Source organism: Ewingella americana (genome assembly GCF_006438725.1).
Classification (GTDB): Bacteria; Pseudomonadota; Gammaproteobacteria; order Enterobacterales; family Enterobacteriaceae; genus Ewingella; species Ewingella americana_A.
In genome coordinates this window covers 54,799-112,469 of the sequence record NZ_RCZD01000008.1, presented here as the reverse complement: position 1 = coordinate 112,469, position 57,671 = coordinate 54,799, and the positions used below count along the sequence as shown (strand labels likewise).

Below are 57,671 nucleotides of genomic sequence, written 5' to 3'. Positions count from 1 at the left end.
ATGTTCGCCCTGCAACTCTCGATGATAAAGTAATCGTCGGCGTTGCTCAGGAAGATATTGGTGCGACTGACTACTCTACCGCAAAACCAATCTTCTCCGAAGGTATGGCCTTATTGCGCGGTCTGCTGATAGTCAATTATTCTCCAGAAGGTTTGAATCTGATTATGGATCAACTGGAAAATGGGACAGCGGTTGCAGTCTATTCGGGTGCTTCATTGCTGACTTGTGATAATGCTTCGGGTATTGCGGTTGGTCAGATTATCAAGTTTGAAAGCTCAGCTGATGCCCCAGATGCTCCGGTTGTTAAAGAAGGCGAAACTCCTCCGGTTCCTACTGTGAAAACATATGTGTTTGTTACCTTGCAAGGTACTGAATACGCATCAAGCGGTGGTAATGGTGGTGGCTCAGCTGATTCGGGTACAGTAATTATTACGGGTCTGACAGGTACTACTAAGATTCAAGATGCCGATTTGGGCTTGATCGACAAAGTATCTTTCCAGATCGTTGATGTAACCACCGGCTTAGACCCTAATCTTGGTCAGGCTCAATTGCTGTCAGCATCTCTTATTGAACAGCAGAATCCAAACTTCTTAGCCATTGATACTGTGATGACTCTGGAGAGTGGTACTAAGCTGAAAGTTATCAATAAGTCCGATAACACTGCATTGGAAATCAAAACTCCGACCATTACTGTTCAAAACGGTCTGAAATTAACCCGCATTGAATTTGCAGATCCTACCGCTGTCTATTCTCTGGCAGAGTCAGCAGGTGATGCCGGTCTATACTTGCAGGTAATCCATCCGGCAGGTAATCGTTCAGACTCTATCATCGTGAAAACGAAAGCTCAGCCTAAGTTTGGTAGTGTAGCCTTTACACTTCCAGCTGGCCAGACCTCAGTTAAAACCGGTGATAGTGTTGTCCTTACTGTTGCAGCACCAGCTAACTATAAGATCTCCAAATTGGAAGTCGGTGGTGAGTTGTTGTATGATAAAACCAACAATGGTAAGGAACAATCAGCTGCTATCTTCAACTCAACACAAGATCCGAGCAAAAATACTGACAAAGTGATCATGACTTTCCAAGTCACCACTAAAGAAGTAGCTATGAATGGTGGCGTTGAATTGATCTTGACTCTGGCTGACGGTACTGTGCTGTATCAGAAGACGAAAGATCTGGGTGATGTTCAGAACTTCAACTGGATTAAAGTAGATAACGTTTATCCAACTCTGGAAATTCTGTCTATTGCTTATCCAGCGGGTCAGTCTGCGTTGAAAGAATCAGAGAAAGCTACTTTGTCTCTGAAAGCAGATAATATTGAGAAAGTGGTGTTCAGTACTCCACAAGATCAGTTGACCATTGAGACTCCTGAGATCACTTTTGCTGATCCAGCTAATCAGGCGTTCACTAAAGATGTAGCTCGTTTGGCCGGCGAATATAATGTAACAGTTAATAACTTGACCGTTAAAGCCATGAAGCCAAGCAACGGTTCATTTGTATCCATTAGCAAAATCATCGCTATTGCGAACGTCGCTGCTCAGTTAGATCTGGTTGTTTATAAGCCAATCATCAATGCGGATAACACCACCAGTTATAAGCTGACCGATGGCAACTTGATCCAATCCTCTCCGGATGATGCGAAGATTTTCTTCCGCTTTGATCTGAACTCAACTCAGCAACTGCCGAAAGCTCCTAAGTTTACTCTGGACGGTCCGGGTACTCTTACAGATGGTTCCAAGGCGTATAACAACATTACCCGTATTGAATATATGGTTAGTGCCGCTGATGTTGAAGACCGTAAAGCAGGTTCTCTGGTTCTTACTGAATCGGTTAACTTGGCGGGCATTCCAAGTGTGTTCAAGATCAACACTGAAGAAACTGTGCTGAACTATTATGGTCTGGCTGGTTTCGTTAAGCGTACCTTGAAAGTGGCTGGATGGCCGAACCGTATGGTCGCAATTGGTGTAGCGGTAGTTAATCCGCTAAATGTTCAGTGTTCTAACCTGTCAAAAGGTGCGAGCAACTCTCTGAACTATACTTATATGCTCAATACCAAGAATTCTGAGAACGGGTTTACCTTAACCAATGAAGCGGGTGAAATCAACCCTAAAGGTGGTTTCTGGTTCAACTGTGATCAGTCGAATGCTTTGAGTAACACCAGTGGTGAAATGCTTATTGAGTTAGAAGAGATTGCTAAACGTCCCGACGATGTAGTCGAGTAATCTGATCTATAAGTAACCCAACCGGACTCTTTTTATAGGGAGTCCGGTTTTCTTATTAATGATGCCGAATCCTTCCCTGTATAATTGGGTGTGGTTTTTAACCACTTCAAAAGAAGATATACACGAAAGGGGATTGTCATGTCTAGCGAGACTGAAAATGGTCAACCATCAAATGAAGATGATTCTTCTGCAGATGGTATGCTTAAAAAACTGACCTCAAGCTTCGCAGCACGCTTAATCTTTACTGTAGTGATAGCTATCGCAGCATTAACCGCTGAGAAAATTACGGGTATCTCCAGTGAAGCAAAAGAAAAAGTAGAAGTTTCTGAAGTTGCGCATGCCGAGATTATTACTGGTGGGCAAGTAAAGGAAATCTACCAGCGGCTAGACGACTTAACCAATGACTTTAAACGTCTCGATGGTCAGACAATGACTGTTAAAGATGGTTTGAAGATTCAATATCAGCTGTATCGTTTACAAACTGATATTGAAATTCTAAAAAGTCAGCAATCAGCATTAGAAACTCATTCAGTGGCAGGTGCAAGAGCTCCTGTCGTTCAAAAACGATCTGAAAATCCTAAACGAATTGCGAAAGAGCCTACATTGTCTTTCTCTGAGTTTGAAATTCAGATGTTAAATGGAACCCTCGGTGATGAGAAAGACATCAACTAAGGAACTCAGAAATACACTGGCACTGAATAAGTGCCAGTTTAAAGAGTTACCTACAGCCTTCCAGTTTGGATTTAATAGTATCTCATTACTCTTTTATTGGAATCGGAAAGGCAAAGGCGCATCCCCGAATTTACTTGCTATGGGAAGCTCAATATCCGACACTTCTGGTGCTATTTTTACGGATGATTTCGAGCTTTTAAAGGCAACCTCCCTAGATTCCCAGAAATATTTTGTCCCTGAGTCTGCTTTCCTATATAATGAGTCTCTAGGATCTCCAATACAATTAGAAAAATTAATTGGATTACTTATTGATCCACGAGAAGAAATTCAATATCCTGTTGTAGGATTTAATTCTTTAAAGAATTTTTCAACTCTTCGGACTTTAACTAGTAATATATTGGGTAAAGACCACGAATTAACGCAGAAACTCGAATCCTTCCATAAATCTATGGGTGGCATAATTGATATTTCTAAGATTTTATTAAAGTTAGAAATAAGTAATACTCGTAATATTGATTATATCGAAGCATTACAACTTCTGCCTCTCAGTGAGTATATTGCTGCTCACCCTTGTCTGGAAACGCAAGTTGTTCGCGAAACCTTTAATTATGCACTGCAGTGCGGGATATCTAAAGGGAAATTTATAGATTTCTCAAGTATGGTATCTTGGTTAAACTCCCCTTGCATAATAACTCATATGCTATTTGGTAAACATGAAGGTATTCCGTTACCTAAAATGCCCAAATCATACGTAAATTATCTATTAGAGCAACCGTGGATGTTCGAAGACGAGCACCAAGATCTCTTATATTCATTGCGTAATTTAGATTTAGTTCAAAACGCCTTGGAGGCAGCTAAATGACAGAACAAAATTCATCTCAACCGGCTTACACTACCGAAAAACATTCTAAAGGTGATGGTCGCGAGAAGTACCTTATAACAACTACGGGACACATCGAGTGGATGGAGCCTGACCTGCTAGTCATCGACGATCTTGATCTGGCATTGACGCCAAGATCCAAGGCCGCGCTGGCTAAGTATCTTAGCTTTTCAGCTAAGCTTATGAAACTTTTAAGCGACAACGGGGAAAACCACGGTAAATTCAAAAGTATCTTTGCGTCGATCGCATCTACGCAGAATTTGGATATCGTGGTAAAGGTGGAAACGAACGAGGAAAATCAAGACGTTGCTGTGGGGTTCTTGAGTCCTTCCGTATTCCGTATTCTTAATGATGCTGTAAAACAGGAGCTACTTCCACAGTTAATTGCTCATCCACACATACATCTACGGTATATGGATGTGAGCGCAGAAGATAGTACGCTTGTCTTCTGTATTGAGGATCTTGAAAATCCGACAGTTCTGGAATTTGCTGGTAAGAAATGGCAACCAGGCTTTGTCGTGAACAACAGTTCCATTGGTTTATATACCTTTAGCGTAACTCCAGCGTTAATTCCACATAAGTCAGTATCTTTTTACAGCTTGCCGTTCTCGGTAGAGGGGGTGGTACTCTATCCGAGCAGTTGGGAAGAGATTGTGTCTCCTCAATTTGTAAACGATTGTTTGGGGATGGCAAAATGGTGTGCGAAGGGGATTAACAACTGGGAAAAGCGCCTCAATAATGAACTGTCTGTTAACGAGTATCAAAACTTGATGTCCTGTTTGCTTCCACGACAGGATCTCATACCTGAGCAGAAGATTCTCGGACGCTTAGCCCTTATTTATGACGCGCACAATATCTCACCTGAAGATGGTAAACCGTCTAAACTTTGGGCAAAATCAGCTATGGCCGGTACGCTCGTTTCTGAATTTCTAAAAATCTCTTTGGATTTGGATTTGGAAAATGAGTGGGAATGTGCACCCGTCTATGGAGTAGGGAAACTGTTAGACAACACCACGGATCTGGAAGGGGCGGCTGACAATAGTTCGGCCAAAGCTGCGCTCGATAATCTGACTTGGCCCGTTAATACAAACGAGTGACGGTTATTTGTGAGTGAACCTCTTATAATAAGCATCGGATATTATCTGATAAAAGATGGATTCAAATACTTGTGTGGGCATTTAATGCTACTGGTTCTAGTATTTGGATTATCAAGTTCTTTTGTGTCAGCAACTACAGAAGCTGTTATTGATGATAATCTGGGGGAGATCATCGAAGCTCAAGAACTTTTTGATGTAGGAATGTGTACGTTTTCTCAATTGTATCATTATGACATGCACCTAGAAGGGACTGACATTCGAACGATCATGGAAAGATATAGGGATATAATAAAAAAGTCCCAATGGTAATTAAGTAACCTATAAAAGGCGGGATTTTCCCGCCTTTTCCTATTTATAAGGCGCATTATGTTTGACGAAACTCGGATTATCGCAGCTACAAAGAACCTAGTGGAAACCAATCCCCTGTTAGCCCCTAATGCTATTAATTCGCTTGAAGATCTGGCAGTATTCATGCATTCTCACGTTTTTGCTGTCTGGGATTTCATGTGCCTTGCTAAGACCGTTCAGAACCACATTGCCCCTACAGGTACTGGTTGGAAACCTCGTAATACTCAACTGACCCGCTTTATTAATGAAATGATTCTCGGTGAAGAATCAGATCAGTTCAAACTGGATGGTGTGGAATACACTATGAGCCATTTTGAAATGTATCTGGCTGCTATGCAAGAAGTTATCAACTTATTGCCGGATTCTTCTCGCGCTCATTTCCAGAGCTTATTCAATAAGATTCCAGAACAGATCTATAGTATGTATATCTGGTTTAGCATGACAAAAGATTCTCCATTTCCAGAAGATACTGGCATTAGTGAGGAAGCTCGAGATTTCATGACGGTAACTCGCAAGTTCTGTTTCTCAGCTTCATATGTTGCAGCTGCTGCATTCGCCTATGGTCGTGAGAACCTTATTCCAACAATGTTCGATAAAGTGTTGGATCAGTTGACAATCAATAATCTGAAAGTTCCATTCTTTAAGAAATATCTGGAACGTCATATTGAGCTGGACGGTGACGAACACGGCCCAATGTCTTCAAAGATGGTTGATCTACTTTGTCAAGAACATGGCGCGCATCTTGTTGATAAATGCTACGCTACTGCTGAAAAGTCCGCATTGCTGGCATTAGAAGTTCGAGCTAATTTCTGGTTAGATGTAAATGCTCAAATCCAGCAATATCGTGAAGCATCTGGGAACAGCTAACCGATATAGTTATCGTATTTTATTACGTATATTGGTTTAAATAGTACGCAATTCAAGGGTTGAGCCGCATGTCAGAAGTAACGCAGATCTTAGAAGAACTCAAGAGTAATATTTACATTGACTTACCAGCTAACCAGTTTGTCATGGAAAGTATGCTCTATGTTCCAAAGCAGTATGTAACCGATGAACATATCGCTGCGTTTACATACTACTTACCAGATGAAATCACCATGCTGGATGGGACAGTCGAGAAAGTTAAAACTGAAGTTCAGATGTACGAAGATCGAGGTACTCATATAGCATTCCATCGAGGTAATCTGGCTAAGGTTCAAGCTCTCTGGCCAATGATGTCTGAAGAAGGTATGTTAGTTGATCTGCGGCCAATCCTCTCTCTTGATTTCCCATTAAAGATGACTGCAGATTTCCAGTATCGTCTATATAAATATGCAGGTATCAAACCGGAAGATCTCCGATCAGAAGGTAATGTTACTGAAATCATGCAAAAGATGACTGATGAACAAGGTAATCAGATTATCGGTATCAGTCAGCGTGATTGTCTATTGCAATATATGGATCCAAATCTAGGCGGCATCTTCAAAGCGTTTCCTGGTTTTGGTAAAACAGTTGTGATGTGTATTATCTGTGCAAGCATGGGTTTAAGGACTCTGATGCTGGCTCGCAAGAAAGATTTGCTTGAGCAGTTCATGGATAAAATGCGTCAGTTCACTAACATTGATGATTTCCGTTGGGAAGGAGATGGTCAATGTTACAATATGTACAAGCTGAATAAGAAATGGTCACCACCTCAAATTGGTGTGAGTACTTACCAATATTTATCAGCTAATCCTGAATTCTTGCATATGATTCGTGATTTATACTCAATTCTTATTGCAGACGAATGTCACCGTTTAGGCAGTGAAGCAGGTACAGCCGTATTCTTGTATTTTAACAGTTTACTTCGCATGGGCTTCTCCGCAACTCCATTCCGTCGTGATGGTATTGATATTCTCTTTGGTGATATTATCGGACCAATCCGTCTGAATCTTCCATCACCTAAGAAAGATGCTATCTGCTACATAATTGATACTCATGTGAAGGTTCCACAAAACTACGCTCACTTCCAATTCCCAATGAATGCTGTTCACGGTTATCTTGGCAAGCATGAAGGCCGTAATGAATTACTGGCGAAAGATGCGGTTGATTTCATGGAACAAGGCCGAAAACTTCTAATCTTAACTTATCGTGTAAATGCCATTGACACTATTTGGTATGCGATTGAGGCTGAAATCAATTATCGAGCATCTCTCGATCCTGATTATGATAAAGCCGATGTTCAGAAAGTTAGTTGGATTTATCAGAACACAACAGATGCCGACCGTAAATCACTTAGTGGTGCATTAGAAGAAAATCGACTAGATGCGTTTATTACCACTAGTCAATTATTCTCTGAAGGTTCGGATATTCCTTGTTTAGATACGTTGATGGTTACTTATCCAACGGCTAACAAGCGCGATATTGAACAGATTGTTGGACGTATCACTCGTGAATATGATGGTAAGCCAACTCAGATCATCAATTATTATCGTGATGGCGGGTTAGGGCATCTCAGTGGTATGGCTAAAGGTTGGGTAAAAAATATGGGAGTTCTCGGAGTTCCTACAGTAGATAATCGCGTAGATGAAGAAAAAGTCAACATGAACCGTCAGGCTTTGTTCGGACCGAAAAATGCTTCCCCTAAATAGATTTCGTATTTAAAGTTATATCAAAGATTGTATAATTAGTTATCCCCTTAGAGAAAAACTTCAATGACTGATAAATATTATTCGTTAGATCCAGAGGGCATGCGTAACACGCTCTTTGGAAAAGCTAACCTTCCGGACATCTTTTGGGATATTGATCCAACACCTCGTTTTCGTGACCTTCCAGAAGCTAAATCTGASCAACAAAGCGCAATTTCGCAAGCTCAGGTTTACAATTCGCTCTTAGCTAATCCTAAGCAGATTATTGAATGGCCACGTCGCTGGCGTTTAGCTAGTTTCAGTCCAGAAGTCAATACTGGTTCCTATGTTTTGGCTAAAGTGATCAAAGGTTTTATTACTGCGGGAATCCGCGTTCATTGCTGTCTTCCAAGTGACTTGCCTAAAATTCATGAAGATCGTGTTGACSTTGTTTTCTGTTATAACTGCTTTCGAGATATGGACAAAGCAGATCTGATGCATCTCCGAAATGCACATACACGAAACTTCCATCTGTTCTATGCAATGGATGGCGAATATACCGACGGCGTATCAATTCTAAGAATAGCTCCGGATTACGTTTTTAATATTGATCAGATTTCATTGAACAGAGCTGCGAAAAAGGCTTTCTAAATTATGTCGAATACTCCAAATCCTACAGAGTTTGATGCAGCTAAAGCGCCCGGTGCGTCGCCAAACATGCGTGATTCAGAACGTATGGATCTTGAATTAAAGATCTTGGCGTCTTATTTTCGAGGTCCGCAGTTAGTTCAAAAGCAAATTCTAGCAAAATTACAACCAGCTGCTTACGTTTATATTGAGAACGTCTGGAAGTCAGTCCTCAACTTTGTTGCTGAAGGCGTCTCTACTCCAGACTTATCCGTTATTGCACAAGCGGGTATGCTGAGTGATATGGAAATTGGTTTTGCTGAAGGTTCTTTCCATGAATCTCCAGTTGAGACGATTGAAGAAGCAGATATTCTGGTTTTTCGTATCCATGAACAGTATTATCGTGACGTTCTAGTTGAATCAATATCTTCGATTGGTTCTAAGTTAACTTCTAACTCTGAATATGATTCAACACGCGCTCGCATAGAGTTGCAAGAGAAGTTAGAACAGATTGCAGCCACTATGGATGATGGTGGCGAAATCGGTGTGGGTCTGGGTTATGATCCAACAGCAGTTGCAGCATTAATTACTACTGGAACCTCTAGTCAGATTATCCCAACCGGATTTGATGGCTTTGACCGTCAGGCTCAAGGTATTGCGAAAGGTGAATTGCATATCTGTGCTTGTCCATCTTCTGGTGGTAAAACGACTATCATGAACCAACTCTGTTTGAATATGGGTTTGGGCATGAAAGATCGTCAGTATGTTCGTGAACCTATGTCAGTGTTCTATGTCTCTCTGGAAATGTCCCAGCGTGAGATGTGGGGACGTATGGTTGCGAACCTTTCCGGTATTCCAATTTCTCGTTTCCGTAGTCCAGAATTATTAACCGAAGACGAAATTGCTCTAATCAATGAAACTCTGAAGAACATGAGTGAGCATTTGGCCGGTTACGGGCATATGTTCCGCTTTGAGAATGCTGAGTATGGTAACATTGATGCTATTACTCGCGTTCTTGCAACTCACGCTTTTGACGTTGTAATTGTTGACTATTTGAACTTAATGGCAGACGGTGAATCCCTCTGGAGTTCGATGGGTTCAATTGCACGTAGCTTAAAACTGCTGGCTCAGAAACGTAACTTTGCATGTATCACGGCTGCTCAGTTGGATGAAGATTCCCTGAAAATTCGTTATTCTCGCATGGTTAAAGAGCACTGTGATACAATCTGGTTGTGGCAACCTTCTGGGGGTATCAGAGATGCTTCAGATGAAGTAGTTTCAGCATTTACTGAAATCTTCGTTGATAAAGGCCGTAACATTGGTAAATTCAGCTTCTGGGTTCACTTTGACTTTGCACATATGATTGTGTCTTCGGTCAACCCTATAACTGAACTCGGCCTTAATGGATCTGCTCCTAGTGCTCAGACTCAACGTTTACCTATGGCAGGCGCTCCAACTCTGGCTCTTCCGAATAACACTATGGGTCAGAACAATATGGCAACTCAGATCTTGAGTTCGGCCATTAATCAGAGTATCTTAACGCCTCCAATGGTGGGGACAGCGGATGCTAGTGCAGGATTTGGTGCTAATATTCCAGGAAGTGTTCCTAAGAGTATATCTCAGGGAGCCGCCGCATTTGAGTCAGACGGTGATACTGCGGTCTACGGTGATAATGATGAAGGTGAAGCTGTTAAAACTAACATGCCACCTAAACCAGGAACACTGACTCCTCCAATGGGTGCATCTCCTATGGCAACCAAACCTGGAGCTCCAACCCCGCCAAATACTCCGAAAGGTGCTACTGCTCCAACTCCACCACCATCTATAACTCCGACTCCTACTGCAGTCAATAAAGTTAATCCGGATGAAGCTTATACTGATCCCGATAGCGATATTCCTTGGAATCAAGAGGTTGTATCAGAAGCAGTGGTCACAAGCATTGCAGCAGATGAAATTACTCCAGCAGACAATGATATTGAACTGTAGTGATAGCAACTAAGAAGTAAAGAAAGGGGACTTGCTCCCCTTTCGTATTTTATGTAAATCATTAATTCATAGGTATCGCTTTAAATGTACGCACAGACTGAGACTAATCACTTTGGTAATCCGAAATTTGATCAATCCTTTTCCCAGATTTTCGGAGATATGAAACGTGAAGAGCAGCCATCATATTTTCCAAAGAACTCAGTGTTTGAAGTGGCACCTTGCGGAACAATCCGAATCGTTGAGAAAGACTGATCATGGAAATAATCGGACATAGTAAAGAACGTGAATGGCTAGATCTCTTAGCTTCTCAACCTGAGAAATGCTCTCAGAATGTATTCTTGTTTCAAGGCCCGAAAGGATCTGGCAAGCTGAAGATTGCTATGGACTTTGCAAGTCGAATTGCCCACTCTAAAGACATTGTGACGTTTACTTATGATGGCAATCAGAAGCTAGATGAATTCCGCGAAGTCTTTAGTAGTATGGGATTCCGCGCAATCAATGGTGTCTGTAAAGTCTATATCTTTGACATTACTAAACCGCTCCGTGCTAACATTGCGAACGCCTTGCTTAAAAGCTTGGAAGAGCCATTAGAGTCAGTCAATATTATCTTAGTGGCTCCAGATAGTTCGTATATCATCAAGACTATCTCTTCGCGTGCTAAGACGATTAATTTCAGCAAGCTCACTGATTTCGAAGCATTTGAGATCTTAAAGAGCATGGATTATACTGAAGAGCAGGCTACTAATTTGGTATATGCTTTCGGCACCAGCATGGAAGTTCTAACCAGTAAAACGTACGAAGAACTGATTGAGGTTCGCGATTATATCTATAAAGAGTTTGCTGAATTAACTGCATATCACTTTATTGAAATCTGGAACATTGCTTACTGGATTGATCAAGACTTTGAAATCTATCTCTCTGCTCTGATCAAATGGGCATCTCAATACATGTCTGATCCAGAATGGAGTGCTCGTTTTAGTTCTCTGATTGAAGCATTGACCAAAGTTTATGATATCAATCCCCAGAACCGTTCTGAATTTCTAGAACGCGCTCTCATGATTTATCTCGGTTGGACTTTGCCTCCAATCGTCACTACTCGCGGAGTATTCAACTAATGATTAATCATAGTGCTAATATTGATAAATTCAAAGGCCAATTATATTCTTCAAGATCAGGTTTAGATAAACAAGCGCTAGAAAAACTTAATGAAGGCCTTGAGCGTCTAATAACTCGTAGTATTGATATGGGTATTGAACAACCTAACTTTGTTGTTGTCGAAGCTCGCATTTATTTGGCTCATTCGATTTTTCAGAAGTCAAAAGCTGACCTAGTTTCATTGAATGAAGAATATAAGATATTATCCGATATTACTAATTACATGTCTATCGGCGAAGAAACTCTAGTTATTCCTCGTTTTATTGATCCAGTAGACATTGAGACTGGCTTTACTGAAACAGTAACTACTAATGTGAAAGCTTTAGTAGATAACGATCTGAGTATGATTTCATCCTGTAATGTGCTGGTTTATGATTTCCGTAATAATCAGTATTCAGCTGGCGCTCTTATGGAATTATTCTACGCTTCTAATGTGTTGAAAATTCCAACTATTGTTATAATGGCAGAAGGCCAGTTTTACGATGAAAGCTTAAGTCCTTGGATTCGTAATCATGCTACTTATTTGACGGTAGAACTCAAGGAAACCGCAGATATTATCCAGACTTTATTGTCTCGAGAGTTTGTATATAACATTCCCGATACTATTTAAAGTAACTGACTGGTATAATAACCCGCTTCGGCGGGTTTTTCACGTTTATAATAGTCTTATATCCATTAAGGGCTATTCATATGAACGCTATCATTGCATCCATTAAAAGTGCTATAATTGCTCCCGTTAAATATTCTTTCGGTGACATCAATACAATTGCCCGCTGGCAGAACTATAATCGAAGTTCTCGCTATACCGGTGATCTAAAAGATGTTGCTGATCACTTTCCTGATTTCCGCACCACAGATGTAAAGTATCTGTTTAGGTATTTAGACTTGCCCGACTCCTATATGGAGAAATTGGAAAATGATGCCTTACAAGGCGGCTTAGAATCATGGACTAAGAGCCTAGAAACGGCTCAAGAATTTGCGAAGTTGAGTGCTAAAGCTAATGGCGAGTCAAAAGGGAATCGGATTATTCTGAAAGTTTCAGTAGACGAACTTCAAGTTTTACTCGATTTAGATTCTATGCACCGTGATCCGGACTTTAAAACAGCTATTAAGTATTATGAAAATCAGGGAAAAGAATTTGATCCAGGTTTAGGATTTAAATCAAACCAACAGGAAGTCATTGCGAAGTCCACAATTTTAGCTAGGAAACATATCATTGAACGCTTGAATTCCTAATGGTACCGGTATTACCCCTGCTAAATAAACCCACTATAGTGGGTTTTTCTCGTATTAAACATTTAATAAAAAAGGGGTAGTTAAATTATCATGAAGACTGATGGTTTTTTCATTCAAAAAGAAACGTTTTTAAACTATACATCAGCAACTCAAAAGGAAATCCTTTCCTCACTAGGGTTGGATACATTGATTGACGCAGAAGAAGATATGGATATCTCACGCGAACAATTAACCAAGTTAGTTCATTTATTGACCAGTCAGAATAAACTGAAACTTGTCGAGTTTATGACAAATATCGGTAAGAAAGCCAATCAAGTTTGTCGCATCAAATTCTTAGCATTAGATCTTACTATGTCTGAAGAAGATGTTCGAAACTCTTTAGTATCTCTTAATACTGTAGTTGATCAGGAAATTCCTGGAAAGCTATTTGCCGAAATGAGTGGCAAAGAAGACATCGTGTATATTTCAAAGACAACGCTCCATTCTATTCGTAAAACAATGACTAAACGAGTTCGTTGGCATCTTTTCGGTAAGCGAAGAGGTTAACTCCGCAAAGTTTCAGTTATTATGGAGTATATTCCCTTCAAAGGATTACGTTTATGTTATTTGGTTCACGCATTCTATGTATTGATATGGGTTCTTTAACCGCCCAGTCATATGCAGCAGTAAACGTTAAAGGTGCAGATGGAAGTGCTACACCTTATAGCGCTGCAACATCCAACCGAGCGGCTTATTTATTCTTTCAATCCATGCTGGGCTTATCGACCGAACATGGTGCTCCGGTAATGGTTCATGATAAATTCCCCACTCGAAAGTTGAACCAATATCCAGGTTATAAAGAATCTCGTTTTCAACGTTATAAAGATGCTATTGAAAACTTGAATCTGATTGATCCGGAACTTGGTAAGCATGAAGCCCCGCCTAATGCTGAACTGAGTACTTACCAGCAGTTTCGCCAACACTTAGTACCTATTCTGAAAACTTTGCCTAGCATGCACGCTTATGCTTATGGCGAAGAAGCGGATGATACTGTATTTACTTTAGCCTGTAGCTTGGGTAAAGTATCTAAGGTTAAGCCGAGTGTTTATTCTCGTGATACAGATATGATGCAGATCTGTGCCATTCCAGGATGTCGTTTAATCCTCAAGAAAGGTAGTGCTCCAGCTCACGTCGTACAAGATTATGAAATCGGAACTCAATATGGCGTTCGAGCAGATCAGGTAGCATTATACAAAGCCTTCTTGGGAGATTATGGAGACTCTATTCCTGGAATGCCACGTTTTCACACTAAGTATGTAATTAGTGATATCATTGGTGATCGTACTACAGTTGATCAAGTCTATGATGCATGGGATGCTGGTGAAATCGCATATGACCATTGGCACAAAGGCTGGTATGAATATTTTGAACATCATCTTGGCTACGCTTTAGCAGAAGATCTAGCACCCGATGGTAGTTATATCCAAACCATCGAACGTGGCAAAGGTCAGGCTTTCATTAATGAAAAGCTAGCTCGTTTAGATCCAGACTGTAATGCTATCTATGAATATCATTCTGGCGATTACGTAAAATTCGAAGAATTGTATATGAATCTGGCCGGAAAGATGGCTCATAATTTACCTCCAGTAGAGATCTGGAACAAAATGGTACGTTATGCTGAAATCATCATCAATACTTTCCAAAAAGATGGAATTCCTATTAGCGTTGCGGACTAAATTAACCTCCTTCAAAGTATTTAATCGTATTTTCATTTGGAAACCCTCTTAAGTAGGGGCACTCATTGAGGTCTTTATAACATGCATTTTGAATTTACTCCTGCAACGCAGGGATTGCTAAGTAGTGTCATCTCGGTAACAGCATGTATGGGTTACCGAGCTCAGGACTTGCGCATCACAGCACACAAAGGTGAACTTCACGGCGATGTAGCTCCTGCTTCTCGCTTTAACGGTACTTTGCACTTCGAATTTGCTGGTCAACAGAGCCATGCGGAATTCAAGATCAATGCAGTAATTGAAGAAGAAGGCGTTCTAGTAACGAACAGCTACTTCTTAAACCAGTTACCGCCAATTGATGAAGGCGTCTGGAAATGTCAGCTCAATTCAATGACTCAACGTCTGAAARCTGTAAGTAGCGATGGCCAGTTCACTTTCGACTTCGTTTGTGGTGAAACGTCGACGTTCCTTTATGAACCGACCTATTGTGAACCGAACATTGATCTCGGCGCTATCGCTAACAAGCTGAACAGCCTGTCCCGTACTATTTCTGGCTTTGTGAACCGCAAATCCGGTTCAGACATGACTGAAATCGGTTGTGTTAAATTATGTGGTACTCCGAACGAACGTGATCCTGCCAATCCTACTCGCGATCTCGGCGGTCTGATCACTTTCGAAGCAACGAACATGACCGATGCTATCTATGGTGAAGAACCAGTAGCAACCATGAACACCCCCTGGCAGGTTCTGATTCCAATCGCATTGTTCGCTTCTTGGAGTTCTTTACCTCTGGATACTTATGCGATGACCATTGGTATYGATGCGAACTATCAAGTAACTCTGCGTTGCGGCCCAATCACTATTCAGCATAGCACGCTGTCGAACTTGATCAGCCGTATGGAAAACGTTGCGGAGTTTGCTGGTCTGTATAAAGCATTAGGTGATGCAACTGCTGCAGAACATGCAGACTTAGCATTCGAAATGTCTTATGTTCCATCTAACCTGCTGTATCGCGTTCAGAACGCCACTATTTATGCAGATGGTGATCCATCTCTGCACATTACCAGTTCAGATGCTAAGAGCTTGAACATTGAAGTTCGTGCTATTAACTCCGATTCCAATGTTCGAGTTACCACTGCCCTGAACGTCATCAAGACCGGTGAGCTGCGTATCAGTAAAGGTTCTCTGGCTCTGGTTAGTCGCATTCAGGATTTGGCAGAAATTAAACCTGAAGAAAGTAAGCCTGAAACATGGTTAAATGTGCGTGCAGATAACTCTGCAATCATGGTAGCCTCTGCTGATAAACGTTGGCTGGCAATTGCCGGACAAACTACTATCTAAATCGGCTTATATTGGCGGCAGAAATATCTATAAGGGAGACTTGTCTCCCTTTTCTTTTGTATCGTATTCTAAGTTAAATCCGTTAATTTTAGAAGAGCGACATGGCCACTAAAGTATTCGATATTCAAAGTATTCTGGCTGCGATTCTTCCACGACCTAACATTCAGATTCTGATTTCAGAATATCCCGAATTGGGAATGGACGCCGTTGACATCCACAACTTCTATTTCAACTCCCACCTAACCGAATTTTATGATATCCCCGACGAACAACGTATCCTCTTTAATCAGATGATCATGGAGTTCTATCCGTTTTTACACGGATCTCTAGGTTATTGTAATGACAACACTCATGTTCGAGAAGTGTTCATTGAGTGCGTAAGTAATTTTAAAGGGGTGGATTTCATTGTTCCGCCTCTGTGTAATTTCCATACCCATGAACATCAGCTTTTACAACAGAAGTTAACACCAAAAAAGTCCAAGGTGGTTATTGCGCATGATGCGGGATTCCGTTGAGTTATTTAACCTCAAGCAACGTTTCGAGGTTATGCGCACTCAGATTGTTACTCTGAGTGAAAAGCACAAGTCAGAAATTGAAGAAGTGCTATCTGCTGGTCAAGAAGCATTAGAGTTTAATCCAGATGCAATGTTATATGCTATCGGTGTTTCCGGTGCAGATATGTACTCTATTCAGATTAAAGCAAATGCGAAATTCTCTAAGAATCGTCTCAGAGTTTTCTGGGCTTTCGATGAATCTTTCGGCTTTATTAATCTGGATAGCATTCTGACTTTCGTTAACCGAATTACTTTTACCCGATTTCTGGCATTGGAACATCTGAAATATTATGTTCCTGAAATGCATGACGTTGCCAAGAATCAGATGCCCTATGTAGGCACAGCTGACCCTGAGTCGAAATGGACATTACCTCAAGTACTTGAAAAGTTACATGCGTATCATAGCTCCATCATTTACGGAAAACCGCTCCTTAATTTACTAAAAGAGCTAGATATCCGGTAACATTCAGCATATATTCATTGATTTCAAGCCTATATTCCCTTATAATAGGTATAATAAGAAGATGAACTATTTGCGAGATATCCCCTCAGGAGATTAGAATAATGGCTAAGACTTTAAATGTACGTATCGAAGAACATGAAGCTAAACTGGCTAAACTGCAAGAGCAATTGAATGCCCTTCAGGAAAAAGGTAAAGAAATCCAGTTTGATCTGTTCAACGATCTGGCTGCTAAATTGGTAGCAGAAGAAGGCAAACCAGCACCAGTAGTATATGTTAGTGCTATGTACAGCGGCTGGTCATATGCCGGTCAGGTTCAAGAAGTTAATCGCCGTGCTGCTAAGATCCAATGGGCTGACGGTTCAGTAACTCCAGTTCGTCTGGGGGATATTCATATCACTCTGACTGACGCAGAATACAAAAAGCACATTAAGCTGGAAGAAAAGCGTGATGCTGCTCAGGCAATGATCTCTGGTGCGGAGATTCCAAATCCTAAAGAATTGGAAGCTATCGAACAAGTTAAGAAACTGACCACTATTAAGGCTGCTGATTTAGCTTAATAGCTCAACAAGTTTCGAAAGGGTGGGGATGAAAATCTTCACCCTTTTCTCGTATATAGTGGTAATTATTTACTAAAGTCGGATTAGTTATGAAATGTCTTGAGCAATTACTCGATTCTAAACCAGAATGTTCTTGGGTTATGTGGAACGTGAAAGGCTGGCTAGATGGTGAGAAACTTCGTTACATGGGCTGTGCGGATATCCATATTGGTGCTCTGCGTAATGACATGGGTGAAGACGCTGCCATTGAACGTGCTAATCAAGCTTTTTATGAATTCTTAACCGAAGTCGATCGTTATCAGCCGCATATTGTATTCATCATTGGTGATGTGTACATGCACAAGATGGTTACTGATGGTGAACGTCGTTGCTGGAATGATTTCTTAGCTTCATTGCTTAAACGTTGCTTAGTCGTCTTACAACCCGGCAACCATGATTTCTTATCTCGCACCATGACCACTATCGATAATCTTCAGATCTTCACAAAAGATCGACTTATTGATAATCTGATTATGACCAGCTATGACTCCCAGCTGATTAAGTTCTCTCCTGAGAATGCTCCAGATAAGTCTTTCACAGTATTGAACTGCCCATGTTTAACACCACTAGCGCTTAATGAAGTAGCTCAGGCTAATGTTGTTCTGTTCCACGGTAACGTTCGTGGTGCAATCATGGATAACGGTTTTGTTATGCCGGAAGAATCCGATCATCGAATGACTCTGCCTTTGAAAATGGCGGATCTATTCTTGTTGGGTGATATTCATAAGCGTCAATGGGTATCGGATAATGCTCTGTATACTGCCGCAATGTATCAGACTAAATTCAGCGAAGATACGGATAAAGGCTATATTCGAGGTCACTTCTCATTAACTGAAGATGGTAAATTTGACTGGTTTGTCGAACATGTTGATCTGGTAACTCCATATCAATTGCATACCGTTTTGGTTAATTCCGATGAAGAATGGCCAGAAGACTGGGATCAATATTCTCAGCATTATGTCCGCGTTATCAAAGATATTAACGTTAAGACTAAACCACAGCTACCTTCTTTTGTAATTAAAGAGGTATTCAGTGGATCGTTCAAATCTGATATGTATAATAATGAGGTGGATGTAGATATCCAATCCTCAGAAAATGGCTTGCACTCGGTGGAGTTCCTGGAAAACCAGTTTGGTGGCGCAGAAGACTTCTTAAATCATTTGCAAGAAACATCAGATTTTGAATTAACACCGGAAGAAAAAGATCTAGCACTCGCTGAATTAGCTGAAATCCGGTCAACATTAGGCATCTAATTAATGGAAGCATCCGAAGTCTTTACCCAGCTTTACGCAAAAGGCGCAGCGAGAAGTCTCAAATTTGTTATGACCTCTCGTTGTAATCTCGGGTGCTCCTATTGCCCTCAGGATCATGAACCAGTCAACGAGACTCCTTGGAATCTCCAGAAGATGAAGAGCATGATCCGCTCCTTCGCAGATTCAATGAAAGGGGAAGAGAAAACTCTTGATTTTATTGGCGGAGAACCTCTTCTCAAGAAGCGTCTGATTCATCAATTCTTAACAGAAGATCGTGATTATTTGCTAGATAATGAAATAACTATTCATCTGACAACTAATGGCCTGCTATTAGATAAAGAAACGATTGATCTGATCAATACCTTTCCGAACTCCGCAATCTTTATATCTCTCGACACTCTAGCTATGGGTGGTCTGCGTCCTTTAAAGCGTGAGCAATTTGATCATGTTTGCAGCCAACTAAACTATATCTCGAACGTTATGGGTAAGTACAACACCACTACAGTTATGAGTATTACACCAACTGATGTCATGTACATGGCTGATAGTATGTCAATGCTTTATAAGCTAGGTGTGGGTAATTTCCTAGTCAATCCAATCTTCTATAACAACTATAGCAAGCTGGATTGGACTCAAGAGAGCTTTAAAGACTGCGAACGTATTCTCCAAGAGTTCTACGATACTCGACCAGATGCAATGATTACGTTTGGGGCAGAAGTTGCTCCGAAAGGTAGCCACAATTGCTTATCCGGTGGACTCATTACTAACGTTGATGCTGATGGTCATATCTCTGGTTGCTTCTTCTTTAGCGGCAATAAGGGTGAGTATTTTCCAGATGCTCATATCGGAACCATTGGGGAAGTCAATGAAGTGTTCCATGACCGCATAGATAAATCGCATAAAGATTATCAGAAGTCTATGAACAGCCTAGTTTGCCAGAGCTGTGATATTCAGGGACTTTGCAGTATGTGTCCAGCAGGTCATAAGAAACTAAATGATGGTTACTTCGGCCCTATTTCTTCCGGAAACGGAACTTTCCTCTTTTGTCAGCAAGCTGTTCGTTCTCATATCACAGTAAGAGATTACTGTTCAAACGTTGAAGACGCTCGAGAATATGCAATGAACCGATTTGCTGAAATGGAAGCGAACTCCACTCAATCTTGATTATCGTATTAAGATTAAAGGGTTTATTCATATAAGGCACTCAGATGAGCAATAACAAGACCATCGGATTCCGTACTCCCCAGCAGAAGTCTATCAGCTGGGATATGTACAACAATATCCTAAACTACGTATTTAAAGCAGACAAGGTAGCTACTTTACCTATCAGCTTAATGCACGCAGAGACGGAAGAAGCTATTAAAGAAGTAATGGACTTTATGCCGATGGTATATCTTCTGAATGCTCCTACTGGTTTCGGTAAGTCTGCAATCTCTCTTGAACCTTTGCGTTGGTTAACTTCTCGTGCATTAGGTTCTTGTCCTGTTGGCGATCGTGATTTTCCAGAGGCTACAAAAGCTCTTGTCATGGAAAAGTTCGAGTTGTCAGAAGAAGAATTTACTGACTTCTTACACTCTGCCGGTAAGGTTCCAAATCAATGGAACACTCCAGAAGTTATTGATAGCTTCATGGAAAATTACACTCCTGAATCTGGCATCATCCCTGTACCGTTCAGTGATGGCGCTATTGCTGCTATCGTGCGTACACGTTCACAGACTCAAGCGTTTTTACGTGAAGCCGAACGTCTTAAAGCTCGTGCAATTGCAATGCCATCCAAGGCGTCTCTTTGTACCACTGGCCGTGTAGTCTCAACCGACAGTGAAGCTTTAGATAGCATTACTTTTTCCAATGGTATGAGTCAGGATTCTATTCGCATCAATCTGAATAACGTCATTAACACAACTCAGATTGAAGGCCCGAAAGACTTTTACACTCAAGACCCTAATGTTCTGCGTTTAGTATCTCGTTGTACCGAACAATGTGCTAAGTGTCCAATGAACCTGAAGCATGCTCACTCCAATATGAATGCGACTGAGCCGGTCACTGGTGTAAAAGCGGATAACTTGAACATTCAATCAAGTTTCGGCCTGCCTAGCATTGAAGATTATGTCAATGATTTGGCTAAGTTCCAGATGCAGACTAAAGATCTGGAAGAATCTGAGATCTTAATTCGTACCAAGTATCCGCATATTTGTCCATACCCAACAGTTCGTGATGCTTTGCCGGACTTTGATTTTCTGATCCTGACCTACCCCTATGTGTTCAATCCAACGATTGCATCGCATATGTCGGATTATCTTAATCATGTTCAGCATATCTTAGTGGATGAAGCGCACAATATTCAGACATTGTTCCAGTCTCTATCCTCTAATGTGCTGCTGGGTGAATCTTATTACAATGATGTGAACAAATCTCTGATTGATTATGAATCAGAATTGGACATCTTGAAGAAAAAGCCGGCCAGTAAACAAAGCGAACTGTTTAAGAAATCGTCTGCTTTAGCCACCGTTGCTAAAGATGTTGATGACGTTTTAAAGCGCTATATGTCTGAGAAAGGTATCGAGCTGACAGAAGGTAACTCAACCTACTTCTTGCATCGTGCATTAATGGATGATAACAAGACCATTGATTCTCTGACAGCTGATTCAATCTTCAAGCTTAAAGATCATCTTGATCCGGTCGTGTATTACTTCTTATGCTGGTTTGCGAACGTTCAGACCAAATATATCGAGTTCTGGTCTAATCTATCAACTCGTTATCATACTGAGAACCAGATTCCTGGCGGTATGGAAATCAATCCGGCAGATATCTTGAACATGCTGTTCAGCGACTTCTCCGGTAAGTTTACCAATAATGTCATGTGGGATAAAGAAGGTACTCAGATTCCTTTCCCAATCTATTCACATGCAAGCCAGAACAAGTGTGCTAAGTATCGACCTATCCTTGGCAACGTTAATACCTTTGTTCAGTACTTCAAGCGTCTGAAGACTTGGTATTATAGCGACCTTTTGAATATCATGAATGAGTCTGCTTCTATTGATACTCGTCGTGCTGCGAAGGTCATGCGTTCTATGGTTGAGTCCACCTATAAAAAGGCGGAAAATATTTTAAAACTGGTAGGGGTTTTGGTAAATAACCATCCAGAAGACCTTGCTAACTGGCGAGTATACCAGCAGATTAATAACAAAGATTTCGAATATGTGTTTCTGGACTCTTCTATTGGTCTTATGACATCTGAAGAGACTAAATCGTTCAAAAATTACTATCTGAACGAAAGCGTCGATCACGATTACTTGAACATGGTAGTTCAGAAATACGGTGTTGAAGGTTTGGAACAGCATGAGAGTGCCCTCTTTGTTCAAGAGTGTAAAGACTATCTGTTGAAATCGAACAATCCCGAAGATCTCGACATTGAAGTGTCTTATGATATCTTCAACAAATTGCGCTTACATTGCCCAGAATGTCCACTCATTGAAATGCCAATGTTGCGCTACGAAGGTAAATTCCCACCATACATGTGGAAGCTGTATTATCGCTATTGGGATGATACCTTTGAGATCTGTCCTTTGACATTAGGCCGTCTGTTGTCCAATGCATTCAGTAACTTCAAAACGGTTGGCTTGTTGTCTGGTACATTCCAAGCAACGGATTATCTGACAACGTTCTGGGGTGTGAACCCGTATCAGTTTAATGTAACTGAAACGGTCGGCACTAAGAAAGTATTCACGGTTAAAGGTCTTAGCTCTAAGTTTGCAGAACGTGAAGCATCTTATCCTCGCTTTGCAGCTACAGCCAAATACGTCTTTGAGAACAGTTGTACTAAGAATCTTTTGGTTGCAGCACCATCTAATCAGGTGATGCAGCAGATTATCCGCCAGATGGAAGAAATTATTGATCCTAATAACATCTGGCCAAACTCTCGCATCTTGAAAGGTGATTTGCCGGCTGATTCAAAGGACACAATCTCTCTGGACGTTAATGATATGCTAGAAGCAATCAAGTCCTCCAGTGAGGCAGGTGTTAAAAAGATCTTCGTGGTGACAATGGGTTCTCGCTTTACAGAGGGGGTAGAATATGTTAATCCGGAAGGGGAATCAATGTTGGATAGTATCCTCATTTGTGGTATTCCTTATCCTGCTCCGGATATTTTCCTGGATGATCAGCAATTATATGCACGTGATATGCTATCTTTGCAAGATCGTGAAGCATTCGAGTTGATTCAGACTCATGCAGCCTTCCAGAAAGTACGTCAAACAATTGGCCGCGGTATTCGCTCCAATAAAGACTCAGTGAACGTGTATCTTGCAGATAACCGTTATGACTCCCCGTTCTGGCGTGAACATATTCCATCTGATGGGATGATGGTTGCACCTTCACCGGTTGTTAAACAAGATGCTCCACTATCCGCTTACGACACTATGGATTTTGACGATGATGTCCCCTTCTAAAACTTATAAAACTGGTTTGGTGCGCTGTGATGGCCACCTTCCAGAGAACGAACAGGTTCCAATTCCAGCTTATGGAACAGCATATTCTTCTTGCTTTGATCTGAGCGCCTCTATTAAGGGGCGTGATCTGAAAAGCTTTATTGGGAATCGCTATCAGGTTGAAACTGATGAACAGGGTCGGGCGGTAGCATTGACCATTTTCGAAGGTGGTCTTGTCCTGATTCCTACCGGTTTCATCTTTGATATGCCGAAAGATTTCGGTATTGATGTCCTGCCACGTTCTGGTTTGGCTTTGAAACATGGTTTGGTTCTCCGTAATTGCACTGGCGTAATTGATAATGACTTCCCTAAAGAAACGTTGATTATGCTGGAAAACCGCGGCAATACCGGTGCGCATACTATTAATCATGGCGACCGCATTGCACAAGCCCGATTGGTTCCAGTCTATGTAGCAGAGTTCAGCCTGCAAGAAGAGTGGACACCTCGTGATAGTTCCCGCTCTGATGGATTTGGCCATACTGGCTAACTAAATCAGTATAATCTAAAACCCACTTCGGTGGGTTTTCTTATGTAGGAGGTTCTATGCAAATCCCTGTATTTGTTAAACAAGAGCACTTTTTCCAAGAAGGATACTTTACTTATTTCCAAGATTATTTTATCGGAATGCTATATGAAGAAATGATGCAGAAGCAAAATGTAAAGTATTGGCAAGTTCATGGGAGTAGAATAAAACCTAATCTCAGCTATAATCGAGAACCTCACACTAATTGGCCATCTGAAGATATTTGGACAATCGAAATTGGTGAATTAACTTTTACAGTTGCTGAAATAGAGGGAATGACCGCATATAATGCTCCACCCACTAAGATTTTATTACATTATGCGCTTTCTAAGAATATTTTCTTATTTAGAGGTTTCACAATATATGATCAGACCTTCAAAGAGAATTTATTCGAACATGTTTTTGAATTATCCGGACTAAGAACTATCGTTAGCTGAAATCTTTATTTTCTTGCGCTATAATTAGATGATTCCTTTTTATTTAGAGATCTAGCTATGCCGCAAAATTCTTGGTGTGATTTTCTAGTGTTTGCTTTAAATGCTGCAAACCGTGTTGAATTTCCTACGCTATTGATTAATAAAGAAAGACTGTATTCCGCATGGTTGGAAGGTAAGTCAGCGGCTAACGCTATCACTGAGCAGTTTCACGACGAACTCAGCCTCATATATTAAAATCTCCATTAGGAGCAGTATCTATGGATAACAAGATAACTTCGGCTATTAAGGATACTGTTCTTAATGCTGCATTGATAATCACCGAAACGGATTCTCGAGATATTCGTTTCTTCGAAGCATTTCGTGAGAAGCTGGACGTTGCTATCAGTGATGCTATTTCCCGAAATCATCCAGAACTTGAAGTAACCTCTATTGACTATGCTGGAAAGGTTCAATGGCTTCCAGCGTCTAAGAGCAAGAAATACTGGGTTATGAGCTTAGGCAAAGCCACAGTAAATTTCTCCAGTAAAACCGATAAAGAGATGGTGATCTCTTGCACTATAGGCACTATTGAAATCTATTTCTCAGAAGGTAATCGCGGTTACGTTTGTGAAGGTTACAATTTGCTGGATAAGAAAGAGAAGAAGATCAAGCAAGTAACCAATGCGGCTGAATTAGGCAAAGCATTAGCATTATCCATCTTCTTTGTTGTGAAACCACAACTAACCTCCCTGAGTAAAACAGCTCAATCTGCCGATAGTATTTATGATATTAAAGATGGCATCTATCCAGTTATTTATGGCGGAATCATGGGTTCGATTAAGAACTTCCAAGATCGGGCACCCAATGAAATCACAGGTCAAGGTTCTGGCCAATGCGTAATCTTAACTCAACCGGATTTAACGTGGATTGATCCAAACGAAAATCTGAAAGTTAAACCGATGAAAACACCATACCCTACTGATAAGCAGTTTGGTTTCGTTATTTATCTAAACGCTCCAGCTACTTCTATAGAAGAGGCTTTCAAGTATGCTGATAAAGCTATAAAGAAAGCAGATACTATTATGCATAGCTCAGGGGCTCTTGCTTGGTATGATGGTAAAAGCAAAACTGTCCGCACCAAAGTAGGAAAGATTATTGCCACTCTGCACTAAGAATAGTTAACTTTTGAAAGCTCACTTCGGTGGGCTTTTCTCGTATTAATAGTTAATAAAATCCTGGATACTTCTAGATGGCCATTCTAGTTAATCGTTATAAAAGCAAATACACTGTCTCAATTCAGCGAGATAGTATTTGGGGTAATTTCGTAGGAGAACATCTTCCAAGAGAAGCCGCGGTTAATGTATATGACGTGGAATTAACTCGGAAGCTGGATAACTATGAAATAACTATACCCCAGTTATTCTCTTTGGATTCAGAAATATTAGGCTGCACATGTTTACCTCAAGCGTGTCATGGTGAAAAGATTATCGCCACGTTAGAGCGCATGAAAGTCGTTCATGATATTGGAACGCGCCTAAAAGAGTTGTCGCATCTTTCTCAGGTTAAACTATTAGTAAGTGGTGGTCGTGATTATAACAACAAGCCTCAAGTATGGAGCGTGTTGGATCAGATCCATCAGACAATAGGTATCTCTAAGATCATTGAAGGTGGTGCGAAAGGACTGGATACGCAAGTAGCCATTTATGGATATACTAAGTGCATCTATGTTCACACTGCGAATGCTGATTGGGATAAGTATGGTAAAGGTGCCGGTTCTATCCGTAACCAAGAAATGCTTGACGAATATCGGCCCGACGTGTTACTCGCTTTTTCTGGAAACAGAGGTACTTCAGATATGGTTAGAAGGGCGGTAAAACATGGAATCCCCATCCTCTATAGCGTTTAAGAAGTACGTTGATCGTGCATTGATAAGTCAGCAGATCATCGAAAAGGTTCTTGGGGTAACAGCAGCGCACGATTTCCTTTCATTGGCTATGTCAGATACCTATGATGGGGATATTCAAGTTGTCAAACCTTATCTGGAAGAATTTTACCAGATGCACGGTGCTAATCTCCAAGTTCGTATCAAAGCTTTTCTAACCGTTCCCCATGAAGGTTTCCCTCGGGATGCTTTCGAGGTTCTAGAATTGGCTCAGTATCGGAACTTGTTATGATAAACAACATTCTTAAACTTCAACCTCGCGTTCAAGAGATCGCTAATAATTTAGTCTTTGTTCATCCAGAAGTAGTCAGACATTCTAGCGGCTGGAGTATCAAAGATCGCTTTCTGGCAGACACGGACTTTGGCAACTGGAAAGATTCTCTAAAGCAATGCCATCAATTATTAGCGACTTCTACCCATACTTATGATATCAACGTCCTTAATGGAATGCTTGATCTCAAAGTCAAAGTGGTTCGAGTTAATCCAACGGTTCAGACTCTGACTTTCCGCAATATCACTCGAGATAGCAGTTTTGGTTATCCTAGCTGGCGCGTAATCAAGAAAGTCAATGGCCAGACTCTAATCAATAAGTCTTTCCGTGATGCATCCTATAAAGGAAGCTGGGAAGAATCGTTGAAAGCAGCAACTACTTATCTATTAAAGTTCTTGCATAAGTATTCTTTGTCAGAACATCCTCTCGAATATCCGAAATTGTCTGCTTTTGTCTTTAAAGCTGATAACATTCGCTTAGGCATCAAGCATCCTCTGCGTAATATTCATAGTTATGTCAAAGCATCTGAATTAACTCAAGAAATTCTGGATGATGCAATAAACCTGTTGTACGCAGAATGGGTTTGGTGCCAACATATGATGAACAAATTTGAAGATCTGGTGGTCAAAGGTTTAGCTAAACCTGAGAAGCTAGATCATTGGCTCTATGATGACTTCCCAAAAATTCCAGTCTCTTCTTTACTCACTAGAGTTAAATTGAAGTGAGTTTCTCGTATTAAATACTAAATTAAAGCAGTAATAAGGATAGTTTTAGATGGCTGAAATGCTCACTAAGTTACCAACTTCTGTCTTGAAGGGTAACTCTAATAAAATCTCACGCATCCTCAAAGAACAAATCGACTATATTGGCAGTGACAGTGTGTATTCTGATCGTGAAGAATACATGAATTTCATTGGTAAAGAGATCGATGAAAATGCGAACTTTGGCCGTCAAGTAGCTTATATGATGGCTCAGGCTAAAGGCCAATTGCAGCAACCTCTGAGCATTGTTGAAACGTGTTCAGGTCCAGGTACAAATTCTCGCGATATTCATCAAGTCATTCCAAACGTTAATGTGCATTGTCTTGAATATGCAGAAGAGATGTGCAATTTTGGTCGTGACATTCACCCACATTTGAACTTCATTGAGTGTGACGTTACTCGTGAAAATTCAGCTTTCCTGCCTTTGATGGATAAAGTGGACTATGCTTTTAACAGCGCTAGTTCTCTCGGTTTCTTTACACAAGCCCAATTGCTGAACCATTTCAAAGTAATGAGTCTCTTACTTAAAGATGGCGGTTCTTACTTTGCAGATCAGGGCTATTACTCCAGTGTTCTTGCTGCTGGCTTAATCAATGAGCGTATTGATACCGTTAGTGAATACAAAGGCGAACAGCTGTTCTGGCGTACATTGACCACTAAGTATTTCCCATTGACCGACTTCCATGAAATTGCATACTCGGGTTGGCGTATTAATGGTGAAGAAGCTGAACTGGTAATTGCAGTTAAACATCAGCTTCGCGCTTATCGTGCATCTGAAGTGGCAGCTCTGGCTGAAATTGCTGGACTTGAGTTCCGGATGCATCAGCTGTTTTGGGAATGGGATAATGATAATCAACACTATGTATTCCGTTTTGAACCAGTAACCGCTGAAACCTTTGACCGTTATCCGATGCAGAACTATGTATTCGAATTCCATAAAGGTCAAGAAGTATCTCTTTCCGATTTAACCTTTTCTGGCTACGGCGCAGATATTCAAAAATAGGGTATATCATGACTAATAAGATTATTGGCGATGAAAAACTCGCAGAACCTTTGGACATTGAAAATCCAGTAAATGCTTTCTTACATCAAGCTGATGTTAATACCGAAGCGCTAATCACTCTGTTTGCAACGGCATTTGATCTGGATTATAAAGATGTTCTGGAATCCGATCACATTAAYACTGATGAAGCACGTCGCGTAAGCCGTGAACTGTCCGAGCAGCGTGGAACTAACGTTAACGATCTGCATATGCTGATTCGTAGCTTCTATTTTGATGCGAAATCAACTGGCCATGTGATTGCAGACATTGTCCAACGCGTTACTGTGAACAACATCGACCAGTATCTAGTGGGTTCTTCTAAAATCGGTATGAACTTCGATGAAGAATTCCTGAAAGGTATTGATGTTGAATTAGCAGAAAATATCATGAAAACGGTATCTATAGCTCATGCAACGAATACTTTTGCATTCCGCGTAGGTACTATCTATAATGATATTGCTCTGGAATATTCAGATATTGAGTTCATAGAAAATACGTCCAATGCCACCAGTAGCTGGTTTAAAGCTGCTAATGGTCTGGAAAAATGCAAATTGGTCTGGCTACATGAGCCTGAAACCAACCTACACATGCTGCCAAATATCAAACTGGACTTTGATCAGTGTGTTCTTGGTGCATCTTCCGGTAAAGAGAGTACCTTTAACCGATATATTCTGGAAGATTCCGGTTATAAAGTTCATGGCGTTACCTTTAAGAATGTTGAAGATATTCATTCTGAAGGTGCCACAATGGAACTCATCTGTCTGGACGATGAAAATCTGTCCTATATGTATTTGTATCCATTGACAGTTCAGCCTCGGGACAAAACTCTGACAGCAGCCTTTGATGCTCAGGGTGTTATCAGTGTTCCCCGTTATGCTATGCTGATTATTGAAGCCTTGAAAAAAGGTGCAGGTAACTTAGCGGTGGGTACTGAATTTGGTTGTTCTAAAATCTGGTATCCTCATGATCCAGAAAACGCGGTTAAAGGTAAGACCATTCACGATATGGCTGTGGATGAAGGTGCTTATGTCTGTCAGCAGATCGAAGCCTTCTTTAAATCGCTCGGCATTGAAATCTATATCATTGCCCCAACTGCAGTATTACATGAAGTAGGTATTTTACGCGCTCTGGTAGAGATCAAAGGTTTCGATCTGGCTAAACTGAAATCATGTTGGCGTGCGAACTATCTGCAACACAATTACTGTGGCGTTTGCTATAAATGTCAGCGTCTGGCTCGGTATTATCGCCATCTAAACGTCAAGCATCCAACTTTGGGCTTTAACAAGTTCATTGATTATGCAGATCTGGGCTTTGCGTCAGGTAGCATGTTGTCTTATAGCATGCAATATCATATCTTCGAAGACCATCAGGAACTTCCATGGGATCGTGCCATCTGTATTGATAATGAGAGCCTCAAGCTTCTCGATTATCGTACTGGCAACCGTATCCTGAATAAACTGGTGTTGGATTATGGCTTTGATCATACCATTCTAACTTCTCTTTATGCGAATACTAACCAAATTCGTTTGAATAAATCGCAGAACATCATTGATGCGCTGAAAGCATATACAGACATTGATCTGTTTAATATGCTGAAAGCTAATCCAATTAAGCTGAACAATTGCTTCTTGGAACTTCCTGGCGAAAAAGAGTTTCGTGACAGCCTGACCACAGACCAAAAAGCGGAATTGGTAGAAGCCGGTTGTGATCTGGGCGTTCTGATCTCTCATATTGATAAATTCCCAATTTTCGTCGAAGGCGAAGAAGGTCTGGGTCATTCCTGGAAATGGGTAACTTTACAGCGTAATGATGAATCCTTAGATAGTGATCCAATTACATTGCGTCTGAGCCAGAAATCATTAGATAATGTTCTGGTGCGTCGTTGGTTATCCGCTAAGTCAGTCTTGGGTGGTCTGGATTATTACAAGATCAAGTACACTATGTAAAGCCTGATTTTAGTCAACTAGGTCGCTTCGGCGACCTTTTTTATGCTTAAAATAAAGGTCGACCGTTCGTCAGGAAAACTTATAGTCTCTTAGTTCTGGCCATTGACATTTTCTCAAAATCGGTTATGTTAAATATATAAATAATAAAAAGGAGAAAAGTATGTTTACAACCAGTTATAACGTCAATGAAGCACAGAAATACAAGTTTACCTCGGACTTTGAAGATTATAAGAAAGGTGATATTGTTGCGGAATACACCGGCCATATATTTGGTCTAGATAGAGATATCCGAGAGATTCATGAAGTTCCCGATGAAGTTGAAATCATCGCAGTGACCAGTGCTAATCAAGAAGATCAAGAGGGTCAGCTTACTCAATTCGATTGCGTTCCAATGTCGGTGTTGAAAAAGACACGTAAGTTCTTAGGTTTTTATCTGTAAGTGATCAAGGGCTAGATCATCGGCCCTTTCTCGTATTTGTTCGTATTAAATAGTAATAAAACAAGTGCGAGATCATCATGGCTACAATCATTAGTAAACGTCAGGCAATTCGTTCAACTCTCCAAGAAGTTCAAGGAAAAYTGCCTGGCATCGGTTTGACCGCTCAGAAGGGAATCTCCAAAGTTGTGAATCACAATCGCTATGGCTCTCCAATTAAGAAATTTCTTAGCAGTCAGGTCAAAGAACGTGAAACTCTGATGGATGCTTACCAAGATCCGACAATGGTTCGCAAGTTGCAAGATCTTCGTGATAACTTCCTAAGAGGTCGCTAATGATTTCAATTTTTGAATTAGCCAACGCTTCTTTGGAAAAAGTGTCCGAGATCATTGGTGTTCCAGTTACCTCTGTGAACATTGTTGCTCGAGAGCTTCCTGCTGATGGCCGAAAAGTTCTTTGGATAACCCGCAAAGGCTCTATGCGTGCCGGCTGCTATGTTGCAGAAACAAATAACGTAAATCTATCACCTCATTTAGAAGCCGGTTGGCCGCATGCACTATCTGATTTCCATTTCTGGGTAGAATTAGCAGACTCAAGTAAATTGGAAACTTTTCAGACTAGCATGAAAACTGTGGAAACAGACGTTCTGGCAAGTTCTGATCCTATCGGTTATGATAATCCCCCAATGAAGCTGGGATCTTTAACTCGCCACATTCAATATTTAGGTGAATTCAATCTCCCACCTTATGGAATTGATGTTCTCTTTGTTGATGATTCTGGCACTTTTTATGCTGGCTGGTACGACAAAGATGATCAGAAAGTTCACCTCAACGCTTCTGAAGAACTCTTACCTATCTCAGAGTACCAATTCTGGTTAGATCTCAATTTAGGTGAAGTCGGTAAATTGGTTCGGAAAGGAACTCGACGTACTCCTAAATCTATGGAGCGTTGGACAGCTCCACCACAACCATCAATTGAATAATTAAACGCGAAAAGGAACATCTAATGACTGTAATGATTAATCGACACAGTGCTCGCATGCTCGGAACAGAAGGTATTTTGGATCGCCTTGATCCTCTCAATATCATCTTAAATGGGGCACTTCCAAAATCAATCAAAGTTATTGCTCGAGATGGTTGGCCTGAAATTGGTCGCATGGTTGGTTGGATTGATCTTGATAAAAAGTTCTATGTTGGCCACTTACTTCCGGCAGAAGTTATTCATGGAACTACTATTCAACATGTGCAGGTTCAACCTTATGTTGACGAAGATATTAACTCGCATTTCAGTTCTCGAGTAATGGTTCGAAAAGCCAACGAAGATCAATTCCTTTATTGGATTGAGTTCGAAGGTGAAGAACATCTAACTTACTATAAAGAAAATAAACGTTTCAGCAATATTGGTGAAATGGTATCTTTTCTTCGTCGATCTTCCGTTCAACCGCCAGCATTCAATTATGAAGTTATATGGCTAGACAATGAAGGTGAATATCATCTCGGTAAACTAATTTCGGATGATCAGATTGAACTGAAGTCTTATAGTCGAACCGAAGATGTTCTGCGTAGTATTAGTGGTTTTCCTTTCTGGATTTCAGCACCTAAGCGTGCTATCGCGTCAACTCTTGGCTTTGAAGAAGAAGACTATTTAAACACCCCACTCTTCAAAGTCTGCAAAGAAATACCAAACAATCAAGTACCTGTTGGGACAATATTAGCTCAACTTAGTATTCTGGATTATGGTTCTGCTCAAATAATTACTGCAGAAACGGGTATTCTCCATATCACATTGCGTAGAGTTCCAGAAGGGGATAACCCTGAACATTTCAACTCAGATAAGAACAACTTCTTCACTATCCCTCGCGATTGTGTGCAGCAAATCTCATAAGGAGTTTGAATATGGCTACTAAATATACTTTGCGACGCGATGTTACTTTCACCAGTAAAGATTGCAAATCTGTTCCGGCACCAGCAGGTACTGTCGTTTATGATTTGCGGGGGCCGGATTATGGTTGTGCCAATCAAGACACTCAGAACACCGGCATTAAGCATATCAGTGTTACTCTTGATCCAACCGGTGATTATCCTGGCTTGTCAGTGTCGATGTATGACCTGCAACAAATCGTTGAAGGTGATTAAGCTATGACCAAGAAAGTTGCTATTGTTGGCGGAACACTAATAAGTCGAATGGCCGAAGGTGAGAAGTTTTATCGAGATTTGCACGGTCTTTACACATCAGATAAGGATAGAATCGTCATTTTAGACAGCATGTCTCAGCTAGATAATCTTGCTATTAGCCTGAAAAAGGTATGTCAAGAAATAAAGCTGCCACCAGTAGTCGATAGCCTTGAAATGGAACAGTTAGATCAGCGTCGTATGGTGAAAACGGATCGTAATAATCTTTCGTATTATCCTAAAAGTCATCGTAAATTTCCAGTTAAAAGGTAGCTATGTTTCACCCAATCAATCCAGTTAATCATCGTCATCTAGATATAGCCAAAGAAATGTTCTCAGAAGCAGAAGATTTCTCATGGCTAGATACTAAGACGCCTCAAAATGCTTTTCTGTGTTGTGTGGGTAGCGGACCTTGGAAATTTACTCGCCGTTGGAACGTTATAAATGCCGCTTTACAATGGGGCACAGAGAAGGTATTCCATGAGAGTACCTTCTCTGAAATTTATCCCCTAACCTGGCAGAACTCTATGTTGTCCAGTGCAATGGCTTATTGCAAAGCTAATCAGATCAATTTCAATGAGCATTTCTATCGGCTCAAAGAAATTCCACCTGTGGATTGGAAAGGTGCGATTCAAGAAGTCTTTAACATAGCCGGATGCCCGCAAGGATCTAAAGTCCTCTGGCTATTCGTTCGAGATTATCTTAAGCTTCCCGCCTTTCCAATAGACAGACATGTTGCTCGCCGCCTTGTAGAATTTGGCCTACCTCAAAACGAGTGGATGCTAATTGACATCTGTTTGGTTATGGGATTGGATCCTCGCAAGGTAGCTAAACGTCTTGTCCAAGATCATGTTGTGAACCCTGAAATTAATACTTAGAGAATTATCTCAGGTATAATATAGATGAACATTTAGTAAGGGTGCGACACTAATTAATAGTATCGTATAATTATTTAGAAAGTATTATAAACCGATAATAGAAGAAGATACATGGATAACACTAACCAAGTGACTCAGATTAGTCAAGTAATCCGCGAGCGTATCATCGCTGCTCAAACTGAGTGGGATGTCAAAACTCAAAGTGTTCGAGATCAGCTCCAAACTCTCTCGAATAAGTTAGAAAAGTTCGAAAAAGAATTAGGTTCGAATGTTCGTCGTCCAGAACTCGAATTTGCTAATTCATCTTCTGCAGTTGAGCATGGTAACTCTTTAACCGCACGTATTGTTGAGTTAAAGTCCGAGCTTTCTTTAATGGGCGATCGTCCTCGTTTCCACGCTGCAGATAATATCTCCGCTTATATTCATAGCGAAGAAGAAATGCAAGGCTTGCAAGACGACGTAGCAAAAGGCTTTGCTCAGGTACTGAATGCTCTGGTTATTGATACTGAGAACGATCATAACACTCGCGAAACTAATAAACGTGTTGCTAAGATGTATATTCGCGAAGTGTTTAGCGGTCGTTATCTGCCAGAACCGAAAATTACTGAATTCCCGAACGATCGCAATCTTGATGAAGTAATTATCATCGGACCATTCAGAGTGCGTAGCGCCTGTTCGCACCACTTCGTTCCGATTATCGGTTCTCTTTGGATCGGTATTAAACCTGGCAAATCTGTTGCTGGCCTGTCTAAGTATGGCCGTCTGGCTGAGTGGATTCTTTCTCGTCCACACATTCAAGAAGAAGCAATTCAGATGCTGGCGGATGAACTGGATAAATTGATCGAACCGCAGGGTCTGATTGTGTCTATCAGCGCTAAGCATATGTGTATGTCATGGCGTGGCATTAAAGATGAAGCTGCTACAACTACTTCAGTAGTTCGCGGTGAATTCCGTAAGAACGCTTCTATGAAAAGTGAGTTCTTCGAACAAGTTCGTGTTATGCAGAACGACCCAGCATTGCGTTAATAATAAAACTAAGTAGTTCAAAAGGCCACTTCGGTGGCCTCTTTTATATAGAAAGTAATATAAACGTTTAGCTTGAAGGAATACATATGTCATATATCGTGTCCCAACTTCAGTTTGCAGAAAAGGCAGTACGTGACGGCTACCAAGTAGCTTGGTTAATCAATCCAGGACATTATGATGGCTTCGCTATTAAGCCTATAGATAATGCTCAGATAGAACAGCTGAAAAATAGTCCTGACTATCTTCAGAGCTCTGATTATACTTTGAGCGTAGACGGGTATGTCCGCCCTAATTATATCGGACATCCTTCGCCGGCAGATCTTCAAAAATTACAAGATTGGTTAACTGTCAATGGAGTTTATGCTTCCGGAGATATCCTGGCCATTCCGGCTGAAAGTCTAAAGCAATTTCAGGTTAAATCCCAGCTATAGTTAATCGTATAAAGTAATAAGAGTAACCGAAACTCTTTACGACATTTTATCMAAATTTAGATAATTCCAGCCTGAGCATCTTTGTATGTCTCAGGCTTTTTTTCGGCTATAGAATCTATAAATCTATAATTAGAATCTTGAAAACTACCCCTAATTTTGACCACACATAATCCTTCCGTTATATTTCCGAGATATTCGGCCTTCGGCCTTATATGTATAGGAAGCCGATATCAATTCATGTCAAATCCATAAACTTTTAAATTTAACCAATCAAAACGTGGAAGAGCTAAATGAAGCCGTAGGCGAGAATGCCAGCTCGGAGGGTTTAGAGGGTAAATTTAAAAATTCCCGTAGGGAATCTTAGTATATTCTCGCAATCTCGAAATTACGCTATAATTAGAATTACGGTTAACCCTATATTAAATATATAAAAAACTTTAGTCTCTAAAGAATTCAATTCTTAGTATAATCCATGGACTTCCTGCGGAAGCCGCATTGATATATAATCAGATAATCCGAAGACTCTCGCCTTCGGCTTCGTCTCCAGATTCTCGGAAAATTATATATCAATTTATTGATGAAATTCGCTTCAATCCAACTTCAATTTCATAGTATTGTGTCTCCGGAATAAAGGTTAATAGAGGTCGTATATATAATGGGGAATACCATTCTTTAGGAGATCTAGATATGACTTCCACCTTAGTAGTTCGTGTAGGATTATTGGAATGTCCAGACTTACACTCGCAAATAACCGAATTGTTCTCCGCCAATACTGACTTCTCCATAGAAGTGAAGTCTATAATGAAAGCAGACTTAGCTGTTCTGACAGCATTTGATATTCTTATCTGTGAACCTCACACTGCACTACATGAAGTATCTGACCTTCTCTATAAGCTAGAAGATTCAGTGGCTAATGAACTGTTGATATCCGTCGTGTCTTCTGAAGAAGATTTAAAGTACGTCGGTACACTCATTAAGAGGGTAGCACTCCGGAAAGATGGGTTTAGAAATCTGGCAGTGTATTTCAACGATGATTCTATGCTGATTGTGCCGCGTTCGGGTGCTGAAAAATTGAAAAGTTTGTACGCAGAAGATATTACAAGTCAAAACGTTCTGGCTATTGAGTATCCGGAAAATAGTGGAGAGTATGTCCATGTGTCCAATTTCAAACCGCTGCTAGTAGTTGCTCCAGAAGATAAGCCGAAAATTCCAGAATTCAACCGTTGGATGCATTGGCTGAATTCATTTGGCCTGCTACAAGTGAGCTTAGACGATTCCGAACGTCTTGCCGAATTGAATGATTCAGAGGCCGTATTAATTTACCGATATACCGACGATTGACCGGTCAAAATAGCATAAATCTAGGTCTAATTAGCTGAAATGCACATTCTTTAGTTGATTTTACAGGGGTAATCGTATATTATATAGATAATGGGAAAGGGAATAAAAGAACATAAATCCCGCCCGTATCATAAAAAAGATATAAATATGCGAGGTATCAAATGAAGTCAGATTTAGTAAGTGCAATGGACACCCTGAACGTTTTCATTAATAAGCCAGTAACAGTAACCGGTCTTTATACTTCCCCTTATACCGGTATTTGTGAAGCTTTCGGTAAAAAGAATGGTACAATGTCCATTCGCTGGGATGAAGATGGCACAGTTGAAGATGTCCCAATGCAGTTTGTTAGTATGGGTCATGGCTATGCTGAAACCGAAAAAGAAGTTGGTGATCGCATTGCTCGTAAGTTCGTAACGCTGGAAACAATGACTCGTGGTGTTGYAGCTGGTCGAATCTCCGGTATCATTGTTAGTGGTCCGGGCGGTGTTGGTAAAACGCACACTGTTGAAGAGATTCTTATAAAGAATGCTCATAAAGATGATATTGATCGCATCACAGGTCACATCACCCCGCTGGCTTTATATGAACGTTTGTATGCGAACTCTGAAGAAGGCAAAATCACAGTATTTGATGACTGTGACAGCGTATTCCAGTCTACACAGACAATCAATATCTTGAAAGCAGCGTTGGATACTCGACCAGTTCGAATTATCAGTTGGGATAGTCGTTCATTGTTAATGAGTGCTCCAGCATCGTTCGTATTCAAAGGTCATATTATTTTCTTGACCAACTTAGTGTTGGGCGGTGACCATTATGAAGCGTTCTTAACTCGTGTGCACCATGTGGATATGAATCTTTCGAATCGCGAAATCCTTATTCGTATCCGTCAGGTAGCAGAATATGTTGATCATCGTAATGCAACCGTTGAAGATAAAGGAGTGGTACTTGACTTCTTGAATGAACATATCACTCAAATGAACGGTATCCTTAGTATCCGTTCATTTTTGAAATTGCTCGACCTATACCTTCTGGTTGATGCTCAATATGATGATTTTAAAGCATTGGCATATACCCAGCTGATCGACAAATAATTAAATCGGGGAGGGAAACCTCCCTAGTTTCAGAGGACACCTCAAGTGATTTATAAGATTAATGGTAGCTTGAATGATGTTGCAACTTGCCCAGTCTGCAATAATTCATTGGATGAGAATGCACCCTTTGCTGATTTCTTCGTGGCATCGGATTCTCATCTAGAGTTTGAAACCATCGAGGAAGATTGTGGTTCTTGTGATTCGGAACTCACTTTATCTCGTGTCGGTGGCAACGTTGAAGTTACTGGCCACACGGACGAAGATTAATGCCTATACTCAGTACCGGTATGCGAGTTACGGATGTTGCTAAATGCGGCCATTGCTTTAAAACTATCAATGGTATTGCATCCTATGGTGAGCTGGTTCCCGAAGGTAAGAAAGTTGTTACCTGTAAATGTTCTCGCTGTGATGAGGAAACTTCCATCACCATTAAGACGAATGAGTATGGTTCTTCCGCAGAAGCCTACTCTGATTAAGGAATATAAACATGACTGATTTATTGAAACCGATTCAACTTCAAGGTGGTTTAAAGCATAATGAAGTGCATATCGTTGGTGCAGTCACTCCAATATCAAAATCAAAGCGAGTAGCTACCCTTCCGAAAGAGATTGATGCTGATTGCTTGTATTGCAAAAGCACTCTTCGCATGACTGTTGAAGGTAGTGCTGGCAAAGAAACCAATTGCCCAATCTGTAGTGCTCACCATGTATTTGAAGAAGTTGATGATAACGGTGAAGTAACTGTGAGAGCATCACTGGTTTAAGCCGATGATCTTAGGGTGTTTGTGAATGCCCTAACATAATCAGCTTAGTGTTGATACCAATTTCATAATGCCTCGCAGCCTATGAAACTTATAGTCGAATTATTGTGACTATCCCCACAGGGCGTTTCCACGTTATTGGAAAACGCCCTTTTTTCTGCTTGTACAGAAGCCGCATAATAAGTATAACCTTATTCACTATGTGGACTTTCCAATGTATACAATCAAAGATATTTTTAATACCCTCAGTAACTCTGTCGATAATATGGCAAACAACACCGTATTTACGTATCTTATTCGTGCTATGCTGGGCGGCGTTTATATTGGCATCGGCATTATTCTGATTTTCACGTTAGGCAATACTCTACCTCCTGAATTCCGACCTTTGATAATGGGCGCTACTTTCGGCATAGCCTTGACTCTGATCTTAGTAGCGGGTGCTTATCTATACACTGGACATACTTTTGTATTCAGTTGCTATATCCTGGACTCCAGATTTCGCTCCCGTTCAAAACTTAGTTTCAGTAAATGCTTGGCAATGCTATGCACAACATGGGTAGGAAACCTTCTGGGAGCCATGCTACTGGCTTATGGAATTGCCCATATATTTAGTCCTCTTACTTTAGAAAGCAGCATTGTGCACAGTGCAGCCTTGGCTAAAGTGACGTTTACGCCGACTTCTTTAATCCTAAAAGGGTTCTTTTGTAATCTGTTAGTTTGTCTGGCTATTTGGATGTGGAACAGACTCAAAGAAACCGTATCTGGCCTTATCTGTGTATGGTGGTGTTTACTAGCGTTTATTGCCTGTGGCTTTGAACACTCAGTAGCTAATATGACTTTGCTCTTCTTATCCTATTTTGGCGAGGGGTCGCATATTACTTTAGGTCAGATATTCTATAATCTCGGCTACGTGACATTAGGCAATACTCTCGCTGGTTTTGTTTTAGCGTATTGTTATTCAAGACACGATTAAAGCTAATAGTTTTCTGAAAGAAAGCTCACTTCGGTGGGCTTTCGTATTTTATTTCGTATATAAAGATAAATTCCCACTAAGGCAAAATTCATAATGACCGATAAAAACGAAGCTCGCTTTACATCTCGCTTCATATTAGAAACGTACGCTAATATTCAATTGCCCCTTGTATCTGAAAAGGGTGTAGTTGGTCGTCGCGGCTTTAGCAACATTCGAATTTTGGACGTTCATTATGATATGAACGGCGTAGTAATTGATTATCAGATTGATAGTAAAAAGTATCTGGCCGAGATGATGAATACCCCTAAGAAATTGGTATTCAATTGGGGTTTACTGGATACGTCGGATATTAATCCAAACGATCTAAATCTCAATAAACTGAAACTGAGTCGGGGAGATAACTGCCAGAACGCTGTAACTTTCAAGCAAATTCAGCCTCTGATCTATAATCTGATCCTCCAATGTTTTGTCGGACCTGTAGCTTTCTCAAGTCGCCTTAGCTTTGATTTGGAAAACGACAATATTTACACCATGATTGAGACGGTGGTTGAAAATCAAGATCAGGCTCAACTGATTGTTAGTGCTTTCTATAAGACAGCTAACATTGAACGTAACAATATGCGTTATGCAATGGGCGCTACCAGCAAAGGCTATTTCGAACCTTTGAAAAACGTTCAATCTGGTTTAGCTGGTCTGATTGGTGATTTTGAATCTGAGTATGAAATGCCTTTCGGAACAGAACCCCTGTTCAACGAACACACTGAAGAGTCGGGCTTGCGGAATACTTTATCTGCTAAATTGTCCGAAGACAGTGAAGTGGCAGTAAACTGTTCTTTTGGTAAAGAAAGCTTGTTTACTTATGAGTTCATGATGGCTTTCACTGGTCAAGCACCTCACATTTCTGTGTTCCAGCATATCACAAATGATGATATTGCTTCTGGTCAATATCAGAGCACTTATCTGAAGAAAGTGTTTACTGATCTCGGCCATAAAGGTGATGAAGATCCACGTCATATCTTTATCTGCCAATCGAATTTCTTATCTGCATTATTGGAACCTATTTGCGACGTTCGTTTAGGTGCTCCAATCTGTATGCTGACTCATGTGTTCTCAATGGCTCAGTTAATCAATATCAAGATGAATCAGTCATCTAAAGTAGATATTCAAATGCTGCTCAGCGGCGATGAATATGAACGCAGCATTAGTCAAGACGTCGCAATTACTTCTCAATCGACTAGCCATATTCATACTTATGATTATGAACAAAGTCCGGATATTGCAAATACTATCAATAATATCTATGGCAATATCATGCCTAATTTCGGATCTATTATGTATCCGATCACTGGCTATCAAGGTCAGATGGTATTAGATAAAGTATTTAAGTATGGTCATCTTCAAACCAGTTGCCACGCAAGCCATGTGCATAATGGCGGTAATTGTGGTAAATGTCAGAAATGTTTGCGTATTGGTACAGTAAAATCATTGGCAGGCACTAACAATCTTGATTATAAACTCACCGATAAACAGATTTCTGAAACAGTCAGCTGGTCTTCTTCTGATTTCTTCGTAACCTCCATGCCCGCAGATAAAGATGAATATCTGAGCAAAGTACATCGATCTTTTGAAGAATTAAACCAATACCGACAAAATCCTAATGCTGCACATCCTTTCTCTCGCACAAGGGATTATCTGGGTATGATGGTTGAAACTCCGACTCATCCAAATGTACTAGATGCAGAAGGTGAAGAACTTATGCAAAGCTATCTAAACCGAGCGGCATTCTTTGTTATAGAAAAGTATATGTGAACAATAGCTCAGCTATTAAAAAAAGGTTGCTTTCTGGCAACCTTTTCTTATGATTAATCTAGGTAAGTTCTTAAAGTCGTAATATAGATTATAAATGGGTCGCCATTGAGCGGCCTTTTTTCCGAAAATACAACGTTAAAATAATAAAGTAATTAATTCAATAAACCTTATTCGTGAGATAATCCATGGCCTCTCAATTCAAACTCTTAGTCACAGTATATGCCTCCAACTCCGGTCTTGGAGTTAGTCAGCAAGTTCTTGAGTTTACTTGCAAAATAGAAGCAGATGATGCTTATAATGTGATTCTTTATTCTGATGTGACCAAAACTCTAAGCGGCAATGCTAAGCGAGAAGTCTTAAAACTCTATTTAGAAAAATCTCCTTCTCCTGAAACTCGCTACTAAGGAATCTCTTATGAAACAATATCTTGATTTAATGCAGAAGGTTCTGGACGAAGGTGCTGTAAAAGCCGATCGTACTGGGACAGGCACACTATCAATCTTTGGTCATCAGATGCGTTTTAATCTGAGAGAAGGCTTTCCTCTGGTAACAACCAAGAAGTGTCATCTGCGCTCTATCATTCACGAACTCCTCTGGTTCCTCAAGGGAGATACTAATATCCAGTATCTTCAAGATAACAAGGTAAGCATCTGGGATGAATGGGCACTCAAAGAAGATGTTACCGAATCAGTTCTTATGGGAAATTTCGAACGAGTTTGCGCTTATTCCCAAATGACTGGCATACCCGTTGACGCTATTCGTAAGACTCTGAATACTTTATCTGAAACAGAAAGTCATGACTGGTTATCAGAGCGGAACGTCCCAACACACAAAGATAAGATCATCAAGAATGCAGGCGACCTCGGACCCGTTTATCCACACCAATGGCGTTCTTGGACAGCTAGCGGTGGTCGTCATTTAGATCAGCTGTCTATGGTGATGAAACAGCTTAAACAAGATCCAGACTCTCGTCGCATTATTGTTTCCGCTTGGAACGTTGGCGATCTGGACGAAATGGCTCTGGCTCCTTGCCATGCGCTATTCCAGTTCTACACTCGGAAATTGCGAGTGAATCAACGTTTAGATATTGCCGTTGAACGTGGAGTTGTTACAGAATATGATCGGACCGAGGATGATACTGCGCCTCAAGTCCACGTTATGGAAAATATTCTTGATAACTGGGGAATTCCTCGAGTCGCATTAAGTTGCCAGCTTTATCAACGTTCTGCTGATGTGTTCCTCGGTCTCCCCTTCAATATTGCCAGCTACTCTATGTTGATTCATATGATGGCTCAGCAATTGGACATGGCAGTAGGTGACTTTGTTTGGACTGGTGGTGATGTTCACATCTATAGCAACCATGTTGAGCAATGCAATCTCCAGCTAACTCGTGAGCCATTACCTCTACCAACTCTGAAGTTCAAGCGTAAGCCGAAAGACATTTTCAGCTATACTTTTGAAGATTTTGAGTTAACCGATTATCAGTCTTATGATGCTATTAAAGCTCCGGTGGCAGTATGATTAGAGAAGAAGAACGTCAATTCTTAATTATGTTCTTTTGCTATGCAGCCTTAGTATTTATCTTTGGCGGCGCTATTTTCTCAGCCATATGGTGGAAACAGAATGGTTCTCGTGTCCGTGCCGAGCGCCAGCAGAAAGCTGAGAACATTCAGCGGATTGAGAAAGAACTAAGCAAATTCAAAGATTTAACCGGTGAACAAGAAGATATGTTGGCAAACTTTCTGCTATTATCTGGTAGTAGTCTTCTCGGTGAGTCTTTATTCAATAACAAGACAATCACATTTAAACAGTTATATGCACTTAACATGCAACGATTGATCACTAATACTGGTCATGTTGATGGCTATGTTGATTTCATGGAAACCGCTGATTCAGGGTTGACTTCAATGTAATTTCGGAAACTAAGGCAGGATTATATGTTGCAACTTCAGGAAATTCAGACGTCAGATTTATTATTAGCTGCCGCAGCTAAAGATCGGAAAACATCCCGACTGTTCACTCATAAGAATCAGCCTCGAGGTTTGACGTTAGAGGGTAAAGTGTATCTGCACCCTAATCTAACGGGTAAAGAACTTAAAGACACTGCAATCTCTATTGCAACCGCTTTCCGAAATGCGTTTCATGAGAAGAAATCTTTGGTAGTTGTTGGAACTCCACAGGCTATTGATGCCGTGCGGGATATGCCAATGTTTACATTCTATATGGGACGTTGATTTCAATCAGAACATCAACCCGCTTCGGCGGGTTTTCTCGTATTGTATAAAAGAGGTTCTAATGACCGCTTCAATATTGTTGCGTTTAAAGATTAAAGATACTCCAAATGGTGTAAGTGCAGAAACGTTAGATCGTTTAACGCAACATTTGGAGTTGAGTAAAACAGATACCATTCACATGGCGCTGGTTAAATTAGCGGAAGATTACCTGCCTGGATATAAGCAAGAACAAATCCAGCGTGAAATCCAGCGTGATATTGCCGAGAATGGATACCCACAATTAGCATTAGTTAAGTAATAGGCATCGGCTATGACAATCTTTCGAGTTATTGATACAGAAGGGAATCTGGTAGGTGGCATTGTAGAAGTAGCCAGCTTAGACGTCATGGCCGGTGAATATACTAATCCACAATCAGATTTGTTATCTCCTCCAGATGAAATATCTATCGAGGCTATGAGCATCCATCATATCACTTATGAGATGGTTGCAGGAAAGCCTTTGTTAGAAGAAGTCATGCCAAAATATCTGGGTGCGGATTATTATATTGCGCATAATGCTCCCTTTGACCGAAGTAAACTCCCATTAATTCCTGCAGAAACTCCTTGGATTTGTACTCTGAAATTGTCTCGCTATTTCTATCCAGATCTTCCAAAGCATAACAATCAGTATATGCGCTATGCTTTACAATTAAACGTAACTGTTCCAGATGATCTCTACCCCCATCGAGCTTTGTATGATTGCTATGTGACAGCTGCATTGCTAGTTCACTTTGCCACAGTTTGCGAATGCAGTATAGAAGGTATGCTACAAATAACCAATACCCCTTCTTTGTTATCGACAATCTATTTTGGCAAGCATAAAAATACCAAGTGGGCTGATATTGATAAAGGATTCCTTAATTGGTGTCTGAAAAACATGGAAAATCTGGACGAAGATACCCGTTATACTATTGAATATTATTTAACTAAATAAGGATATACACAATGAATGACAAAATTAAAGCAGCCATAATTAGTGCAATCAATCCTAAATGGTGGGGTCATGCCCAGTTTGATAATCTGATTAGTCATATTGATCCAGAAGTCGCTTCAGACTTGGTTAAAATGGCGGATCAAGTAGCCTCTGATTTGAACCTTACTTTACCAGTTCTGAATCTAAAAGTATCTCATGGTTCTACTTGGGCTTGTTTTGATCGTCATGATGATGAAGCAGATAAGTACGATATGTCTTCAGATTTTGATCTGTATACTCTTATGTATACCTCTGGCCCCTCCCATAAGGTAAAACTGGAACTTACTACTATTGACAGTGGGGTAGGTGCTTTACTTCAAGGTTGCTATATCAATAATAAAGAGATTCAAATCCCTGCTTCATTTGCTGATTTTGCCGCAGCAGTTGCTAAAGCTATTTAATAGTCTGCTAATTTTCAAATGAGATAATGTTCGTATAATAATGAAAGTTATTTAATAATTCACCTTAGTAGGAAGTATTCATATGTCTCAAGAAGCTACTCGTCAGTTTTGTTATGGTAAGATTCACCGTGCCCTTGTCACTGATGCACAAGTTGACTATGTTGGCTCAATCACTATTGATCCGGTTCTGTTACAAGCTTCGGGTATTCTTCCGTACACGCAGGTTGATGTAGTTAATGTCAATAGTGGTGGACGTTTACAGACTTATGTGATTGAAGGTGAAATGCATAGCGGCCAGATTTGCTTAAACGGTGCGGCAGCTCATTTATTCAATCCAGGCGATCTATGTATCATTATGGGATACGAAGATGTTCCTGTTTCTCAGCTTCCTGGCCGCATACACAAAGCAGTATTGGTTGATGCTAAGCAAGGCAACCGTATTGTGGGCATTCGTGAATTAGTAACTCCACATCCAAATCAGGTTGGTAATGCTAACCGTTATGGTGAAGAGTTTAACACTGTCCTGCAAGAAGCAGGAGTAGCCAAATAAGAGGATAGTAAATGAGCGAGGAAGTTATCCATAAGATTAATGATGATACTGTCGTGTTCCATTGTCCGGGATGTGGCCGTAATCATCAGGTTCAGATTGGTACAGGCACTGGCCCTCGTTGGGGTTGGAATCATAACAATGTGAATCCTACTTTCAGTCCTTCGATATTAGCTTCTTGGTCTGAACCAAGTGATAATGAAGAAGAATTCATGGACTCCTCAAAAGATAAACAGCTCATTTGCCATTCTTTCGTTAATGATGGTAGCATTCAATTCTTGAATGATTGTACTCATGACAAGGCTGGTCAGACTGCTCAAATCCCTAAATGGATTGTGTAGTAACTATCTAAATTCCGATAAAATCCGATTATAAAGCCCTCAATTGAGGGCTTTTCTCGTATTAAATAACAATTATAGTTATTAATTGCGAGATACTTCTATGATATTCCAGAAAATTCCTAAGCTGAAATTAAGTAAAGAAGATAAGCAGACTTTGCGTGAATATGCTTTGATAAAAGGGGTCAAATGTTTCGCATTTCTTCCAACAATAGTCAAAGACATTAATGACACTCCTATTAGAATTTGGCTACAATCTTACTGGACACATACTCCAGCAGACTACAATGAAGATGAACATAGTATTGTTGTATGGTCTAACTCCCCTGAAGATTTCTTTCCCACACGTCATAAGCACCTAACCGATGAAATAGATCACATTGAGATCCGGATAACTGACAAATCTTATCATAAGACAATCGTCAAATTAAGAGGTCAAGAAGCCGTAAATCTCATCAATAATCTCGAAAATGAATTACGAAAACGGTATATTTAGAAGTTAACCTATCAGTTAAAATATTGTTGTTCAATTAACCAATTTGGAAATAAGACTTAACTATGGCCAGCCATAAAAAACCACGGGCATACATCTTTGCAGCCGCTATGAAAGAAGAATTGGAGCCTATGCTCAATAAGATTCTTCCAGATCATGCAAAGCGTGATATGTTCGCAATCCTAGATTCTTTAGAACAACGGAAGCTTCCGTTCTGGGAATTTACTGGACGATTTCTTACCGATGAAGTTGTAACAGTTGTATTTACTTTGTTAGGTATTGGGCGCACTTCGGCCGCTTCTCGCTTATCTGCAACTATCCATCGTTTAAAGGCTTCTTTGAAAGTATCCGAAATCGCTCGCATTTATGTTGGTGGTAGTTGTGCGGCTTATGCAAAAGGCTACGATGAGTATCCGGAAGTGTTAGCAATCGGCGACGTTCTTCAGCCCCTGTTTACCGCTTATGGTGATGTAGATGTTACGGCATTTAACTATAAGTATGGTCAGATGGCCCAGCAGCCTGAGAAATTCCCTCTCTGCACTCAGAACACTTTCAAAGAAATCGGTTACGTCTTCTCAGAACAAGAAAAAATGCGCCAAAATGCATTGAAACTTGAAGAAGAAGGCCAAGATGTTAAGATTCCTTTCCGTCTTATTCGAGCATGTGATCACAACTGTGTATCCATCTCATTTGATTCCTTTATTGCAGACACGGACAAGCTGAAAGAATCTCTCGATAAGATTGTCTCAGTCGAAGGCATCTATGGTGATATTGCAATCAATCATCCCGTCTTCTCAGTGTCTATTGATATGGAACTGATAGCAGTTGGTCAAGTTTGTCATGATAATAATATGGCAGACTGTCTGGTTGTTGCTAAAGGTATTTCCGATCTAGCAGGTGTTAATGCAGCCACTGATTTCAACAGTAATCTGAAAATAGCAGCTGAAAACTCTGCCAATATTCTGGAACGTTTATTCCAAAATAGTCTGCTTCTGGCTGATTAATACCAGTAACTGATGCAGTAATATATTTAAGAAGTTGTTTTATTTAAATGCGTATCTTTCACTTAAAAAGGAAATTGCAATGAAAATGCTCCGAACGGGTCTTGTACTCGCAATCCTGAGTCTGGCGAGTCTGTCCTTCTCCACTGCTGCAGTTGCTTCTGCTGAGAAAACATCTGGCGTTTATACCGCTCTGAAAGCCGGCGCTGCTATTACGCATGTTGCCAGTCAAGATCTGTCCTTCGACGCGACGCAGGACGACTCTGCTGAGCAATTCGCTTTTGCGAACAAAGATAAAACCGCTTTCGCCGCAGCAATCGCTGCCGGTTACGACTTCAGCGCTGTCTCCAGCCTGCCGATTCGTGCTGAACTGGAATACACCATTCGTGCTGACGTATCCAACGTGTCTCGCTCGGACTTTAAAGATTATGGCCAACTCGCCAACCATACCAAAGTGGGTATACAGACCTTGATGGTCAATACCTATTACGACTTTGATACTGGCACTGCCTGGACTCCATACGTAACTGCCGGCCTCGGCCTGAGCCACCTTTCTTTGGATCAATATATATCCTCTAACGAAGGTGCAGGTGATTCTCGATCTCACAGCGTCGATAATTTTGCATGGAGCGCCGGTGTCGGTGTTGCGTATGCTATTAATGACAACTGGTCACTTGATCTGAGCTACAAATATCTGGATGCCGGCGATATTACCGCAACCAAAACCGATGAAGATGGCGCTACATCAAGCGCTAAAGCAGACATTACATCGCAAGATGTATTGTTCGGCGTTCGCTATTATTTCTAAGCGACTCGCCTGAGGAAGTAACATCCTGGTAAACGAAGAACCCGCTCAAGTAGCGGGTTTTTTCATGTATATAGACGACAATGTGCGATAAATCCATTGATATTCAAGCTAAATCCCTATATAATAGTGTTAATAGGAAATTAATTGGAACTTGAGAGGCTTTGAAATGTTATTTATCCAGATCCTGAACGAAGCTAATAAGATTGAAGATTACGAAGTACGTAAAGCTTTTTACGCATCAAAGAAAAGCGAAATTAAAGCAGCGATCGAAGAACTTATCGAACTCAAAACAAATCGTGATGATATCGCTAAAGTGTTGCGTTTTAATGATCTCTTTTGTTTCCAGTTAGAAATAACTGATATGTATCGTTTATGTGCCGCCTTCAACTTGCCGGTTCATGATTATCGAATCCTTACCTATCTTAAATCGCCATATGCAATCATCCTGCACCGTAGCGAAGAAGATAACAAGTTGTATCCGTATTTCCTCAAGAACAGAGGGCATTCAATTGAAGCAGATGTCTTCCCTAAAGATATCAAGTCTGGTTGGATTAAAACAGAATATGTTGAAACCAATGGTGATTTCTCAACTTATCAGATTGAAGTGAAACATATCGAAAAAGTCTTCAACAATATGACTTGTTTGAGCAATCTGAATGCTTTAGAAGAATTCATTAAAACTAATGACGTGGCTTTTGATAATCAGAAAGCATTCTTTGAACGTGCGGTTAATAATCCATTAACTGCAATATTAAGCGATAAAGTAAAACATATTGCAGGCGAATAAGCCTTAGCCTTCCAGTTAGAAAATGACCCGCTCAAGTAGCGGGTTTTTCACGTTGTGTAAACCAAGGATTTCCCTATAGAATATAAGAAAAACTTCAAAGGAATACCTCATGTAAACTAGAACTAATGATTCACTCATATGGACACGTATAATGAAATCTCGCATAGTTCTGACCCTTCTGACAATTCTAGCTTTTCCAGCCCATTCCGAAGWTATTAATCTCCTAGATTATCTCATTCCCCAAGAACGTCTGACCACTACCGCTTTAATGGTTCCTCATGGACGTCCACTTATTCTGAATTTTGATAGAGATACCTCTACCTATAATGAAGTCGTGGATAACAAGAACATGGGTTCCCTCTCAATTATTAAGAATTTCAATAGCATTACCCTGCATCAAACCGGTATACTTCCATTGCTAAGTGTCAGCAATTATATCGATGATGGAATGAAGATCGACGTACCAACTAAAGTACCGGATTTCTATACTCAGATGCTTGGCAGTGATACTATGATGACTATTAATCGCAACTTCAAAGCGATAGTTAATCTACCAAAAGATCTGATATTAACTGATTGTATCTCAATTGGTTTCCAGACTAGAAATCAAGCATCTAAAGATCGAACCGTATTCTGTAAAGGTGTCGGGCCATCTCAAGTAGTTGTCAATAATGATGTCGCTATGATCTTAGACGGTTGGACGTTTGACTTCCCAAAGCTCTAGAATAACCCTCTAAAAAGTCCTGTAGAATATGTTTATCGTATTAATGTTACGAACTTACAGGACTTTTAAATTTCATGTCAACACTCGACCCTATTCAGACCTCTATTAAGAAATCTTCCAGCAAATCTTCTATTTTTGATACCCCTGCTATCAATATTATCGGTGCTGCTTGCGGTGCTAATTGCGGGCCTGATGGAGATACTTATTACTCTGCGGCCTATTTGCGGGATTTATATGATATTCTGCATGTCAATCCTAAGTTCCATAATGCACCTTTGAGCTTCTTCCAGAAAACCAGTTTCCACTCTATTGTGGATGAATTGGATTATGATCATCTGCAAGAATATGCACGTACTCGCGCATTCTCAGAAGCATTGGCTGAAACCGTTAGCGTAACCAAAGATCAGAATCGTTTCCCTATTGTAATTGGTGGAGACCATTCTTGCGCTATTGGCACATGGCGAGGTGTTAGTGCTCACACTGAGGGTGCTATCGGTTTGATCTGGATCGATGCTCATATGGATTCTCATACTGATGAAACCACTCCAAGTGGCGCAATTCATGGTATGCCTTTGGCGTCTCTGATGGGGTATGGTCATCCTTCATTAGTAAATGATTGGAAACACCATCAAGCGGTTGATCCTAAGTACACTACTCTTATCGGTATTCGTTCTTATGAGCCAGAAGAGAAAGCGTTATTAGAAAGTCTGGGTGTGACAATTATTTATGCAGATCCAAAGATCAAAACGGATTACGTCTCAGCGTTTGAGCAGGCTGTGGAACGAGCTATGCAATGCCCTCATGGGTTTGGTATTAGCTTCGATCTTGATGTACTTGATCCTGTTGATATGCCGCACGTAGCTTGTTATGTTCCCGACGGTCTGGCATGGGTAGAAGTTGAATCCATGATTGAATCTCTGACAGAAAAACAGATTCAGCACTTGCACGCTTTCGAAATCGTAGAATTCGCCCCTAACATTGCGAACTTCAACGATCGTGAACAAAAAATGACCCCGCTGGAACGTCCTATCAGTGCTTATGATAGCGGCTCAAGAGTGTTCAAACTTATTGGTTCCTTGTTAAGCTAATACCTCGGACCTCACCGGTCTCAGTTGTGATAACTCACTTCCTAATCCCAGCCACTTTCTAGTGGCTGGTATCTATTAGGCGTTTGCAGCCTAAGCTGCCCTTTCCGATTCTGGCTTCGGTAGGTTCAAACTCAAAAGAGTCTTAGATCGAATAGCTTCTTGATATTCTTTAGAATTTAGTAGGTTATTGGATAAAAACCAATGTTGTCCCAATTGATCTAAGTTAATCGCAGCATTCACATCCCTATCTACTACACTTCCACTTTCAGGACAAACCCACTCTCGAACGTTCAGTGTTAACTGAGAATTCTTATATCCAGAATTATGATGAATTCGTGAACTAGCAAAGAACGGATCAGCATAGCACCACCATTTACCTTGATTTTCTAGTTTGTATTCTATCATTGATTTGAATATAGACCAGCCAGAAGTCATTATAGCTTTGGCTAGATATTTGTTCTTAGACATTTCAATAACGTTGAGAGTCTCTAAAGTAACGAGATCATATTTCGAAACTATAGAATAACTAAGTTTATTGAGAAAGTCTTTTCGTTGAGCAGCTATCTTGAAGTGAAGTTTGGATATCTTAGATTTCTGTTTCAAAGATGCTAAGGAGCCTTTGGCTTTTCGGCTAAATGATCTTTGAAGACGTTTTAATTTGCGTTGCGCAAGGTGATAATGCTTGGGAGAGGAAATCTTATCTCCATTAGATAGAGTAAGAAAGTCTTTTAATCCTAAATCAATTCCAATAGAAGACTTAGGATTAAGGGCTTCAGGTAAATCTAAACCATTGTCCGATAAAATGGAAATATACCAGTTGTTATCCGATTTTAGTTTTATAGTTATTCGCTTTATTAGATACTCTTTAGGTATTTCTCTATGGTAGCTGAATTTAAACCAGCCTAGCTTAGCCAGACGTATCTGATGTTTTCCGGTAGAATTATCTGAGTCAGGATTCCAGATCCAACAGTTACTATTGATATTACTGATTGTGAAAGAATCCTTGACCCCTTTTCTTTTAAACACTGGAAAATTACTAACTTTATCAAAGAATCTTCGAAGGGCTATACCCAGATGTCCAGTTACATGCTGTAATGAGCTACTCTCAGATAATTTTAAGAATTCGAATTTAGACTTTAATTCTGGAAGCTTCTTGGATAAGCTATAAGCTGAGAGAATCTCCCCAGTTTCTTTAATTTGAGCTAGTAAATGGTTATAAATGAATCGAGCATTACCTGCATTTTGAAGCAGAATTTCCCTTTGAATTTCGGTTGGGAACACTCTATATTCAAATGCTTTTAGCATAGTAACCTATTGATTATTAATAACAAAATCCTAATCTAATTATAATAAACATTTCATTTAATAACAAGCTTCTTATCTCCGGATTATTCAATACTTTTCCACCGGTAAAATATGTATGAATTGAGTTAAATGATTTATGCAACCAGTGAGGTCGTCCTTATGTCAACAACAGACGCCATCATCGATCCGGGAAGTCGCTACGTAAAGCCAGGTGTTTATATTGGCCAAGAGCAGATTCCCCGAGTTGTGGCTACCGCTGACTACCAACGCATTCCGTGCTATATCGGTCGCGGCTCAAATCAGCTATTGTATGAAAACAAAATCATTACTCGCGGTTTCGTGAAGAATGAGCTTTTGTCTTTCCCGCAGCAAGCTCCTTATACCACTCGCCTGAAATTTACCAGTAATGGTAACAAAGACGACGCGGCTCTGATCACCACTTCTGGTGAAACGATTGACAAGCGTCTTTGGGATTTCATCGCCGGCGATTCTAACCAGTCCCTGATCGGCGTTCGCATTAATTCTGCGGCCTTCGACCCGAATCTGGTTTACCTAATGAGCTATCAGTCAGCTGATGCCACAGTGTTAGATGATACGGGTATTCCTAACCTGTCCCGCATCTTGACTATGGGCTACCAAGCTGGTAACACTGATCTCCTTCCTGAATACTATGATCTGGAAGTTAACCTGAACGCATTCGCGATTGGTTCTCCTACCCAGAACAAAGTAGCCAACGATGGTGCTGGCGATTTGCCAAGCTTCCGCAATGACCTGTCCAAATATGTCGGCCCGACTCGTACCTTTACCTTGATTATTGATGCCAAGCGTAAAGTGATGCAGCCTACTCTGTTAAACAGTGTTGCAGCAGCATCAAACGTGGGTACTGGCGCTCTGGTTACTAATCTCCAGAACTGGACGGGCACCACCGATACGGCTTACACTTTTGCGGTTGCTGAGATTGGCACAGGTTCTTCCTATGTCAAGTTCAAAGTATCTCGCGATGTTCCGGCCTATTCCAGTGAACTGACTGTTAAAGTTGGCTTCGAACGTAATGTTGCTATCCTTGACGGTATGTACGCTGACTTCGGCGATCTGACCCTGTTCAAAGTCAATGACGTTCTGACTCTGGAACTCGGCCTGCGTGATACCCCACTGTTAGAAGTATCTTGGTTCTCTGAAGATGCAACTGGCGGTCTGGGTCAATTGAACGTTAATCATCTCAACCGTGAAGCAACTGAATTCACTGCTGGCCTGATTGTTCAATTCGGCACCGATCTGACTCTGTACGAAGTAGGTGATACGTTCACTGCTACGGTAGAGTGTACTGGTCGCATCAAATGGAAATATGATCTCGAGACCGTTGAGAAAATCTCCATTGGTAATATCGGCCAAGACAAAACTGGCGCTGTAACTGGTATCCGCAATGCTTGGTTCGCCCAGCTGCGTGAAACTCGTGCAACTGCAGTAACTCTGATCGAAGTGAAAGTTGGTGATCTGACTGTCACGCTGCCTAAGGAAGAGTGGGCTTTTGATGCTGATGCTAAACACATCACCTTCAACACAAAACCTGGCGGTACAGTAACAGCTTACCTGCAATACACTCGTGCACCAAGTTTCGGCCAGTCATATTATCTGACTGCAGAAGCTCTCCGTCTGGATGCAATGTATAACACTGTTATCTCATTGACTAAAGATAATTATCGCGCTATCGTTGGCTATCCATCAACCGACAATGATCTGGCTATTATGGCAGAACTTGCTCTGGAAGTGGTTGGCGTACCACAGATCGCGATTGTACAGATCAAAGATGCTGACCGTGATGGCAATTATGTTGATGCGGATTATCGTGTTGGCCTGCTTGCTACTCGCGAAAATAAGCTAATCACTGATCTGATCATTCTGAGCAATTCAACCATCTTTAATGATGTGATGAATGAGCTGGATTATCGTAATGATCCATTCTTGTCTTCTCCAACCAATGGCTGGTTCGGTTATCCGGTTCAGACTAAAGTTGGTACTGCTTTGCAGGAAGAAGGCACTCTGGCTTATTACGGCGGTCAAGTGATGAAGATTCCGGCAGGTTCTTATCGCGCCGGTCGCGTACTCTCTGCGGCTAGCTGCTGGGGTAAACGCACTATCACGAATCGTTCCGGCTACCAGCAGGAATTGACTCTGGACGGTACTTTCATCGCTGGTGTTATTGCGGCAATGAACGATAAGCTGACCGAGCCTTCCGACACCCTGCTCCGTAAGCAAGTTCCTGGTTTCTCCTCTGTTCAGAACTTTACTGATCTGGATCTCGGGATTATCGGTAATATGCAATTTATTCTTCTGGAATCGAAAGCATCGACGATTAAAATCCTCGACATTACCACTCATGACTCTACTGCTCCAGATATGAAGCAGCTGAACGCCATGAACCAGAAAGATTACACCACGGCGATTATCCGCCAGAAAATGGATGATGGTCTCGTATCCATTGTTCCAGATTCTCAAGCGGATGGTGAAATGTTGGTGGGTAACTTGCTGATGACTCTGCTCCAAGACTTGTCTACTTCTGGTAAGATCGGTAAGTATCAAGAAAAAAATGGCAGTGGTCGCCAGATTGAAAATGATCGTGATATCTGGGTACAGCGCAAAGATAATGATCCAACGACGTATTATTTCCGTTACGCATATTACCTGCGCTACCATATTGGTCGCCTGTATGGTACTTATCGCGTGGATCAGGATCTGTTAGGATCTACTAGCTAAGGTTATAATTTGGTTAAGTAGATAAGGAGTCCCACTTTCGGGTGGGACTTTTTTTCAGGAGATACAAAATTGTCAAACCGCCTGCGCAAGTGCATGTGTCTTGTTAAAATCTGTGGTTGGATTAACTCTAAGTGTACAACTTTGGAGGGTTCAACTGATGTTAAATCTGGCGATATAAAAGAACTATCCGGTTTAGTAGCAGAAATAACTTTGCAATTTGGCCATAACTTCCAAGGCAGAAGCTTAGCAGCAACAGGTATCGCTATTTCCAATAAGAACGTTGATGAGATTGTTTCTTGTCTTCGTAATCTTCGGAATGCATTAATCAATCTTCTGGCTGACAGATACCAATATCTGAATATAGATGAAGAAGGCTGCTGGCAAAGTAAATCTATTAAACCTACAGAAGCATCTGCTTTAAGTAAGAAATTGAATAAAGCTTCTATTCCCCTCAACGTATCTGAAATTCTTTATGGAAAGAACGTTGTCCTTAAAGTGCTTGCTGCTAAGCCTGAGTTAATAGTCAAAGCTTTGCAAGAAGTGATCGCATCAACAAATTCTTCTTCAATCTCTGAAGTAAGAAAACTCATCTAGTCAATCAAGACCTTCATTTAAAATTCTGATTTGGAGTCTGGCGTATTGAGCCGTATTGGACTTTAAGGTAAATAGATAGGTCGAACTCCTAGAATTTGATTCTAAGAATTTTCGTAGTAAGAATTGCGGGATATGAAGCAGATAAACCTTAGTTTTTACTGACAAAAGTGCAAAAGTAAAGCCGGCAATGCCGGCTTTTTTAATACCATGTCTGACGTAAAGTGTTGGAAGGAGGTTTGAAGCCAAACACTACTACTGGTAATCGAGGCGCTGATATAAAACCAACATTGAGTTCCATTAGAGTGAAGTCATGCATACGTCCAGCAAGTATAGTGTCCGCGTCCATACCAATGATAGACCCTTTCGATTTATACTCTCCAACCCTAAACAATTGAGTCTCAGCTTTAGCATAGTCTGGATTAGCAATAACTCCAGATAATACTTCCGCTTCGAATACAGTTCGACCACTATGAAGTGCATCCATTGTGTCAGCTATAAAGCCACTAACACTTGCAATGGTAGATCTCCAACGAACACCTGTTTTCTCACTATCCACAAATGGTGCACTGATCGAGAAAATATTACCATACTGTGTTACATTAACCGGCAAATGAGCCTGTTTAGTAGACAGATATTTAAACACTTCCTTCTGATTGATCTGAGCATCACTCTCAACTAATACTGCGGTTTTGAATGAGCTTATTTCAAACACTCGACCATAATTGGTCACTGAATCTACACGAATTGGAGTCTGAACTGTTTCTTGATAATCAAAGGCTTTTTGCTGATTAATTATTTCAGCAGTCGCAACTACTTTACCTGCAAAGAAGCCAGCTAAGGAGAATAGAGTAGATATTCCCATCTGAGCATCATTCACTGGCAGATTGGCTTGTTTAACTTTCCTTGTTTCGACAATCTTAGAAGTTACTGTAAGACTATTATCAACCTTAATAGGAACATCAGCAATTAATCCTGATTGGAAAATAGTTGCTAAAGGCTTACTTTCTTCATCCGTTGGTAAGTTAGCAGATCGAATTTTCTGATAAGCTACTTTAGTCAACTTGATATTGTCATCCACCGCAATCACTATAGCAGCAGAAATAATATCTGAACTTTTAAATAGAGTTGATGCCGAAGTTTCTGCACCATTGTTAGGTAAAGTTGTTCGTTTAGTTGCTTTATCTGAGATTTTAACAGAGTTAATGTTAAACTCTGCAGATAATAGAACTCCCGTGTTAAAGTTTATTTGATTAAATATTGTACTGGAATAATCAGTAACACTTGCACCTAATGAAGCTGAAGTAATCTTCTTATCAGCAATTTTTACAGATTTACTTGTCTGATAAGACATCGTGCCAGTTAATAAAACTGGAACAATGCTAGAGGCAGCAATTACTGGAGGATCAACTGGATAAGATATCTTCTTAGAAGAAGCTACTTTCTTAACACTACTCTTTGCAGCTACTAATCTTACTGAAGATCCAGATACCAAATCAATACTAAAAAGAATCGGAATAATATCTGCCATACGCTAATCTCCGAAAACTAAATGGGTAGTCCGTTACCCAAAGATTAGCTTAATCCATGCGAAGATAAGCTTGGCGCGCCGGATACGATTTTAAGGTTTTCAAGTAATTATTGGAGGTGACATTCTGCAAATTCTGATCACTATCCAGTAACGCCTGAATACCTATGTAATTTTCAGTACCAATAGTTATTGCTCTGCCATAGTGAGCATAATTAGCCCCACCTTGTAGAGGTCGCAGAATAGGTAACTTAGCTAGTGGAGAACCGCTATACAAGTTACGCAGATATTCTGGATATAATTCAGAAGCTTTAGTACCCTCGGCAGTAGTAACTTCCATCACGGTATTATCTGTACCGAAGGTTCCTGCAAATCCGGGAGTGATAGTATTAGTTGGCTGTTGGAATAGAGCTCCCGCATCCAATTGACGATAGGCAAGGTTGCTGACGCCAATGTCTGTTCCGGTTAGATTAGGTATGCGACATAAGCCAACATAACGGTAACTGATAGGTAAAGCATTATTCATGAGTTTCTGGGTAATTAATAACTGCATTGGGTAGTTTTTCGGAATAAACGCTTGAGCTGCTGCACCATCTCCGGCTACAGTAGATAAAGCTTCCAAATTCAGAGTACCTTGATAATGACTAAACGCTGCATTAAATGGACTCGGCGTATAATCACACATAAAATATCCCAGACCCCAATCTGAAACACTGAGAGTAAGCATATTGCCATACCAGCCCACTCGACCCAGCACAATGCCGTTAATAGGGTAATAGGATACCCAGCCGGTATTACCTTGAGTTGTTGTATAAACAGTGCCAGATACTCGGTTAATAATAGCACCATCAACAGTTACTAACTCTGCAATATCGATCGACAAATAGGGGGCAGTAAAATTATTTACACCGACAGATGACATAAAATGCAGACCAATATACAAGAAATGACCAACATACATCGGGTGCTCTTTCTTAAACCAGAGGGTAACTTCCGCTGCATCCGCTGGATTAGTCTCAGTATAAATCAAAG

63 protein-coding genes (2 of these 63 only partly in view) are annotated in these 57,671 nt (G+C 40.7%); 60 read left to right on the top strand and 3 right to left on the bottom strand.

The features are described from left to right. The 58 genes from EAH77_RS15645 to EAH77_RS15360 form a co-directional block, all read left to right on the top strand. Positions 1-2,219: the 3' portion of a hypothetical protein gene (locus EAH77_RS15645; protein ID WP_140473744.1), read on the top strand. 277 nt of this gene lie to the left of the window's left edge; the window shows 2,219 of its 2,496 coding nt (coding positions 278-2,496); the start codon falls outside the window, past its left edge; it ends in the stop codon at positions 2,217-2,219. Between the two features lie 138 nt (positions 2,220-2,357). Continuing rightward, entirely contained in the window at positions 2,358-2,891 is a 534-nt protein-coding gene (locus EAH77_RS15640; protein WP_140473743.1) for a hypothetical protein, read from the top strand. Then, on the top strand, positions 2,872-3,753 hold the full coding sequence (locus EAH77_RS15635; protein WP_140473742.1) for a hypothetical protein: 882 nt from the start codon (positions 2,872-2,874) through the stop codon (positions 3,751-3,753). Before EAH77_RS15640 ends, EAH77_RS15635 begins: the two co-directional genes overlap by 20 nt. Then, entirely contained in the window at positions 3,750-4,868 is a 1,119-nt protein-coding gene (locus tag EAH77_RS15630; protein WP_140473741.1) for a hypothetical protein, read from the top strand. Before EAH77_RS15635 ends, EAH77_RS15630 begins: the two co-directional genes overlap by 4 nt. A gap of 9 nt (positions 4,869-4,877) precedes the next feature. Next, positions 4,878-5,177: a hypothetical protein gene (locus EAH77_RS15625; RefSeq protein WP_140473740.1), complete on the top strand. Its 300-nt coding sequence runs from the start codon at positions 4,878-4,880 to the stop codon at positions 5,175-5,177. Positions 5,178-5,234: 57 nt separating this feature from the next. Further along, a complete protein-coding gene (locus EAH77_RS15620) occupies positions 5,235-6,083 on the top strand; it encodes a DUF3050 domain-containing protein (protein WP_140473739.1) in 849 nt (282 codons plus the stop codon). 68 nt (positions 6,084-6,151) lie between these two features. Beyond that, positions 6,152-7,825: a DEAD/DEAH box helicase gene (locus tag EAH77_RS15615; RefSeq protein WP_140473738.1), complete on the top strand. Its 1,674-nt coding sequence runs from the start codon at positions 6,152-6,154 to the stop codon at positions 7,823-7,825. 63 nt (positions 7,826-7,888) lie between these two features. Beyond that, positions 7,889-8,452, top strand: a complete 564-nt coding sequence (locus EAH77_RS15610) for a hypothetical protein (protein WP_140473737.1) — start codon at positions 7,889-7,891, stop codon at positions 8,450-8,452. Between the two features lie 3 nt (positions 8,453-8,455). Further along, complete coding sequence (locus EAH77_RS15605; RefSeq protein WP_140473736.1) at positions 8,456-10,414, top strand: DnaB-like helicase C-terminal domain-containing protein; 1,959 nt, start codon at positions 8,456-8,458, stop codon at positions 10,412-10,414. A gap of 254 nt (positions 10,415-10,668) precedes the next feature. Continuing rightward, complete coding sequence (locus tag EAH77_RS15600) at positions 10,669-11,529, top strand: DNA polymerase III subunit delta' (RefSeq protein ID WP_140473735.1); 861 nt, start codon at positions 10,669-10,671, stop codon at positions 11,527-11,529. Beyond that, the gene (locus EAH77_RS15595; RefSeq protein ID WP_140473734.1) at positions 11,529-12,179 is read left to right on the top strand and encodes a hypothetical protein; all 651 of its coding nucleotides are present in this window, start codon (positions 11,529-11,531) and stop codon (positions 12,177-12,179) included. Before EAH77_RS15600 ends, EAH77_RS15595 begins: the two co-directional genes overlap by 1 nt. 80 nt (positions 12,180-12,259) lie before the next feature. Next, the gene (locus tag EAH77_RS15590; protein ID WP_140473733.1) at positions 12,260-12,805 is read left to right on the top strand and encodes a hypothetical protein; all 546 of its coding nucleotides are present in this window, start codon (positions 12,260-12,262) and stop codon (positions 12,803-12,805) included. Positions 12,806-12,895: 90 nt separating this feature from the next. Continuing rightward, the gene (locus tag EAH77_RS15585; protein WP_140473732.1) at positions 12,896-13,351 is read left to right on the top strand and encodes a hypothetical protein; all 456 of its coding nucleotides are present in this window, start codon (positions 12,896-12,898) and stop codon (positions 13,349-13,351) included. Between the two features lie 53 nt (positions 13,352-13,404). Beyond that, the gene (locus EAH77_RS15580; RefSeq protein ID WP_140473731.1) at positions 13,405-14,520 is read left to right on the top strand and encodes a hypothetical protein; all 1,116 of its coding nucleotides are present in this window, start codon (positions 13,405-13,407) and stop codon (positions 14,518-14,520) included. Positions 14,521-14,601: 81 nt separating this feature from the next. Next, positions 14,602-15,858 carry a hypothetical protein gene (locus EAH77_RS15575; RefSeq protein ID WP_140473730.1) on the top strand — a complete coding sequence of 419 codons (1,257 nt, stop codon included), beginning with the start codon at positions 14,602-14,604 and terminating at the stop codon, positions 15,856-15,858. Between the two features lie 101 nt (positions 15,859-15,959). Continuing rightward, positions 15,960-16,373 carry a hypothetical protein gene (locus tag EAH77_RS15570; protein WP_140473729.1) on the top strand — a complete coding sequence of 138 codons (414 nt, stop codon included), beginning with the start codon at positions 15,960-15,962 and terminating at the stop codon, positions 16,371-16,373. Further along, positions 16,354-16,875, top strand: coding sequence for a hypothetical protein (locus EAH77_RS15565; RefSeq protein WP_140473728.1), 522 nt, complete (start codon positions 16,354-16,356; stop codon positions 16,873-16,875). The genes EAH77_RS15570 and EAH77_RS15565 overlap by 20 nt, the downstream gene beginning before the upstream one ends. 101 nt (positions 16,876-16,976) lie before the next feature. Further along, positions 16,977-17,432, top strand: coding sequence for a hypothetical protein (locus EAH77_RS15560; RefSeq protein ID WP_140473727.1), 456 nt, complete (start codon positions 16,977-16,979; stop codon positions 17,430-17,432). An 89-nt stretch (positions 17,433-17,521) separates the two neighbouring features. Continuing rightward, positions 17,522-18,724, top strand: a complete 1,203-nt coding sequence (locus tag EAH77_RS15555) for a metallophosphoesterase family protein (RefSeq protein WP_140473726.1) — start codon at positions 17,522-17,524, stop codon at positions 18,722-18,724. Positions 18,725-18,727: 3 nt separating this feature from the next. Next, positions 18,728-19,888, top strand: coding sequence for a radical SAM protein (locus tag EAH77_RS15550; protein ID WP_140473725.1), 1,161 nt, complete (start codon positions 18,728-18,730; stop codon positions 19,886-19,888). A 44-nt stretch (positions 19,889-19,932) separates the two neighbouring features. Continuing rightward, positions 19,933-23,172, top strand: a complete 3,240-nt coding sequence (locus EAH77_RS15545) for a helicase C-terminal domain-containing protein (RefSeq protein WP_140473724.1) — start codon at positions 19,933-19,935, stop codon at positions 23,170-23,172. Continuing rightward, complete coding sequence (locus EAH77_RS15540) at positions 23,156-23,698, top strand: dUTP diphosphatase (protein ID WP_161985811.1); 543 nt, start codon at positions 23,156-23,158, stop codon at positions 23,696-23,698. Before EAH77_RS15545 ends, EAH77_RS15540 begins: the two co-directional genes overlap by 17 nt. Before the next feature lie 56 nt (positions 23,699-23,754). Further along, complete coding sequence (locus tag EAH77_RS15535) at positions 23,755-24,171, top strand: hypothetical protein (protein WP_140473722.1); 417 nt, start codon at positions 23,755-23,757, stop codon at positions 24,169-24,171. A 257-nt stretch (positions 24,172-24,428) separates the two neighbouring features. Further along, positions 24,429-25,322, top strand: coding sequence for a hypothetical protein (locus EAH77_RS15530; protein WP_140473721.1), 894 nt, complete (start codon positions 24,429-24,431; stop codon positions 25,320-25,322). Between the two features lie 77 nt (positions 25,323-25,399). After that, a complete protein-coding gene (locus tag EAH77_RS15525) occupies positions 25,400-26,056 on the top strand; it encodes a DUF4326 domain-containing protein (RefSeq protein WP_140473720.1) in 657 nt (218 codons plus the stop codon). Further along, positions 26,028-26,324, top strand: a complete 297-nt coding sequence (locus EAH77_RS15520; RefSeq protein ID WP_140473719.1) for a hypothetical protein — start codon at positions 26,028-26,030, stop codon at positions 26,322-26,324. The genes EAH77_RS15525 and EAH77_RS15520 overlap by 29 nt, the downstream gene beginning before the upstream one ends. Then, positions 26,321-27,088 carry a hypothetical protein gene (locus EAH77_RS15515; protein ID WP_140473718.1) on the top strand — a complete coding sequence of 256 codons (768 nt, stop codon included), beginning with the start codon at positions 26,321-26,323 and terminating at the stop codon, positions 27,086-27,088. Before EAH77_RS15520 ends, EAH77_RS15515 begins: the two co-directional genes overlap by 4 nt. Before the next feature lie 49 nt (positions 27,089-27,137). Continuing rightward, on the top strand, positions 27,138-28,127 hold the full coding sequence (locus tag EAH77_RS15510; protein WP_140473717.1) for a methyltransferase domain-containing protein: 990 nt from the start codon (positions 27,138-27,140) through the stop codon (positions 28,125-28,127). 8 nt (positions 28,128-28,135) lie between these two features. Then, positions 28,136-30,112: a hypothetical protein gene (locus tag EAH77_RS15505; protein ID WP_140473716.1), complete on the top strand. Its 1,977-nt coding sequence runs from the start codon at positions 28,136-28,138 to the stop codon at positions 30,110-30,112. 160 nt (positions 30,113-30,272) lie between these two features. Next, positions 30,273-30,551 (top strand): hypothetical protein, encoded by a 279-nt coding sequence (locus EAH77_RS15500; protein ID WP_140473715.1) that lies wholly within the window; start codon positions 30,273-30,275, stop codon positions 30,549-30,551. A gap of 77 nt (positions 30,552-30,628) precedes the next feature. Next, complete coding sequence (locus tag EAH77_RS15495) at positions 30,629-30,883, top strand: hypothetical protein (RefSeq protein ID WP_140473714.1); 255 nt, start codon at positions 30,629-30,631, stop codon at positions 30,881-30,883. Then, on the top strand, positions 30,883-31,530 hold the full coding sequence (locus tag EAH77_RS15490; protein ID WP_140473713.1) for a hypothetical protein: 648 nt from the start codon (positions 30,883-30,885) through the stop codon (positions 31,528-31,530). The genes EAH77_RS15495 and EAH77_RS15490 overlap by 1 nt, the downstream gene beginning before the upstream one ends. Before the next feature lie 23 nt (positions 31,531-31,553). Continuing rightward, a complete protein-coding gene (locus EAH77_RS15485; RefSeq protein WP_140473712.1) occupies positions 31,554-32,432 on the top strand; it encodes a hypothetical protein in 879 nt (292 codons plus the stop codon). Between the two features lie 11 nt (positions 32,433-32,443). Then, positions 32,444-32,683, top strand: a complete 240-nt coding sequence (locus EAH77_RS15480) for a hypothetical protein (protein ID WP_140473711.1) — start codon at positions 32,444-32,446, stop codon at positions 32,681-32,683. Between the two features lie 3 nt (positions 32,684-32,686). Next, positions 32,687-32,992 (top strand): hypothetical protein, encoded by a 306-nt coding sequence (locus EAH77_RS15475; protein WP_140473710.1) that lies wholly within the window; start codon positions 32,687-32,689, stop codon positions 32,990-32,992. Positions 32,993-32,994: 2 nt separating this feature from the next. Then, positions 32,995-33,597 carry a hypothetical protein gene (locus EAH77_RS15470; RefSeq protein ID WP_140473709.1) on the top strand — a complete coding sequence of 201 codons (603 nt, stop codon included), beginning with the start codon at positions 32,995-32,997 and terminating at the stop codon, positions 33,595-33,597. A 111-nt stretch (positions 33,598-33,708) separates the two neighbouring features. Then, the gene (gene folE, locus EAH77_RS15465; protein WP_140473708.1) at positions 33,709-34,623 is read left to right on the top strand and encodes a GTP cyclohydrolase I; all 915 of its coding nucleotides are present in this window, start codon (positions 33,709-33,711) and stop codon (positions 34,621-34,623) included. A gap of 86 nt (positions 34,624-34,709) precedes the next feature. Next, positions 34,710-35,054, top strand: a complete 345-nt coding sequence (locus tag EAH77_RS15460) for a hypothetical protein (protein WP_140473707.1) — start codon at positions 34,710-34,712, stop codon at positions 35,052-35,054. Between the two features lie 687 nt (positions 35,055-35,741). Next, positions 35,742-36,395 carry a hypothetical protein gene (locus tag EAH77_RS15455; protein WP_140473706.1) on the top strand — a complete coding sequence of 218 codons (654 nt, stop codon included), beginning with the start codon at positions 35,742-35,744 and terminating at the stop codon, positions 36,393-36,395. A gap of 161 nt (positions 36,396-36,556) precedes the next feature. Further along, complete coding sequence (locus EAH77_RS15450; protein WP_140473705.1) at positions 36,557-37,486, top strand: ATP-binding protein; 930 nt, start codon at positions 36,557-36,559, stop codon at positions 37,484-37,486. Between the two features lie 45 nt (positions 37,487-37,531). Continuing rightward, positions 37,532-37,753 carry a hypothetical protein gene (locus EAH77_RS15445; RefSeq protein ID WP_140473704.1) on the top strand — a complete coding sequence of 74 codons (222 nt, stop codon included), beginning with the start codon at positions 37,532-37,534 and terminating at the stop codon, positions 37,751-37,753. A 220-nt stretch (positions 37,754-37,973) separates the two neighbouring features. Then, on the top strand, positions 37,974-38,249 hold the full coding sequence (locus EAH77_RS15440; protein WP_140473703.1) for a hypothetical protein: 276 nt from the start codon (positions 37,974-37,976) through the stop codon (positions 38,247-38,249). Between the two features lie 211 nt (positions 38,250-38,460). Beyond that, positions 38,461-39,219 (top strand): formate/nitrite transporter family protein, encoded by a 759-nt coding sequence (locus EAH77_RS15435; protein ID WP_140473702.1) that lies wholly within the window; start codon positions 38,461-38,463, stop codon positions 39,217-39,219. A 93-nt stretch (positions 39,220-39,312) separates the two neighbouring features. After that, entirely contained in the window at positions 39,313-41,028 is a 1,716-nt protein-coding gene (locus tag EAH77_RS15430) for a hypothetical protein (RefSeq protein WP_140473701.1), read from the top strand. Positions 41,029-41,213: 185 nt separating this feature from the next. Then, positions 41,214-41,432 (top strand): hypothetical protein, encoded by a 219-nt coding sequence (locus tag EAH77_RS15425; protein ID WP_140473700.1) that lies wholly within the window; start codon positions 41,214-41,216, stop codon positions 41,430-41,432. 10 nt (positions 41,433-41,442) lie between these two features. Continuing rightward, complete coding sequence (gene thyA / locus EAH77_RS15420; protein ID WP_140473699.1) at positions 41,443-42,549, top strand: thymidylate synthase; 1,107 nt, start codon at positions 41,443-41,445, stop codon at positions 42,547-42,549. Then, a complete protein-coding gene (locus tag EAH77_RS15415) occupies positions 42,546-42,941 on the top strand; it encodes a hypothetical protein (protein ID WP_140473698.1) in 396 nt (131 codons plus the stop codon). The genes thyA and EAH77_RS15415 overlap by 4 nt, the downstream gene beginning before the upstream one ends. Positions 42,942-42,965: 24 nt before the next feature. Beyond that, on the top strand, positions 42,966-43,262 hold the full coding sequence (locus EAH77_RS15410) for a hypothetical protein (protein WP_140473697.1): 297 nt from the start codon (positions 42,966-42,968) through the stop codon (positions 43,260-43,262). 61 nt (positions 43,263-43,323) lie between these two features. Beyond that, a complete protein-coding gene (locus EAH77_RS15405) occupies positions 43,324-43,560 on the top strand; it encodes a hypothetical protein (RefSeq protein WP_140473696.1) in 237 nt (78 codons plus the stop codon). A 12-nt stretch (positions 43,561-43,572) separates the two neighbouring features. Next, a complete protein-coding gene (gene exoX, locus EAH77_RS15400; protein WP_140473695.1) occupies positions 43,573-44,235 on the top strand; it encodes an exodeoxyribonuclease X in 663 nt (220 codons plus the stop codon). Between the two features lie 11 nt (positions 44,236-44,246). Then, positions 44,247-44,675 (top strand): hypothetical protein, encoded by a 429-nt coding sequence (locus EAH77_RS15395; RefSeq protein ID WP_140473694.1) that lies wholly within the window; start codon positions 44,247-44,249, stop codon positions 44,673-44,675. 82 nt (positions 44,676-44,757) lie between these two features. Beyond that, a complete protein-coding gene (panD, locus tag EAH77_RS15390; RefSeq protein WP_140473693.1) occupies positions 44,758-45,225 on the top strand; it encodes an aspartate 1-decarboxylase in 468 nt (155 codons plus the stop codon). 11 nt (positions 45,226-45,236) lie between these two features. Next, positions 45,237-45,563 carry a DUF6527 family protein gene (locus EAH77_RS15385; protein ID WP_140473692.1) on the top strand — a complete coding sequence of 109 codons (327 nt, stop codon included), beginning with the start codon at positions 45,237-45,239 and terminating at the stop codon, positions 45,561-45,563. A 555-nt stretch (positions 45,564-46,118) separates the two neighbouring features. After that, a complete protein-coding gene (locus EAH77_RS15380) occupies positions 46,119-47,057 on the top strand; it encodes a 5'-methylthioadenosine/S-adenosylhomocysteine nucleosidase (RefSeq protein ID WP_140473691.1) in 939 nt (312 codons plus the stop codon). Positions 47,058-47,136: 79 nt separating this feature from the next. Continuing rightward, on the top strand, positions 47,137-47,862 hold the full coding sequence (locus EAH77_RS15375; protein ID WP_140473690.1) for an outer membrane protein: 726 nt from the start codon (positions 47,137-47,139) through the stop codon (positions 47,860-47,862). 166 nt (positions 47,863-48,028) lie between these two features. Further along, positions 48,029-48,649: a hypothetical protein gene (locus EAH77_RS15370; protein ID WP_140473689.1), complete on the top strand. Its 621-nt coding sequence runs from the start codon at positions 48,029-48,031 to the stop codon at positions 48,647-48,649. Between the two features lie 151 nt (positions 48,650-48,800). Further along, positions 48,801-49,373 carry a hypothetical protein gene (locus EAH77_RS15365; RefSeq protein ID WP_140473688.1) on the top strand — a complete coding sequence of 191 codons (573 nt, stop codon included), beginning with the start codon at positions 48,801-48,803 and terminating at the stop codon, positions 49,371-49,373. Positions 49,374-49,447: 74 nt separating this feature from the next. Beyond that, positions 49,448-50,461 carry an arginase family protein gene (locus tag EAH77_RS15360; protein ID WP_140473687.1) on the top strand — a complete coding sequence of 338 codons (1,014 nt, stop codon included), beginning with the start codon at positions 49,448-49,450 and terminating at the stop codon, positions 50,459-50,461. 90 nt (positions 50,462-50,551) lie between these two features. Here the strand turns inward: EAH77_RS15360 and EAH77_RS15355 are convergent, their stop codons facing one another. Continuing rightward, positions 50,552-51,766, bottom strand: a complete 1,215-nt coding sequence (locus EAH77_RS15355) for an RNA-guided endonuclease InsQ/TnpB family protein (RefSeq protein WP_140473885.1) — start codon at positions 51,764-51,766, stop codon at positions 50,552-50,554. A gap of 159 nt (positions 51,767-51,925) precedes the next feature. On the opposite strand from EAH77_RS15355, the gene EAH77_RS15350 reads away from it, so the two are divergent. Both EAH77_RS15350 and EAH77_RS15345 read left to right on the top strand, forming a co-directional pair. Next, positions 51,926-54,520 carry a hypothetical protein gene (locus tag EAH77_RS15350; RefSeq protein WP_140473686.1) on the top strand — a complete coding sequence of 865 codons (2,595 nt, stop codon included), beginning with the start codon at positions 51,926-51,928 and terminating at the stop codon, positions 54,518-54,520. Between the two features lie 69 nt (positions 54,521-54,589). Then, positions 54,590-55,114 carry a hypothetical protein gene (locus EAH77_RS15345; protein WP_140473685.1) on the top strand — a complete coding sequence of 175 codons (525 nt, stop codon included), beginning with the start codon at positions 54,590-54,592 and terminating at the stop codon, positions 55,112-55,114. A gap of 199 nt (positions 55,115-55,313) precedes the next feature. On the opposite strand, the gene EAH77_RS15340 is transcribed toward EAH77_RS15345, so the two are convergent. Together EAH77_RS15340 and EAH77_RS15335 are read right to left on the bottom strand one after the other, a co-directional pair. Continuing rightward, positions 55,314-56,642, bottom strand: a complete 1,329-nt coding sequence (locus tag EAH77_RS15340; RefSeq protein ID WP_140473684.1) for a hypothetical protein — start codon at positions 56,640-56,642, stop codon at positions 55,314-55,316. 49 nt (positions 56,643-56,691) lie between these two features. Then, positions 56,692-57,671, bottom strand: the 3' portion of a protein-coding gene (locus tag EAH77_RS15335; protein WP_140473683.1) for a hypothetical protein. The gene runs 178 nt beyond the window's last position; 980 of the gene's 1,158 nt are visible here — the last part of the coding sequence; the start codon falls outside the window, past its right edge; its stop codon occupies positions 56,692-56,694.

What these genes read in the sequence shown, in the direction of transcription:
- EAH77_RS15630 (WP_140473741.1), top strand. Translation starts at nt 3,750, where the DNA reads ATGACAGAACAAAATTCATCTCAACCGGCTTACACTACCGAAAAACAT.
- EAH77_RS15430 (WP_140473701.1), top strand. Translation starts at nt 39,313, where the DNA reads ATGACCGATAAAAACGAAGCTCGCTTTACATCTCGCTTCATATTAGAA.
- EAH77_RS15355 (WP_140473885.1), bottom strand. Translation starts at nt 51,766, where the DNA reads ATGCTAAAAGCATTTGAATATAGAGTGTTCCCAACCGAAATTCAAAGG.
- exoX (WP_140473695.1), top strand. Translation starts at nt 43,573, where the DNA reads ATGACAATCTTTCGAGTTATTGATACAGAAGGGAATCTGGTAGGTGGC.
- EAH77_RS15605 (WP_140473736.1), top strand. Translation starts at nt 8,456, where the DNA reads ATGTCGAATACTCCAAATCCTACAGAGTTTGATGCAGCTAAAGCGCCC.
- EAH77_RS15585 (WP_140473732.1), top strand. Translation starts at nt 12,896, where the DNA reads ATGAAGACTGATGGTTTTTTCATTCAAAAAGAAACGTTTTTAAACTAT.
- EAH77_RS15395 (WP_140473694.1), top strand. Translation starts at nt 44,247, where the DNA reads ATGAATGACAAAATTAAAGCAGCCATAATTAGTGCAATCAATCCTAAA.
- folE (WP_140473708.1), top strand. Translation starts at nt 33,709, where the DNA reads ATGGATAACACTAACCAAGTGACTCAGATTAGTCAAGTAATCCGCGAG.
- EAH77_RS15640 (WP_140473743.1), top strand. Translation starts at nt 2,358, where the DNA reads ATGTCTAGCGAGACTGAAAATGGTCAACCATCAAATGAAGATGATTCT.
- EAH77_RS15500 (WP_140473715.1), top strand. Translation starts at nt 30,273, where the DNA reads ATGTTTACAACCAGTTATAACGTCAATGAAGCACAGAAATACAAGTTT.
- EAH77_RS15460 (WP_140473707.1), top strand. Translation starts at nt 34,710, where the DNA reads ATGTCATATATCGTGTCCCAACTTCAGTTTGCAGAAAAGGCAGTACGT.
- EAH77_RS15580 (WP_140473731.1), top strand. Translation starts at nt 13,405, where the DNA reads ATGTTATTTGGTTCACGCATTCTATGTATTGATATGGGTTCTTTAACC.
- EAH77_RS15600 (WP_140473735.1), top strand. Translation starts at nt 10,669, where the DNA reads ATGGAAATAATCGGACATAGTAAAGAACGTGAATGGCTAGATCTCTTA.
- EAH77_RS15350 (WP_140473686.1), top strand. Translation starts at nt 51,926, where the DNA reads ATGTCAACAACAGACGCCATCATCGATCCGGGAAGTCGCTACGTAAAG.
- EAH77_RS15565 (WP_140473728.1), top strand. Translation starts at nt 16,354, where the DNA reads ATGATGCGGGATTCCGTTGAGTTATTTAACCTCAAGCAACGTTTCGAG.
- EAH77_RS15520 (WP_140473719.1), top strand. Translation starts at nt 26,028, where the DNA reads ATGGAATCCCCATCCTCTATAGCGTTTAAGAAGTACGTTGATCGTGCA.
- EAH77_RS15620 (WP_140473739.1), top strand. Translation starts at nt 5,235, where the DNA reads ATGTTTGACGAAACTCGGATTATCGCAGCTACAAAGAACCTAGTGGAA.
- EAH77_RS15595 (WP_140473734.1), top strand. Translation starts at nt 11,529, where the DNA reads ATGATTAATCATAGTGCTAATATTGATAAATTCAAAGGCCAATTATAT.
- thyA (WP_140473699.1), top strand. Translation starts at nt 41,443, where the DNA reads ATGAAACAATATCTTGATTTAATGCAGAAGGTTCTGGACGAAGGTGCT.
- EAH77_RS15615 (WP_140473738.1), top strand. Translation starts at nt 6,152, where the DNA reads ATGTCAGAAGTAACGCAGATCTTAGAAGAACTCAAGAGTAATATTTAC.
- EAH77_RS15535 (WP_140473722.1), top strand. Translation starts at nt 23,755, where the DNA reads ATGCAAATCCCTGTATTTGTTAAACAAGAGCACTTTTTCCAAGAAGGA.
- EAH77_RS15340 (WP_140473684.1), bottom strand. Translation starts at nt 56,642, where the DNA reads ATGGCAGATATTATTCCGATTCTTTTTAGTATTGATTTGGTATCTGGA.
- EAH77_RS15570 (WP_140473729.1), top strand. Translation starts at nt 15,960, where the DNA reads ATGGCCACTAAAGTATTCGATATTCAAAGTATTCTGGCTGCGATTCTT.
- EAH77_RS15410 (WP_140473697.1), top strand. Translation starts at nt 42,966, where the DNA reads ATGTTGCAACTTCAGGAAATTCAGACGTCAGATTTATTATTAGCTGCC.
- EAH77_RS15540 (WP_161985811.1), top strand. Translation starts at nt 23,156, where the DNA reads ATGATGTCCCCTTCTAAAACTTATAAAACTGGTTTGGTGCGCTGTGAT.
- EAH77_RS15530 (WP_140473721.1), top strand. Translation starts at nt 24,429, where the DNA reads ATGGATAACAAGATAACTTCGGCTATTAAGGATACTGTTCTTAATGCT.
- EAH77_RS15425 (WP_140473700.1), top strand. Translation starts at nt 41,214, where the DNA reads ATGGCCTCTCAATTCAAACTCTTAGTCACAGTATATGCCTCCAACTCC.
- EAH77_RS15490 (WP_140473713.1), top strand. Translation starts at nt 30,883, where the DNA reads ATGATTTCAATTTTTGAATTAGCCAACGCTTCTTTGGAAAAAGTGTCC.
- EAH77_RS15590 (WP_140473733.1), top strand. Translation starts at nt 12,260, where the DNA reads ATGAACGCTATCATTGCATCCATTAAAAGTGCTATAATTGCTCCCGTT.
- panD (WP_140473693.1), top strand. Translation starts at nt 44,758, where the DNA reads ATGTCTCAAGAAGCTACTCGTCAGTTTTGTTATGGTAAGATTCACCGT.
- EAH77_RS15510 (WP_140473717.1), top strand. Translation starts at nt 27,138, where the DNA reads ATGGCTGAAATGCTCACTAAGTTACCAACTTCTGTCTTGAAGGGTAAC.
- EAH77_RS15470 (WP_140473709.1), top strand. Translation starts at nt 32,995, where the DNA reads ATGTTTCACCCAATCAATCCAGTTAATCATCGTCATCTAGATATAGCC.
- EAH77_RS15555 (WP_140473726.1), top strand. Translation starts at nt 17,522, where the DNA reads ATGAAATGTCTTGAGCAATTACTCGATTCTAAACCAGAATGTTCTTGG.
- EAH77_RS15525 (WP_140473720.1), top strand. Translation starts at nt 25,400, where the DNA reads ATGGCCATTCTAGTTAATCGTTATAAAAGCAAATACACTGTCTCAATT.
- EAH77_RS15405 (WP_140473696.1), top strand. Translation starts at nt 43,324, where the DNA reads ATGACCGCTTCAATATTGTTGCGTTTAAAGATTAAAGATACTCCAAAT.
- EAH77_RS15455 (WP_140473706.1), top strand. Translation starts at nt 35,742, where the DNA reads ATGACTTCCACCTTAGTAGTTCGTGTAGGATTATTGGAATGTCCAGAC.
- EAH77_RS15475 (WP_140473710.1), top strand. Translation starts at nt 32,687, where the DNA reads ATGACCAAGAAAGTTGCTATTGTTGGCGGAACACTAATAAGTCGAATG.
- EAH77_RS15480 (WP_140473711.1), top strand. Translation starts at nt 32,444, where the DNA reads ATGGCTACTAAATATACTTTGCGACGCGATGTTACTTTCACCAGTAAA.
- EAH77_RS15560 (WP_140473727.1), top strand. Translation starts at nt 16,977, where the DNA reads ATGGCTAAGACTTTAAATGTACGTATCGAAGAACATGAAGCTAAACTG.
- EAH77_RS15415 (WP_140473698.1), top strand. Translation starts at nt 42,546, where the DNA reads ATGATTAGAGAAGAAGAACGTCAATTCTTAATTATGTTCTTTTGCTAT.
- EAH77_RS15360 (WP_140473687.1), top strand. Translation starts at nt 49,448, where the DNA reads ATGTCAACACTCGACCCTATTCAGACCTCTATTAAGAAATCTTCCAGC.
- EAH77_RS15515 (WP_140473718.1), top strand. Translation starts at nt 26,321, where the DNA reads ATGATAAACAACATTCTTAAACTTCAACCTCGCGTTCAAGAGATCGCT.
- EAH77_RS15370 (WP_140473689.1), top strand. Translation starts at nt 48,029, where the DNA reads ATGTTATTTATCCAGATCCTGAACGAAGCTAATAAGATTGAAGATTAC.
- EAH77_RS15550 (WP_140473725.1), top strand. Translation starts at nt 18,728, where the DNA reads ATGGAAGCATCCGAAGTCTTTACCCAGCTTTACGCAAAAGGCGCAGCG.
- EAH77_RS15485 (WP_140473712.1), top strand. Translation starts at nt 31,554, where the DNA reads ATGACTGTAATGATTAATCGACACAGTGCTCGCATGCTCGGAACAGAA.
- EAH77_RS15545 (WP_140473724.1), top strand. Translation starts at nt 19,933, where the DNA reads ATGAGCAATAACAAGACCATCGGATTCCGTACTCCCCAGCAGAAGTCT.
- EAH77_RS15385 (WP_140473692.1), top strand. Translation starts at nt 45,237, where the DNA reads ATGAGCGAGGAAGTTATCCATAAGATTAATGATGATACTGTCGTGTTC.
- EAH77_RS15635 (WP_140473742.1), top strand. Translation starts at nt 2,872, where the DNA reads ATGAGAAAGACATCAACTAAGGAACTCAGAAATACACTGGCACTGAAT.
- EAH77_RS15380 (WP_140473691.1), top strand. Translation starts at nt 46,119, where the DNA reads ATGGCCAGCCATAAAAAACCACGGGCATACATCTTTGCAGCCGCTATG.
- EAH77_RS15440 (WP_140473703.1), top strand. Translation starts at nt 37,974, where the DNA reads ATGACTGATTTATTGAAACCGATTCAACTTCAAGGTGGTTTAAAGCAT.
- EAH77_RS15375 (WP_140473690.1), top strand. Translation starts at nt 47,137, where the DNA reads ATGAAAATGCTCCGAACGGGTCTTGTACTCGCAATCCTGAGTCTGGCG.
- EAH77_RS15435 (WP_140473702.1), top strand. Translation starts at nt 38,461, where the DNA reads ATGTATACAATCAAAGATATTTTTAATACCCTCAGTAACTCTGTCGAT.